Genomic DNA, 57,671 nt, shown 5'->3' on the forward strand with positions numbered 1-57,671 from the left:
CCCCGCCGCGCGCGCCGACATGCGCCAACTCTTCGCCACCCAGGCCGTGATCCGCAGCACCGTGGCCGGCGGTCAGGAAACGGCCGGTGCCAAGTTCCGCGATTACTTCGACTGGACCGAACCGGCCGCCAAAGCCCCCTCCCACCGCATTTTGGCCATACGCCGCGGGGAGCGCGAAGACATCCTGAACGTGAGCATCGCGCCACCCGAGGAGGCGGCCCTTGCGCTGCTGGAAAGCCGCTTCATCCACGGCAGCGGCGAGGATGCCGAACAGGTGCGCCTGGCGCTGCGCGACGGCTACCGGCGCCTGCTGTCGCGGGCCATGGAAACCGAGGCCCGCCTGGCCCTCAAGGAACGGGCCGACCGCGAGGCCATCCGGGTGTTCGCCGGGAACCTGCGCCAGCTGCTGCTCGCCCCGCCCCTGGGGCCCAAGCGGGTAATGGGCATCGACCCCGGGTTTCGCACCGGCTGCAAGGTGGTCTGCCTGGACCCCCAGGGGAAGCTGCTGCACCACGACACCCTTTTTTTTCACACTTCGGAAAAGCGCCGCGAGGAGGCCGTCCAGAAAATGGCCACCCTCTGCGAGGCCTTTCAGATCGAGGCCATCGCGGTGGGCAACGGCACGGCCGGCCGGGAAACGGAAACGATCGTCAAGGGCCTGCCCTGCGCCCAAAACCTGCCGATCCTGCTGATCAACGAAAGCGGGGCCTCGATCTATTCGGCATCCGAGACCGCGCGCGCGGAGTTTCCCGATCTGGACCTGACCGTCCGCGGTGCGGTTTCCATCGGCCGGCGCCTGATGGATCCCCTGGCGGAGCTGGTTAAAATCGACCCCAAGTCCATCGGTGTCGGCCAGTACCAGCACGACGTGGACCCCAGCGCCCTGAAGGATGCGCTGGATGACGTGGTCGTCAGCTGCGTCAACGCCGTCGGCGTGGATCTCAACACGGCCAGCGCCGAACTGCTGGCCTATGTTTCCGGCCTCGGCCCCCGGCTGGCACGCAATATCCTCCTTTTTCGAAACGAGCACGGGCCGTTTGGCTCCCGCGAGGCGCTCAAGCAGGTGCCGCGTCTTGGCCCCAAGGCCTTTGAGCAGGCCGCGGGATTTCTGCGGGTCAAAAACGGCGCCAACCCCCTGGATGCCAGCGCGGTGCACCCGGAGAGCTACCCCATCGTGGACCGCATGGCCCGGGACCTGGGCTGTTCCCTGGCCGATCTGCTGGCCGCGCCGCAGATGCAGCGGAAGATCGACCTCAAACGCTATGTAACGGCAACCGTCGGCCTGCCGACCCTGACCGATATTCTCGAGGAGCTGGCCAAACCGGGACGGGACCCGCGGGAAACCTTCGAGGCCTTTGAGTTTGCCGAGGGCGTCGCGACCCTGGAGGATTTGCAGCCGGGAATGAAGCTTCCCGGCATTGTCACCAATGTCACGGCTTTCGGGGCGTTTGTGGATATCGGGGTCCATCAGGACGGCCTGGTGCACGTGAGCGAACTGGCCGACCGCTTCGTCAAGGACCCCGCCCAGGTGGTGCGGCTGCAGCAGCGGGTAAAGGTTACCGTGCTGGCGGTCGATCTGGCGCGCAAACGGATCTCGCTTTCGATGAAATCGGCCCCCGCTGAAGCCCCGCACCATGAGCCGGCTACCGCGCCGCGCGGGGGCGCTTCGGAGCGCTCCAAGGAGCACCGCCGGCCTAGCGGCAAGGAAACCCTCAAGCGGCCGTTCAACAACCCCTTCGGCGCCCTGCTGGACCGGTCCCCAAAACGGTGACATCTGGTCTGGCAGGCCCGAACCATGACCGGAGGACTGAATGCGGGCCGTAATTCAGAGAGTCGCACAGAGCCGGGTGAGCGTCGCGGGGGAGGTGGTCGGCGAGATCGGCCGCGGCCTCCTGGTGCTGCTGGGGGTCGCCAGCGGCGACACCCCCGCGGATGCCACCCAGCTGGCCGAAAAGATCGTCCACCTGCGAATCTTCGAAGACGCCGCCGGCAAGATGAACCGCAGCCTGATAGACACCGGCGGACAGATGCTGGTGGTATCCCAGTTCACCCTGCTGGGCGACTGCCGCAAGGGGCGGCGGCCCTCGTTTGCCCGGGCGGCCGCCCCCGAACTGGCGCAGAGCCTCTACGAGGACTTTGTGGAAAAGGCCCGGGCCGCGGGGGTGACCGTGGCAACCGGCCGTTTTCGGGCGATGATGGCCGTTTCGCTGATCAACGACGGCCCCGTCACCCTGATCGTGGAAAGCCCTTCCGCTGACTGCCGCGCAACCTGAGGGGGGCGGCCTGAAAACCGCTTTGCCCTCCGCCGCCGGAGGGGGAGCGGTGGCTTGGGGAGTGACCAACATGCCTGGATTTCGTCTGTTCGTCTCAGGCCCTTGGCAGTGCAGCCGGAAGTGGCTGCTGGCCGCATGCCTGGCCGGCTTGCTACTGCCGACCGGCCTGCCGGCGGCCTCCCTGGAGGGGCTGAAACCCCTGCTCGGCCCCGCTGACGCCGCCCTGGTAACCGCACCCGACGGCCGGGTGCTGCTGGCCGCAAACGCCGATCGGCAGCTGGTTCCTGCCTCGATCCTGAAGGTTCTCACGGCCTTAAGCGCCCTGCATTACCTGGGGCCGGATTTCCGCTTCGAGACTGATTTTTACCTCGACTCCGACCACAACCTCATCGTCCGCGGATCCGGCGACCCGCTCCTGGTATCCGAAACCCTGGCCGAGATCGCAGCCGCCTTGACCCCGCGGCTCCAGCGTTTCAACGATCTGGTGCTGGACGCGAGTTTCTTTGAGCAGCCGATCCGGATCCCGGGGGTTTCGACCTCGCCCCAACCCTACGATGCCCCCAACGGCGCCCTGTGCGTCAATTTCAACACGGTCGCATTCGAGACCGTCAACGGGCGCCTGGTCAGCGCGGAGCCCCAAACCCCGCTGATCCCCTTCGCCGCGGCACGCATCCGCGCCTCCGACCTAAAAAGCGGCCGGATCGTGCTCTCAGGCCAAAACCAGGACCACCTCCGCTACGCCGGCCACCTCATCCGCCACTTTTTGTTGGCCGGCGGCATCCGGAGTCACGGATCGGTGCGGATCGGCCGCGGCGACCCGGCCACCCGGCGCCTGGTGTACCGCCACAGGGCACCCCACCCGTTGACCGCGGTCATCGCCGAGCTCTTGGAGCACTCCAACAACTTCATCGCCAACCAGCTGACCGTGGTCATCGGGGCCGCCACCGCAGAGCCGCCGGGAACGCTGGCCAAAGGGGTTGCCGCCACCCGCGCCTATGCCGCCGACGTGTTGGGGTTGGATGACCTCAGACTGGTGGAGGGCTCGGGGATTTCGCGCCAGAACCGCATTTCGGCCCGCGAGATGGACCGGGTCCTCACCGCCTTCGAACCGTTCCGCAGCCTGCTGCGCCGGGAGGGTCGGGAATATTACAAGACCGGCACGCTCAACGGCATCCGCACCCGCGCCGGCTACATCGCCAGCGCCGCGGGCGGCTGCTACCGGTTTGCGCTGCTGGTCAACACCCCCGGCCGTTCCACCGACAGGATCATGCGGGGCCTTCACGAGCGCCTGAACTGAGCGGTGGTTCAGCGCCTCAAAGGGATGCAGGGAAAACCGCAATCGGGATGGTTGCCGACGGGCAAGGGCAAAAGCAGCGGAAGGTGGCCCGAGACGGCAGCAGCGGGGCGGGAGACAACAGGGGAGCGGGGCGGGCCGCCGTTCAGGAATTCCTGCGGGCAGGGTCCTTTTCTTTGGTGATCGATGCGTAGGCGCTGTGGTTGTGGATGGACTCGAAGTTCTCGGCGCTCACGGCAAACCAGGTGATGTTGGGGTCTTCGTTTAGGGCCACGGCGATGTCCCGCACCACGTCCTCGACAAATTTGGGGTTGTTGTAGCCCCTTTCGGTGACGCACTTCTCGTCCACGCGCTTCAGCACCGAGAACACCTCGCAGGAGGCGCAGCGCTCCACCAGTTCGATCATGTCCTCCAGCCAGATGAACTTCTTGAACCGCACCCGCAGCCGGACCTTGCCGCGCTGGTTGTGGGCGCCGCCGTCGCTGATCTCCTTGGAGCAGGGGCAGACCGATGTGATCGGCACGATCACCTCGGAGACCAGGTCGATTTGACTCTGGGGATTGCTGGAGCCGGTTATGCGGCAGGTATAGTCCATCAAGCCGGGGGAATGGCTGACCGGGGAATGCTTCTCGATGAAGTACGGGAAGGTCACCTCGACATGCGCCGATTTGGCGTTCAGATGCTGCTTCATCTCCTCGAGAATGACCAGGAAGCGCTTGAGCGAAATCTCTGGGTGAAAGATGTGCAGCATCTCCACGAAGCGGCTCATGTGGGTGCCGCGGTACTTGTGGGGCAGGTCCACGTACATGTTGATGTTCGCGACGGTGTGCTGGATCCCCTCCCGGCGGTCCTTGACGATAATGGGGTAGCGCAGGTTCTTGATACCGACCTTGTCGATGGGAATGTTGCGGTAGTCGCGCTGGTTTTGGGTGTCTTTCATGATGGACGGACCCGAAAAGTCCCCGATCAGAAGGTTTTGAACAAAAGCGCCGGGCCATGGCGGGTGACGCCCGGAAACCCGGTGATCCTCACCGCGCCGTGGGGTTTTTAGGGTGATGCGACGGGCAAAAACAGTGCGTTGGCGGCAGCGATTTTTCCAGCCGACCGCAAGCCGCCGGCCTCAATGACGCGACGGCGCTTTCAAGAGGTATTCCGGCCTCACATGGTGCATGGCACGAAAGATATTCCCCTTGATTTTGCGGTTCGAACGGTAGAGGCGCTCCAAGAGCCCCTTGATTTCCCCCCGCCTGGAGGTCCGGGCCGATGGGCAGGTATTTTCAAAGACCGGAAATTCCCGGCTGCGGGCGAAGCGCCGAATCAAATCCCCCTCGGCGAACGCCAGCGGCCGGATGACCTCGAAGCGCCCACCGAAAAAGGGCTGCAGCGGCTTCATCGTACTGATTTCACCCGCGTAGCAGATGTTGAGGAAAAATGTCTCGATGATATCATCCTTGTTGTGGCCCAACGCCAGTTTGTTGCAGCCCATTTCATCGGCAATCTCAAAGAGACGTCTGCGCCGCAGCCGCGAGCAGAGAAAACAGGGGTTTTCGCGATTTTCCGGGCTGTGCCCGCGCAGACCAAAATCGGTCAGTTCAACCCGCAGCGCAAGCCCCTGGGAAGCACAAAAACCCGCCAGCGGGTCGTTGAAGCCGCCGGCGAAGCCCGGATCGATGTAGACGGGAAAGATCTCGTAGGCGATGGGCACCCGCCGCTGGCGCTCCTGCAGGATCCACATCAGCGTCAGGCTGTCCATCCCGCCGGAGACCCCGATCAAGACCCGGTCACCGTCGGCAAGCATCCCGTAGCGGTGAAGGGCTTTGCCGACGGCCCGGTTGAGCGCCTTGAAGTTCCCCGCGGCCATCGGCTCCTCCGCCAAACAGGCTATTTTTCAGCTGTCTCGGGTTCCTTCTGGATAAAAACCTTGCCAGCCGCGATTTCCCGCAGGGAAACGACGATATCCTCGTTCTTGGGGGAGCTCACCAGGTATTCGGAGCCTTCCCGGATCTGTCGCACGCGCTTGGCTGCCATGTGCACCAGAAGGAAACGGTTGGGCACCCGCTTCATGCAGTCTTCAATGGTAATTCTCGCCAATTTTTTCACCTATTATCGGGCTGTTGTTTAAAGCTATTGAAATCGAAACTTTCACTTTTTTAACCCAATGGTCCGGCATTACAGAATATCCACCAGTTCGTAGGAACGCTTGCCCCCCGGGGCCAGGAGTAAAATCTCGTCACCGGGCTTTTTGCCCAAAATGGCCTTGCCCAGCGGCGAGGAAATCGAAATTTTGCCCCGGTCCACGTCCGATTCTTCCGGCCCGACCAGTTGGTACTCCACCGCTTCGGCGGTGTCAACGTTTTCAAGCAGAACCCGGGTGCCGAAGACCACCCGATCCTTGGGCAGTTTGGTCGGATCGATGATGTCGGCGCTGTTCAACTTGAAATCCAGCTCGCTGATCCGGCCCTCGATGAAGGCCTGGCGGTCCTTGGCAGCTTCAAACTCGGCGTTTTCGGAAAGGTCGCCGTGGGCGCGGGCCTCTTCGATGGCCTTGATGTTCTGGGGCCTGTCAACCGACTTGAGGCGTGCCAGTTCCTTTTTCAGGGCTTCATAACCTTCACGTGTGATGGGAATTCTTTGCAAAGCACTACTCCTGGAAATAAATGATTCGACTGTCTCGTTCAAGCTGCCTCTCTCACCCGGCGCAGCGCCCCAGCCTGCTGCATCCTCCGGCAAGCTGAACCGCGGCTGCGGCCCGCCTTCCGGTTCAGAGGTATTTTTCGGCCAGCACCTCGGCGATCTGAACGGCGTTGGTGGCCGCTCCCTTGCGGATATTGTCCGCCACGACCCACAGGTTGATGCCGTTTGGAACCGATTCATCCTGGCGAATGCGGCCCACCAGGGTCAGGTCCTGGCCGGCGGCCTCGATGGCCAGGGGGTAAAGATTTCGTTTGGGATCGTCGACTACCTTGACCCCGGGAGCCGATTCCAGCAGGGCGCGCACACCCGCGGCGGTGACCGGCTTAAGGGTTTCAACGTTGATGGCCTCGGAATGAGAGTAGAACACCGGCACCCGGACCGTCGTGGCGGTGATGGCGATGGTGTCGTCCTCCAAGATCTTGCGGGTTTCGTTGACCATCTTCATCTCCTCTTTGGTGTAGCCGTTGTCGTAGAAGACGTCGATGTGGGGGAGGCAGTTGAAGGCGATCTGATGCGGATAGACCTTTTTTTCGACTTCCATGGAATTGAACAGCGCCCGGGTCTGATCGGAGAGTTCGTCGATGGCCTTTTTGCCCGTACCCGAAACGGCCTGATAGGTGGCGATCACCAGCCGTTTGATGCCGTATTGTCGATGCACGGGGTTGAGGGCGACGACCATCTGAATGGTGGAGCAGTTCGGATTGGCGATGATGCCCTTGCGGGTGTAGCTGGCCACGGCATGGGCGTTGACCTCCGGCACCACCAGGGGGACCTCGGGGTCCATCCGCCAGGCACTGGAATTGTCCACCACGACGCAGCCGGCGGCGGCCGCAAGCGGTGCGAATTTTTCGCTGGTGCCGCCGCCGGCGGAGAAAATCGCGATATCGATCCCCTTGAAAGATCCCTCGGTCAGTTCCGCGACAGCGATATCTTCTCCGCGGAATTCGAGCTTGCGGCCCACCGATTTGCGGGTGGCCAGCAAGGTGAGGGACTTGATCGGAAAATTGCGTTCTTCCAGGCAGGCAATCATCTGATTGCCAACGGCGCCGGTGGCGCCGACCACAGCGACACGGAACTCTTTACCCGACATGGCCTGACTCCTGTTGCAGGTCGAAAAGGTTTTCAAACGGCCCGGTCCGCCAAAAGTTAAGGGTCGCGACAATAAATAATTCCACAATCTGGCGCCGGATTTTGGTTCGTCACCCAGGCACATTCGCCGGTGCATATCGGGATATGTGCCGGCGGATGTAACGCCGGTGACGTGCCAAAAGACAAGCCAGATGTGGAATTATTTCTTGCCGGGGCCCTGATATGGGGTATCGGTGCAACGGCTGAAGCCGGCGCCGAAGGCCCCATTTCTCTGGTCCGGGCGATTGCGGCGGCCCGCTGGCCTTCAATCACGCGCCCCGGAACGATTTCAGCGGTTTTCCAGAAACCCCAGCACGGCGGTGCCTGCCCGCACCTTGTCGCCCACCGCCACGGCAAGATCGGTCTCAAGCGGCAGGTAAACGTCCAGCCGCGAGCCGAAGCAGATCACGCCGAAGCGCTGGCCGCGCAGCATCCGCTGATCTTCGTGAACATAGCAAATGATTCGGCGCGCGATGAGCCCCGCCACCTGCACCACGCACAAATCCCACCCCCGGGGGCTTTCCATGAAAACCGCGTTGTGCTCGTTATCCCGGGACGCCTTGTCCAGGTGGGCGGAGAAAAACTTGCCGGGAAAATAGGTGATTTTTTTGACGGTGCCCTCTATCGGGGAGCGGTTCACATGCACGTTGAAGACCGACATGAAAATGCTGATCTTCCTGCACCGCCCGTCATAAAACGGCGTCTCCTGCAAGACCTCGGCGGCGATCACCTTGCCATCGGCCGGCGACACGATGGCCCCCGCCTTGGAGGGAATCACCCGGTCGGGGTCCCGGAAAAAAAAACAGACGCACAGGGTCGCCCCGAGACCCAACAGGGCCGGCAGGGCAAACCCCAGCAGGGCAAAGACCGCCGTTATAAAGGCGCCGGCCAGAATCATGGGCACGCCCGCCTTGGCGATCGGAAAGGCCGCCTGCGCGGGGGAATCGGACCAGCTGTAATCATTCATGGGAAAGCATCACGTCAAGGGAAGTTGCGTCCACCGACCACCCAGCGAAAAAACACAGGCAACCGCAAACCAGTCGGGGGAAGATACCCGAAGTATTCCAAAACGTCAACGAAAAGACCGGCCGGTGCTGGAGATTCATTGGTCTCAAGGCAAGCGCCCGGCCGCCGTCCCACGGTGTATCTCGGCATCCGATTTCCGGACATAGATCGGCCGTAGATCTCCCAGGGGCGCAGGCGTTCCCTCCACCAGCCGCCGCCACCCCAGCCAGGCCACCGACGAGGGCCGCAGCTGGTTCTGAAAATCCGGCACAAAGCAGGCCTTTTCACCCAACGCAGCCGCAATGAGATCCCGGTAGAGCAGTGCGCCGCTGCCCACGAAAAGGCATGTCTGCGTCACGTCCCGGACCGCCGCCAGCGGGTCCTGCACCTGGTCTGGGGTTTCGCGCAACAGGCTACCCGCAGCGAAACGAAAGCGTGCGCCATACACCTCTCCCCGGCGGGCATCCATCATCACCACCACGGGCGATCCCGGGCGGGGGTGCTGCCAGGCCAGGGCCTCCAGGGTTGCAACCCCCACCAGTGGTTTTCCCAGGGCCGCCGCCAGCCCCTGGAGGGTGCTGATGCCGATCCGAAGCCCGGTGAAGGAGCCGGGTCCCAGGCTCACGGCAAAACCGTCGACGGACGCCAGCGGAACCTTTGGGCGCGCCAGAACCTCCCGGATCATGGCCATCAGATGAAGCGAGTGGGTTTCCCGGCTGACCAGCAGAATTTCGGCCAGCAGCCGCTCGTTTTCCATCAGGGCGACCCCGCAGCCTTGGGCTGCCGTATCCACCGCCAGCAGTTTCATGCCCCCTCCCGGGCCGCTGCGATGGGTTCGGTGGATTTGCCCCGGGTTTGCAGGCCTCCCCTGGTGGGCGCCCCCGGCTGACGGTGGCCGGCGCCCATGTCAGCGCGCGGCATTTGCGGCCGGTCGACGGTTTCTGACGCGGGCTTTGCGGACGGGGGCCGGAACCGAGGCCTCCTCCAGCGCCACGGCCAGAACCTGGTCCATGTGGGCCACCGGCACGAACTTGATTTTGCGCTTGACGTTGGTCGGCAGTTCGCTGAGGTCCTTGCGGTTTTTCTCCGGCATCACGATGGTGCGGATACCCGCCCGCAGGCCGCCCAGGGCTTTCTCCTTTAGGCCGCCGATGGGCAAGACGCGACCGCGCAAGGTGATCTCCCCGGTCATGGCCACATCCTTGGCCACCGGCCGCCGGGTGAGGGCCGAAATCAGGGCGGTGGCCATGGCGATCCCGGCCGACGGCCCGTCCTTGGGGATCGCCCCGGCCGGCACGTGGATGTGCACGTCCAGATTGTCCAGAACGGTTTCCCTGACCTTGAAGACTTTCAGGTTGGCACGCGCATAGGTCATCGCCGCCCGCGCCGATTCCTGCATCACCTCCCCCAACTGACCGGTGACGATCAGTTCCCCCTTGCCGCCGAAAAGGGACACCTCCACGTAGAGGACCTCGCCCCCCACCTGGGTCCAGGCCAGACCGGTGGCCAGCCCCACCTGGCTCTCCTCCTGGTCCATTTCGGGGTAAAACTTGGGAATCCCCAGCAGCTTGGAGAGGTTGGCGCGGGTCACCAAAAACTTCTTCTTGTCGCCCTCGGCGACTTTGCGGGCGACCTTGCGGCAGATGGTGCCCAGTTCGCGTTCGAGGTTGCGCAATCCCGCCTCGGAGGTGTACTCGGTGATGATCTGACGCAGGGCCCCGCCGCTGATGGTCAGCTGACCGAGTTTGAGCCCGTTTTCCTTCAACTGCCGGGGCAGCAGATAGGCCTCTGCGATCTCCTGCTTCTCATCCTCGGTGTACCCCGAGAGGGTGATCACCTCCATCCGGTCCAGGAGCGCCGAGGGAATGGTGTCGGTGAGGTTGGCCGTCAGGATGAACATCACGTTGGAAAGGTCGAAGGGCAGGTTCAGGTAGTGGTCGCTGAATTCGGAGTTCTGCTCGGGGTCCAGGGCCTCCAGCAGGGCCGAGGAGGGATCGCCGCGGAAGTCGTAGCCCAGCTTGTCGATCTCGTCCATCATGAAAACCGGGTTGTTGGTGCCGCATTGCTTCAAGCCCTGCAGGATGCGCCCCGGCATGGCGCCGATATAGGTGCGGCGATGGCCGCGGATTTCGGCTTCATCGCGGATGCCGCCCAGGGAGATCCGGACGAACTTGCGTTTCAGGGCCCGGGCGATGGCCTGTCCCAGGGAAGTTTTACCGACCCCCGGGGGTCCGACAAAACACAGGATGGGTCCCTTCATCTTGGGGTTGAGCTTGCGCACGCTGAGATACTCGAGAATCCGGTCCTTCACCGGCGCCAGGCCGTAGTGATCCCGGTCGAGAATCTCCTTGGCCTTGGCGATGTCGATCACATCCTTGGTGGCTTTCTGCCAGGGCATCTCCACCAGCCAGTCCAGATAGGTCCGGATCATGGTGGATTCGGCCGCTTCGGGGTGCATCTGCTCCAGGCGTTTGAGCTGACGCTGGGCCTCCTCGGCGGCGGGCTTGGGCATCCGGGCTTTTTTGAACTTCTTGCGGTACTCGTCGACTTCCTGGGTTTTATCGTCCAGATCGCCCAGCTCGCGATGAATGGCCCGCACCTGCTCCCGCAGAAAATAATCCCGCTGGCTTTTGGAGATCTCGTCGCGCACATCCGACTGGATCTTGGCCTGCATGGAGGATAGATCCACTTCCCGGGATAGGAGTTCGTTGACCTTCTTGAGCCGCTCCTGGGAATCGACCATCTCCAGCAGCGCCTGGGACTCCTCGATCTTGAGTTTCAGGTTGGAGGCCACCAGATCGGCCAGGCGCCCCGGGTCTTCGATGCTCTCCAGGATCGTACCCACATCGTTGGTCAACTCCCCGCGCAGGGCCAGGATCTTTTCGCTGCTCTCGCGAACGTTGCGCATCAGGGCTTCGATTTCGAGATCCGCCGGCTTGGAGGGCTCTTCTTCCAGCAGCTCTATTTTGACCCGGTAATAGGAGGTCTTGCGGACATAGCGCACGATCCGGGCGCGCCCCAGACCCTGCACAAGCGCTTTCATCCGGCCATCGGGCAACTTGAGCATCCTCAGGATCCGGCCGACGGTGCCCACCCGGTAGATCTCGTCGGCCTTGGGGTTTTCCAGTGCGGGTTGTTTCTGGGTGGCCAGAAAGAGGAAGCGGTCCTGAGCCATGGCCTCCTCCACCGCCCGCACCGACTTCTCGCGGCCGATGAAAAGCGGCAGCAGCATGTCGGTAAAAATCACCACGTCCCTGACCGGAAGCATCGGCAAAACATCGGGGAGGTCCTTGAAATCTTCGCTTTCCTCGATGATGCTGATTAAATCGTCCCTGTCACTTTCAGCCATGCTCGCTCCTATGGGGGATTTTGACCCTTTTCGGTGAAAACTTCGGAGACCTCCCCGCGGTTGTCCGCCAAAAGGGTTTGATTCAACAAATTTTTATAATAAGACTTTTATGCCTTCTGACAATGATTCAGATAGGATTTTTTGCCCGGACCTTACAATATTGCCAACCGATATGCAATTGGCACCGCCAATCAAGGCGCAGCCGGCGCCTGTCGATAGAAACCCTTGAGACGCGGGCCGCCTGCGGACCGAGCCCCATGGAGGCGCTGACGGACTTTCCGCCCTCCATCCACACCGCCATTCAAAAAGGACAGACCCCGCAACGATGCCATTACCCATCGCCCCCGAACTTCCGGCCTTTATTCTGGGTGCCTGTATCGGCAGCTTTCTCAATGTCTGCATCTACCGCATACCGCTCGCCCGATCGATCGTCTCCCCGGGCTCCATGTGCCCGCGCTGCGGAAGCCCGATTCGCTTCTACGACAACATCCCGATTTTGAGCTACCTCTGGCTGAAAGGCCGCTGCCGCCAATGCCAGGCCCGGGTGTCGCCCCGCTACCCCCTGGTGGAGCTCCTGACCGCCCTGCTTTTCACGGCCGTTGCCCATCGCTTCGGCGTCTCCATCGAGGCCGCGATTTACATGGCATTCAGCGCGGCGCTGGTGACCATCACCTTTATCGACATCGACCACCGCATCATCCCGGACCGGATTTCCCTGCCCGGCATTGGGCTGTGCTTCCTGGCGGCCCTGACCCTGCCCCACATGGGCTGGCAGGCGTCCCTGCTGGGCATTGTGGTTGGCGGCGGCAGCCTTTTTGTGGTAGCCTGGACTTACAGCATGCTGACCGGAAAGGAAGGCATGGGCGGCGGCGACGTCAAACTGCTGGCCATGATCGGCGCGCTCTTGGGATGGCAGGGGGTGATTTTCACCATATTTTCGGCCTCATTGCTGGGCACCGTGGTCGGGCTGGGGGTTATGGTGCATGCCCGCAGCAACCTCAAACTGGCGGTTCCCTTCGGCCCCTTCCTGGCCACCGGCGCCTTGGCCTATATTTTCATGGGCCGCGAACTGGTGGCCTGGTATTTTGGATTGATGCGCTAGACGCTCTGGGGAGAATCGCCCCACTTCCGGCGGGCTGCCATCCCGGACGACAGGAACCTTAAACCCATGCGCCTTGCGGTCTTATCCGACATCCACGCCAACCTCGAAGCGTTCCAGCAGGTTCTAAAGGACATCGACCGGGCCGACATCGACGCCGTCGTCAGCCTGGGGGACAACATCGGCTACGGGCCGGATCCCAACGCGGTGATCGACCTGCTCCAGCAGCGCCGGATCCCCTCGGTAATGGGAAACCACGAACTGGCGGTGGTCAGCCCCCGGCATCTGGGCTGGTTCAACCCCCTGGCGCGCCGGTCCCTGCGCTGGACCATCGAGAGGCTTTCAGAGCCATCCCGGGACTTCATCAGCCGCCTGCCGGGGGTTTTGACGCTTTACGGCTTGCGGTTTGTCCACGGCTTCCCGCCGCGGGCGATCACCACCTACCTTTTCCAGGTTTCGCCGCAGCGGATCTTGAACACCTTCCAACGCCTCTCGGAGCCCCTCTGCTTCATCGGTCACACCCACGACCTGGAACACCTGGAATACGACGGTCACGACGTCTCACGCCACCCCCTGCGGGAAGGCGGCGTCGCGCTTCGCCCGGAAAACCGCCACATCCTGAACATCGGCGCCGTCGGCCAGCCGCGCGATGGCGACAACCGGGCCAAATACGTGATCTGGGACTCCCTTGAAAAGGTCCTCACGGTGCGTTTCTTGGCCTACGACATCGCCAAGGTGGTACGAAAAATCAAGGCCGCCGGGCTCCCCGAAGCCCATGCCGATCGGCTTTGGTGAGCGCCACCCCAAAAAGCGCGGGATTGGCCCCAGGACCCGCCCCGCAAAAGAAAAACCGCCATGCAGACCATTGGAAAATACCGCATCCGCGGCCTTCTCGGACGCGGCGCCATGAGCCGGGTCTACCGGGTTGAAATCCCCACGATTCGAAAGACAGTGGCCCTCAAGCGCCTGGAACCGGACCCTATGCTGGTGGCGTTGATGGGCGCTGAAAAAATCCGCCGCTTGTTCGTTTCCGAGGCGGTCACGATGGCGGGCCTGCGGCACCCCAATGTGGTCGCCGTCTGGGACTTTGGCGAAACCCAAGGGATCCCCCACTACCTCATGGAGCATTACAGCCACAACCTCGGCGAGATGATCGGGGAATCCTACCGTGTGGAACGCCCGTCGCGTGCGATACCGGTGGACAAGGCGCTTCACTACCTCCGCGGGGTGCTAAGCGGGCTCGCCTGCCTGCATTACGCCGGCATCGTCCATCGCGACATCAAGCCCTTCAACATCCTGATCACGGAGCAGGACACGGCCAAGATATGTGATTTCGGTCTTTCCAAGCTGAGGGGGGAAACGTTTGCGGGACCGCAGCAGCTAAAGGTCGGCTCGCCCTGGTATGCGGCTCCGGAGCAGGAGGCCGACCCGAACGCCGCGGGATTCAGCGCCGATGTCTTTTCGGCGGGGGTGATGTTCTACCGGATGCTGACCGGGGTCCTGCCCATGGCGGAGCCCATGCCTCCCAGCCGGCAGCACCCCGACCTTGACGCCATCTGGGACGCGTTCATCCTCAAGGCCATTGCCCCGAACCCGGATGCGCGCCATGGCGACGGCCGCCAAATGTTGGCGGCTTTGGCCGATCTTGAAACCCACTGGGAAAAGCGCAAAGAAGCGGTCTGTCGCCTGCCACCCGACCCCCCGGGTCAATCCCCGACCGCGAAGCACGCGCCGCGGATACTGCGAAAAACGCCGCGCAAGGTGGCCCCAAAAGAGGCGCTGGCGTTTTTCCGGCTCGATCCCCTCTGGCGGCCCCTCAGCATCAGGCCGCGAGCTTTCAGGCAGAAAAGCGCGGGCATCATCCTGGACGCCGAAAGCGGCCTGGTGTGGCAAACTGCCGGCACACCCTACCCCCTGACCTGGCATCAGGCCGCAGCCTACGTGGAGCATCTGAGAGCCGAAGGCTTCGGCGACAGGCAGAACTGGCGCCTGCCGACGGTGGACGAACTGCTTACGCTGGTGACCGATCTCCCCCGCAACCGCGATTTCTGCCTGGACCCGGTGTTCGACCCCGAACAGCGCTGGGCGTGGAGCGCGGACCGGCGGTCTTTCGTGGCAGCCTGGTGCGTCAGCTTCGATCTGGGGTACGTATCCCCCCAGGACTTCACCGACCTGAACTTTGTGCGCGCGGTGGCCGACGCTTGACACCCTCGGCGGGCAGGACCAAAATCAGGCCAGGGCCGCCAGGGCCGCCGTGTAATCCGGCTCCTCGGCGATCTCCGGCACCTGCTGGGTATAGCCCACCGTTCCTTTTTCATCCACAATCACCACGGCGCGGGACAGCAGGCCCTTCAACGGGCCTTCTGCAATGGTCACCCCGTAGCGCTCACCGAAGCTCCCGGTGCGAAAATCAGAGACCGATACGACTTCGTTGAGGCCTTCGGCGCCGCAAAAGCGGGCATGCGCGAAGGGCAGGTCCCTGGAGACGCACAGTACCACGCAGTTCTCCAGTTTGCTGGCCTCCTGGTTGAAGCGTCGCACCGAGGTGGCGCACACCGGGGTGTCAACGCTGGGAAAGATGTTCAGCACCACCCGCTTGCCCTTGAAATCGGAAAGGTTGACATCGGAAAGGTCCGTTTTGGTCAGGGTGAAGTCCGGCGCCGGAGCGCCAACCTTCGGCAGATCGCCCTGGGTGATGATTGGTGTGCCTTTGAAGGTGATTTGGGCCATGGTTTATCCTTTCTCTGATGTTAGGGCCGGTAACTGCCGGTCAGGGTCTCAATGGTCTTGGCGCTGGAGGCTTCTTGCAGCAGACTGAGCGCGGCGCCGAGAACCTCCAAATGCCGTTTACGGTCCCCCGGCGGTCCCAGGGGACGTCCCATCACGTGCGGGGTCAGCAGCACCCGGGGCAGATGCATCTTTTCAAGCTGGGCGCGGAACACTTGGCTGGCAACGATCACCGTCGCGATCCCGCTGGCTTCCATCAGTCTGGCGACATGTCCGACCGACATGTGACAGACCGGTCAGACGGGTACCAGCAAGAGGGCCTCGACCTCTTTTTCCTGGAGCAGGGCCACCCATTGGGGCCCGCTTTGCTTCAACAGCCGGATCTGGGAGCAGACTCCCATGAAGGCGTAGGCCGCGTCGGTCAGGGCCCCGATTTTACCCTCGGCCCGCAGCTGACGCAGGCCGTCAATGGGCAGGACAACATTGTGGTCGGCCTGGGCGCCGCGAATATCGTAGCCTCCGTGGCGCACCCGCAGGCGCTGGGGCGGGGTGTCGAAAGGGATGGCTGAAAGGGTCGGCGGCGCCTTGATTATCTCCATGATCTTGGCAACCGCCATCTCCTGGGTCATGTCGGCGATTCCCAGCGGCCGGGGGTCGTCCCCGGCCACGAAGTGCCCGCTGGAGGAGATCAGCGCCATGCGGGCCGCGGTGAGCGGTTTGGCCAGCACCGTGAAGGGGCCGTCGTCGTAGGCGAACTGTTTGGCCTCGGCATAGCCCCTGGCCTGCCATTCCAGGACGTGGTCGATCACGCGGCCAAAGTCGCCGTCGTCCAGGGCCGCGCCCAGTTTCAAGAGAAGCAGCCGGAAAAACTCGGCCGCCTCCTGATCCGGCAGGCTCTTCAAAAACTTGAAGTTCAGGTCAGTGCGCGACCCATAAGCGAAGGAATCTTTGAACTCCGTCAGGCTTTCGCTTTGGGAGGAGGATGTCGTCATGGCGCCTCCATTGGGGTGTGAACTGTCGGTCTAGGCACGTGTAGGTCTCAAATCTTAAGATCGGCATGGCGGAGGTACGGTCAAGCGCACCAGGGGCCACCGGTCGCTGCCGGCGGCCCGTCAATCAGGCCAACGGGCGGGAGGTGCTGCTTGAAGGCGACCCAGCGCCTGCACGAACGCCGGGGGGCGTTTCAGGGTTTGTAGTTGGCGATATCCTGGACGAAGCTTTCAAAATCGTGCCAGCGCAGAAAGCGGGATATCATCTCCCCCACCTTGTCGGCCGTGTCCACCCGATAACGACCGCTGGCATCGCGGCCAGCAAGGGCCTTGGCGTTTCTCACAATCGCCTGCAAGCTCTCGGCGGTCATCTCGACAACCGCATTTACCGCTATCGTCTCCCTCGTTTCCTCTGGCATGGAGCAGCCCCTTTCAAAACGCAGCGGACATTAATCCCGATCGACTGACGGACCTCAGCGCCAAGCCCGCCGCTGGCCGACGTAGCCTTCAGCGCAGGCCGGCGCGACCGTCGTCACAGGGTTCGCCGCCGTCCTCCAGGCGGGAGTGTTCGGCGGTCTGGGAAACCCCGCAGACCGGCAGCGGGTCGATCGGCTTCATCGGCTGGCCGCAGCAGACGGGCGCCTGCTCGGCATCTCCTTCATTTTGCCGTTGACATTTCGGACACTCGTAAGTAATCCCAGCACTCATGGCATTCTCCTCAAAAACCCGGTTTAATGGGGTCCCGCGGCCGGGACGGTGAAAATGCCTTAGGACCTCCAAAGATCTTTACACCAAAAAATAGGCAAACCCCGTTGCCTTGTCAATCCCGCGGGTTTTCCCCCAAACCCGCTGGGACCTAAATTCCCTATCAATCTCGCGTCCCCTTGTTTTTGACATTTCGCTGACAATTGTGTCATTAGAAGTCTTAAACGCTTGCCCTACCCCACGCCCCCGACAGGGGGCCGGCACCCCGCAGAGCCGGTCGGGGCGCCAGTGCCTCGCCCGCCGCCCCGGTGCCGGGCGTGGTGAACCGGCGGCCGCGCATCGCAATCCCCCAACCCGAAAGGAGAGAACCCTATGGCCAAAAAAATTCTGATCGCGATCGACGATTCTGAAAACGCCCGACGGGCGGCCGCATTTGTCGCCCAAACGTTCACGCCCGACAGCCGCATCACGCTTTTCAGCGTCCTGCCCGACACGGCTTCCATTTGCGAAATGGACAGCCCCGAACTCACCCCCTATTTTGTAACCCAGCAGACCTCTTTTTGCACCATCGAAGCCAAAAAGCGCGAACTGATCGAAAACGCCCTGGCCGGTGCCAAAAAAGACCTTCTGGCCGCGGGCTTCGACGCTGACGCCATCAAGATCAAAATGGAAGCCAAGAAAAAGGGGATCGCGCAGGACATCGCCGCCGAGGCGCAGACCGGTTACGATGTCGTGGTTCTCGGCCGGCGGGGCATCTCGGGCATCAAGGAGTTTTTTTTGGGCAGCATATCGCAGAAGGTCATCAATGCCGTAAAGGACGTATCGGTGGTATTCGTCAATTGATGGCACCATCGACGGGAGCCTGGAAAGCCTGGCGGTAGCCAGCAATCGGGCGCAACGTCTCCCGGGTCAGCGGCAGCCGCTCGTGGCCGCCGATGATCAGGATTCCACCGGGAGCCAGAACGCCCAGCACCTTCGCAAAAGCCTCGGACCTGCCCGGTTCCGCCAAGTAGGTAAGGATCGAGTTGCGCAGAAAAATGAGATCGTACGGGCCGCCCGGCGGCCCGGCGCGCAGGTCATGCATCCGCCAGAGGATGCCTTGTCTGATGGCGGGGCGCACCACCCAATGCCGCCCGCCGCGCAGCATCGTCAGCCCCGCGGCGCGCTCGGCAGGCCTCATTTCCCGGAGGCTGGCGGCAGCGTAAACACCCCGGCGGGCGGCCGCCAGATGATCGGGGTTCAGATCGGAACCCAAAAGCTCCAGAACGGCGTTCATCCCGGACGCTTGCGATGCCAATAGGGTCCAAAGAATCTTGAATGAGTAAGTTTCCTCGCCACGGGCGCAGCCGGCCGACCAGACCCGATACGAGGCCCCAGGCGGCCGGGCGCCCACCCACTGCGGCAGCTGCGCCTGGAGGGTATCCCACAAGCGCCGGTCCCTGAAAAACCGGCTGATGGGAACCGTTAGGCATTTTTCGCACGCGCTCCTGACGGCCGCATCCGCCGCCAGGCAGGCCAGGTAGGTGCTCATCTCCCGGCAGCCCAGGACCTGCATGTGCCGGACGATGCGTTTTTTTGCCCCCTTGCGCACCTTGCGGTAGCCGGACCAACTGAAACGGAGTAATTCCAGAAGGCTTTGGAAGTGACCATCATCCATCAGGGCCGTCCTCGGAAAACCCAAGTGCCCGGGGAAAAAAAGCCGGGAAACGGCCTGCCGGCCGCTGCCTGTGGGCCGACCCGAAGCCTGCGCGTTCGAGGACGGCCCTGCGGGAGCGCCCCGCCAGCACACCCGCCTTCCCCGCTCCATCCAGCGGCTCGAACCACACGGCGGGGCAGCCGCTGCGTCCCCCGGTACCATTTTCGTGCTTAGCGGGTGAGGGCGCAGAAGGCAAGCGCTGTCTTAAAGGCGGATCTCTGCCGCAACACCCCCGCGGGGTGAGGCGCCGCCGGCCAGCCGCGCCCAGGCGTGCTCCAAAGCCATTTCGCAACCATCGAAAGGGGACAGCATGAAGGCAATCCTGGATGAATTCCAGCTGACCGGCGAACACTCCGGCGTCGGCAGCGGGGCGTGGTTGGCCGCCGAAGGGCGGACCCTGGAGGTTCGCTCCCCCATTGATAACGGGGTGATCGGGCGCGTTCGCACCGCCGCCCGTAGCGATTATGAAACCGTGATCAGCCGCGCACAGAAGGCCTTTGAAAGCTGGCGCACGGTTCCGGCCCCCAAACGCGGCGAAATCGTGCGCCAGATCGGGGAAGCCCTCAGAGCCCACAAGCAGGAACTGGGCGCACTGGTGAGCCTCGAAGTCGGCAAGATCCGGGCGGAAGGCGCGGGTGAAGTCCAGGAAATGATCGATATCGCCGATTTCGCGCTGGGGCAGTCCCGTATGCTATACGGGCTGAGCATGCACAGCGAGCGCCCGGACCACCGCATTTACGAGCAGTGGCATCCGCTGGGCCCGATCGGGGTGATCACGGCCTTCAATTTCCCGGTGGCGGTCTGGGCGTGGAACGCCATGATCGCCCTGGTGGCCGGAAACACCGTGGTCTGGAAGCCCTCCTCAAAAGCCGCCTTAAGCGCGATCGCCGCCACCAAGATCGTCTGGGAGGTGCTGGAGCGCCAGGATCTGCCCCAGGGGATCGTGAACCTCGTGGTGGGCGACCGCGAGGCCGTCGGAGAGCCCCTGGCCCACGACCGCCGCCTTCCGCTGATCTCCGCCACGGGCAGCGTCGCCATGGGCCGTGAGGTGGCACGCGCGGTGGCGGGCCGGCTGGGCCGCAGCCTGCTGGAGCTGGGCGGCAACAACGGCATCATCGTCACCCCCAGCGCCGATTTCAAGCTGGCCGTGCCGGCCATTGTTTTCGGCGCCGTCGGCACCGCGGGCCAGCGCTGTACCAGCACGCGGCGCCTGATCATCCATGAGTCGATCTACGAGGCCCTCTCGGCCGCCCTGGTCCAGGCCTACCGCCAGGTGACGGTGGGCAACCCCCTTGCGGCCGGCACCCTGATGGGGCCCCTGATCGACCGGGCCGCCGTCCGCAGCATGCAGGACGCCCTGGAACGCCTGGAGTCCGAGGGCGGCAAAATCCTTTACGGCGGGCGCCCGCTGACCGAGCCGCCCTTGGATACCGGCACCTACGTCGCGCCCTGCATCTGCGAGGCCCGGGCGGACACCCCGGTGGTGGCCGAGGAGACCTTTGCGCCGATTCTCTTCCTCATGCGCTACCGCAGCCTGGAAGAGGCCGTGGCGATTCACAACCAGGTGCCCCAGGGGCTTTCCTCGGCCATCATGACCACCGACCTGCGCGAGGCCGAATTTTTTTTGAGTCAGCGGGGAAGCGATTGCGGTATTGCCAACGTCAACATCGGGACATCGGGTGCGGAAATCGGCGGGGCCTTCGGTGGCGAAAAAGACACCGGCGGCGGCCGGGAGGCCGGCTCGGATGCCTGGAAGACCTACATGCGGCGCCAGACCAATACGATCAACTGGTCCAGCCGACTGCCCCTGGCCCAGGGCATCAGGTTCGACATCGGCATCGAGGACTCCGGGCAATGACTGGTGCTAATTGAGGATGTACCGGGCGGGGTTGACCGGGACCCCGCTCAGCAGCACCTCGTAGTGCAGGTGCGGCCCCGTGCTGCGGCCGGTGTTGCCCACCTGGGCGATGACCTCGCCGCGTTTGACCTTATCCCCCGCCTTCTTCAAGATCTTGCTCAGATGCCCGTAGCGGGTGACGAAACCGTGGCCGTGCTGGATGGTGAGCATCTTGCCCATCAGCCCCTTGGGGCCTGCAAAGGTGACCCTGCCATCGGCCGGCGCGATCACCGGGGTGCCCTGACGGGTGGCGATATCCAGTCCGGCGTGAAACTGGCGGGTGCCGGTGAAGGGGGATTTGCGGTATCCAAAGCGGGAGGTTACCCACCCGCTGGTGGGCCGGATGGCCGGTGTGGCGGCCAGCAGGTTGGCCTGAGCCTCGATTTTGGTTTTCAGGCTTTCAAAGCCTTCCCTCTGCTTGACTATCGCTGACTGGAGCACTTTGACCTGATCGTGCATCTCGCGCAGGATGCTGCTGTCGATTTCCCCCGGGGAAAGATTGGTGTCCAGATCATCCGGAACGGCCCCGCCGACACCGAACGGGCTGCCGGTCTCCTCGGCCAGTTCACAGTTGGCGATGACGCGTATCTTGCTTTCGAACTGGGCCAGCTTCAAAAGCTCGGCCTTGAGGGCATTGATCTCTTCGGCGAAGGTGAGAATTCGGCGTCGCTGGCGCGTAACCTCCTCCCGCTGGGCGGAGAGATGGGTTTTCAGCTGCCGGTTGTCGCTTTCCGTCCGTCTGAGATCGAAATAGCTGCAGGAGAGCGCCGTCAAAGCCACCACGAAAACCGCTGCCAGCAGGCCTGCCAACCAAAGCATGGCCCTGGGCACACTGGCCTGCCGAATCGGAGCGCCGCAATCACTCACCACATAGACGGTCAATCGTTTTTTCATACTTTACTTTACTTCAAGGATTGCGCTGAATTAGGCGACTTATCGACCGCTTTTCGGCATGGCTGAAAAAGCAATCTGGGTGCCACCCGTGCTTTTGCCCATAGCGCGCCGCGATGCCGGCCCGAAGCCCGCCTGGCCGCCAGCCATCGCTTGAATTTCCGCAAGATCCCAAGCCGCTCAGCCCCCGCCGTCACCTTTTGCAGACTGCCGGAAGCACTTTTACTCACGGACCGGCCCGGAGGGGGCTGGAGGTTTCCAGAACGCCCAAATTATGGTAATTTCCAGACCATCCAACCCAGGAGGACAGACACCATGGCCACCCGCCGCGATCACCCCCTGAAAGGGGCGCTTCAAGCTGTCAGCGACGATTTGAAGAAAACCGGCGAACTGCTGGGGCTGCCGCCCGAGGGTCTGCTGAAGGATTGGCTGGAGACCCTCAGGGCGCGTTTGCTGCCGCGCCTGTCGGGAGAATTGCCGCTGGTGGCCGCGATTTGCGGCGGCGGCTCATCCGGCAAGTCGACGCTCTTCAACGCCTTGGTGGGCAAAGCGGTTTCCACGGTGGGCGGGCGGGCCGGCCTTAATCGGCGGGTGCTGCTGTGTTCGCACCCCAGCCTTTTCCAGCGCGAGGGCCTTCTAACGCTGCTCTTTCAACCCTTCGGCTGCCTGCCCGGCCCCCTGGGCGACCCGGCCGACCTGGCCGTCCCCGGCTGCCCGCTGTATGTCGCTAGCGAGCGGGTTTCCGCCGACCTGCTGCTGATGGACACGCCGGACTTCGACACCGGCGCCCGCGGGGTTTACGTCAACCGCGAAACCTCCCGCCAGGCCCTGGAGACGGCCGACGTTTTGATCTACATCTTCACCAACGCCAACTACAACAACCGCGACAACACCGATTTCCTGGCCGATGAGCTGACCCAGGTCGGCACCAAGAAATGTTTCCTGGTCTACCGTGTCTACCCCACCTTCAAGGCCGAGGAGGTCCGTGAACATGCGACCACGGTGGCCCGCAACCTCTACGGGCAGGATGCCCCAAACCAGGTCATCGGCGTCTACCGGGCCGATGAGAGCAACGCCGTGGCCAGCGGTGAAGCGCCCATGATCTTGAGCCCCCTGGATCCGGGGGCCCCGCCCCTGGCCGATGCCCTTCGGGCCCTGGACCCGCGCAAGCTGCAGCCCGAGCTGATGGCCTCGATGCTGGCCGACACCCTGGCCCAGGCCGCCGCCTTCTCCGAGCGCCTGGCGCTCTCGCGCCAGGCGCTGGCGCTTTACCGCGACGCCCTGCGCACCGCCCAGAGCCACAGCGTCCAGCAGGCCCTGCGCCATTTCCCCACCGATCGCCTGCTCAAGCGCTTTGCCAAGATATGGCTGCAAACCGACCCGCCCCACATCAAGCTGCTGCGCAAGACCGGAACGGCCATTGAATGGCCCTACCGCGGGGTGCTCAAGATCGTCAAGCGCCTGCGCAAAGGCCGGGCTGGCGCTTCACCATCGGCCAAAGACGGCCTCCGCCGGCAGTTGGAGGAGGATCTGCTGAGCGCCGTGCATGACCTCTACCGCCAGGCTGTGGGCCCCTGGCTCGAGGTCACGGCCACAGTTCAGGATGCGGCCGGGAAACAGATGGCGGCCATCGCCAAGACCCTGGCGGCGGCCCCCGAAAACGCGCATGCCCTGATGGGCGGCCGGGTTCGAATGACGCCCGCCGATCAGCCGGGGCTGGCGGCCTTCAAGGTCCCGACCCATCCGGCGCTTTCAGCCGAACAGGAGCGCCTCAGATCCCTGGAGTGGTCCACCACTCTGCAAACCCTGCTGACCCGCAAGGAACTGACCCAATTTATTTCCCCCGAGGTGGAAAACAGTCTAAGACAACTGGCCGATCAGTTTCGCCGCCAGATGGGCCTGCGCGACAAGCTCTGGCAGACGGTGGCGGCCTTTCTCAACGTTCTGCCGGCGACCGCGGCCGTCACCTACATCCTCTCGACCGGGGACCCGATCGGAGCGGCAGGCATCAAGGTCAAGCTGACGGGCTTTTTCGGGTTGCATGACCTTTACGCGCTGATTGCCATACCGGCCACTTCCGGCATGAAAAGCGCCGACCGCCGGCTGCTGGAGACCATGCTGGCCCCCATTGCGCGCGCCTGGTTGAGCGACAAGGCCGAGACCGTGCAGAAAATCCTGGAAGAGAACCTGACCGGCGCGCTCATTGCGCGCGCCACCCAAATACTGGACGACAGCCGAGACACCCTGGCCGCCGTCGACGATCACCTGCGGCAGTGCAGAAAGGCAGCGCCCCCCGAATGGCAAACAACCGGATAGCGGCAACCCTCAAAGCCAGCGGCATCATCGAAACCCATCGCCACGCCCTGCAACGGCTGCAAGGCGCCCTGACGGCCTGCCCCTTGTGGTCGCCGGGGGTGGCGCTGCAAAGACAGTGCGCCGAGGCCGGCCAGATGATCGACAAGCTGGTGGCGCGCCTGGAGCGCAAGCTCGTGGTGACCCTCATCGGGCCCACCGGGTCGGGAAAATCCACCCTGCTAAACGCCCTGGCCGGCGTCGACGATTTGTCAGTCACCGGTCACCGGCGGCCCACCACGCGCCAGGCGGTGGTCTTTTGCGGCGCCCGGGACGACGCCGACCAGCTGGTGGCGCAACTGGGGGCCGAGGCCGTCAGCGTGGTCACCAGCCAGGCGGCCCAGGCACTGACGCAGTCCATCCTGATCGACACCCCGGACATGGACAGCACCGAGCAGGAAGCGCACATTCCCATCATCCGCAAGGCCCTGGGGCTATCGGACATCCTGATCTGCGTTTTCAACGCCGAAAACCCCAAGCGCCGCGACCACGTGGATTTTCTGGCGCCCTATGTCCGCATGTTCCAGGGGGAGGCCGTGATCTGCGTCATCAACCGCTGCGACCGGCTGGCGGAGGCGGAACTGCGGGAGGTGATCGTGCCGGAGTTCAGCGACTTTATCCGCAGCGCCTGGCAGCGGCCGGTGGAAAAGATCTTCTGCATATCCGCCCGCCGCCACCTCCAGGACCCGGACTGGGACCCCGGGGCGCCCCCGCGGCATGATTTCGACCAGTACCCCAAGCTGCACGCCATGATTTTCGGCGCCTTCAACCGCCCGGGCTTCGTCGTGGATCAGCGCCTGCAAAACGCCGCGGCTCTGCGTGATTACATCGAAACCGAAATTCGGGGGGAAATTCAAAAAGACCGCCCGGCCCTGGAGGAGGCCCTCAAAAAAATGGCGGCGGCCGAAAAGGACGGCGTCGGCGCCGCCCTGACCAGTCTGTACCGCGAAACGCCCGGACAACTGCTGGGGGTCAATGTGCGCCTCTACCAGCTGCTCGCCCACCGCTGGACCGGGCCGGTGGGCTGGTTGGTCGCGCTCTGGGCGCGGGTCCTGGTTTTCGGCACAGGGGTAGCCGCCATGCTGCGCTTGGGCAACCCGCTGCGCCAGCTGTGGGGGGCGGTGGCAACCGTCAGCCACTACCGCAAGGCCCGATCGGCCGTGGCCGACAGCGAGGCGGGCAAGGGCCTGGACCAGGCCCTACTGGGCTACCGCCTGAGCCTCCTGAAGCGCTGGCCGGAGATTGCCGAACTCCTGGTGCGCGGCCGCTTCGCACCTGAAGCGCGCGATGTCGCAGGCGTCCTGCCCGAGCCCGAGGAGCTGGCCTCAGAGCTGGGCGCCCTCTGGAACGGCGCCCTGGAGCGCGCCCTGGAAAAGGCGGCCAAAAAGCTCAGCGGCGTTTTCATCCAGGTTCTCTTCAACCTCCCCATCCTAGCCCTACTCTGCCATGTGGGCTGGATCACGGCCAGCAACTATTTTTCCGGCCACTACCTCTCCGGGGATTTTTTCCTGCACGCCTTCGTAACGCTCCTGATCGCGCTGTTGCTGGCGTTTTTCGTTTTCCAGGTCATCACCCGCGCCACGGCCAGCCCCGAGCGCCTGGCGCAAGGCGCCTTCGAGGGGCTCCAGCAGCAGGCGACAGACTTCATGCCCCTGGGCGACACCGCTCTGGCCCGCCAGGTCCGGGCGGTCCTGGTCCTCGACAGCGCGCCCGCCGCAGCAGCTGAAGACGGCCCCGCCGAGGTTGGCTCCGCCCACCGTTGAAGAGGGCGGATGGGGCAACAGGGTCCCCGGCCGCGGACCTTTTCCAAGGTCTCCGCGGCGGTCGCCGTGAGGTGGGGATCGGTGGCGCGCTCCGCAACCATCCCCAGGGCCGGCAGCCGGCGATCATCGCCCGCCTCGCCGATGAGGCCTGGAATGTCCCCGCAACCAGGGGGTCGAAGGATAGAATCAACCGTGATCCAATCAGATTGATTCTCACGAGGAATGAAGGTGACCTTCCGGACTTTGCTGGCAACACGTGACCCAGAATTTTAATGCGAGAGAGAAACAGCAATGCAAGTGATCAGGCCAAAGCTTTTCTTGTTTTTCTTTTTCCTTCTGCTTCTTGCTGTGACCCATCGCGCAGCAGCCAGCACCTTCCACGCAAACCAACGCACAACAACCGCTTTATCCAAATTACTACCACAACTACAGGTTGTGGACAGCCGGATATTCTGCCTCTGGCAAGAACTGGATGCTGGATCGAAATGGCAAATCTGGACGGCCGTAATGAACACGGATGGCAGTGGCTGGACCGCAACAAAGAGAACGACCACCCCCTTCAGCAAGAGCTATCCTCAGTTCCAGGTGAATAACGGCAAGATTTACTTGATCTGGTCGGAGGCCGACGGTACCCATAACCAAATTTGGACCGCTGTGATGAACATAGACGGCACAGGCTGGTCCGCCGTGAAGCGGACTTCGACAGCCGCCGACAAAGAAACACCTCAGCTTCAGGTTGTAAACAACAGCATCCATTTTGTCTGGGGGGAGTCAGATGGTTTTAACTCTCAGATCTGGACAGCCGTTATGAACACGGATGGCACCGGATGGTCTGCAAACCAAAGGACTTCCGCGGTGACTCCAAAACTTACCCCTCAATTTCATGTCGTTGAGAACAAGATCCATTACGTCTGGTCCGAATATCTTGGCGGGCATTTCCAGGTCATCACAGCCACCATGAATACTGATGGCACCAAGTGGTCTGGAACCCAGCGGACGTTCACCAGTCGCGACAAGATGTTTCCCCAGTTGCAGGCATCAGAAGAAAAGATTTACTATGTGTGGCGAGAAAACGACGGAAGTCATCTGCAAGTGCGGGTAAGTTGGATGAATGTCGACGGCAGCGGTTGGTATAGTCCCGGACTGTCGGAAAGCCCATACGATAAAACCCCCCCTCAGTTTCAAGTCGTGAACAACCGCGTCTATTGCGTCTTGAGCCAAGACGACGGCAGTTACGACCAAATCTGGACGGTCACGCTGGATTTGAGTCAAACAGATCTCAGGGCTGATGCAATCAAAAGGACGTCCAGCGAATTTTCTAAAGGCTATCCCCAGATGCAGGTTTTTAACCGCAGAATTTATTACATCTGGTGTGAGAATGACGGTTCCAACATCCAGATCTGGACGGCCGTAAGTTCAAATTTCGCTCCAGGCGCTGTTGACCTCTTGTTGCTGGATGATTGATGTCATGTTCCAAAATATCGACTTTGGGAGTCTGCGGCTTCCCATTTAATTCTGGTTTCCCCTTTTTTCGATCAATGTCTTTTCCATGGCCTCCAGGTCCTGGCTGATCTCGGAGCAGCCCAACCGATATTTCCCGGCAAGGAGCCGACACCTTTTGGAGCAACCAATCCTGAACCCGTAATCACCGCCACGACCGCTTGGCGAACTATAGGAGGAGTGCATGGCCGCCAAATCCCACCTCACCGTTTTGTGGACCAACGACAACCCCGTCACCGCCGAAAAGATGGTCTTGATGTACACGGTCAACGCCCTTGCCCACGGGTGGTGGGAAAAGGTGACCCTCGTTGTCTGGGGTGCCACCGCCACCCTGGTGTGCGACAACCCCGCTGTCCGGCAGAAGGTTCAGGAGGCGATCGCCGCCGGGGTGCACGTCACGGCCTGTAAGGCCTGCGCAGACCAGCTGGGCGTGTCCGAGACGTTGAAAGAGCTGGGGATCGAGGTGACCTACTGGGGCAAACCCCTGACCGAGATCCTGAAAAACGGTGAAGCGCTGCTGACGGTCTGACCGCCGCAAGATGCACCCAGCACCTTTGGGATGCGGGCCCCCGGGTAACGGCGGCCCGGCATCTGGCTGCCGATCTACGCTTAGCTCTGCCCGCCACCGGGGCCAGGCCGGCGAGCGTTCCGACGATTGTATTGGACCGGCGGTTGTGGTAGGGTCGCGGAATTGTTGAACTTCAAGGTAAAGGGCGGCGAGAGGGGGGCCGGGTTTCTGATCGAAGTCTTCCGGCGCCGCGAAAAGATGGCGGAAGTGCATGGGAATCGAACCCACCCGGGACGGTTTTAACGCCCCACACCGGATTTGAAGTCCGGGAGCCCCACCAGTGAGCTGCGCACTTCCGTGTCGAAGCCTGCGAGGAATCTTCAGCCTAATATTATGGCTGATCGGTTTTTGTCAACGATATTAAAGGAGCCCAGTGCCCATGATCAACCCCCAACGGATGGCCGAGAACTTCATCAACCTGGTCCAAATCGACAGTCTTTCGCGCCACGAGGGCCGGCTGGCCGCCGACCTCCAAAAGCGTCTGGAAGCCCTGGGAGCCGAGATCGTCTTCGACCGCGCCCATGAACCAATCGGGGGGGATTGCGGCAACCTGATCGCCCGCTTTCACGGCAACCGCCCCCGCCCGCCGCTGCTCTTCAACGCCCACATGGACACCGTCGGGCCGGGCGAGGGCATCCGGCCGATCCTGGCCAACGGCCTTTTCACCAGCGACGGCACCACGATTCTGGGTGCCGACGACAAAAGCGCCATCGCCATCCTGCTGGAGGCCCTGACGGTCATTATCGAAGACGGACTTCCCCACGGCCCGCTGGAGGTGGTCCTGACGGTCTGCGAGGAGGTCGGGCTGCTGGGGGCCAAGCATCTCGATTTCAGCCTGATCAGCGCCCGCATGGGCTATGCCCTGGACGCCACCGACACGGCCGGAATCGTCACCCGCGCGCCGGCGGCCAACCGCCTGGAGTTCAAAATCCACGGCAAAGACGCCCATGCCGGCGCCGCCCCCGAAAAAGGGATCAACGCCATCTGGCTGGCAAGCCGGGCCATCGCCGCCCAGACCCTCGGCCGCATCGACCACGAAACCACCTGCAATATCGGCCTGATCGAAGGCGGGCTGGCCATCAACATCGTCCCCAGCCTGGTGACCGTCAAGGGCGAGGCCCGCAGCCACAGCGAAGAGAAGCTGGAGCGGGTCACAGCTGCCCTGGTTAAGGGGTTCGAGGCTGCGGTGGCGGCCTATCCCAAACCCGAGCCCCAAAGCCCGCTGCCGCGCCTGGAGGTCAGCTGCGAGCGGGACTTTTCCGCCACCCACATCCCCGACGACCACCCGGTGGTGACCCTGGCCCAGCAGGCCGCGGCCAACCTCGGGCGCGAACTTCGGCCCAAGCCCACCGGCGGCGGGGCCGACGCCAACGTCTTTTTCCAGAAGGGGATCATGACCGGGGTCCTGGGAACCGGCATGCGCGATATGCACACCGTGCGGGAAAACATCCGCCTGGACGACCTGCTGCGGACCGCAGAGCTGGTCCTGGAGATCATCCGGCTGCACGCCCATGGCTGAGGAACGCGCAACCCGCCCAGATGCCGGGGACCGCGCGAGCCCCCCGGCAAACCCTCCCGAGGGGATCCGGATCGCCTATTTGGACTGTTTCGCCGGCATCAGCGGGGCCAGCGTGCTGGGGGCCCTGGTGGATCTCGGGGTACCCCCCGACTGGCTGCAAGGTGAGCTCGGCCGAATGCCCCTGGCGGGGCTTGAAATCGGGGCCCGCGAGATCTCCGCCCAGGGGCTGCGCGCCGCGCGCGTCAGCTTGGCGGTCAGCGCGGCCAACGGGGCGTGGCGGCCGGCCGACCTCCGGGCGCTGATCGCGGCAAGCCCTTTTGGCCCGAGGGTCATAGCCCGCAGCTTGGCGATCTTCGACCGCCTGGCGGCGGGTCGGGCCCGCGCCCGACGCGGCCTGCGGGAAGATCGAGACCTCCTCTGGGAGGAGGCCGTCCATCTGCTGGTGGAGATCGTGGGCGCAGCCCTCGGGTTGGAGTATCTGAAGATCGGCGAGGTGGCGGCCTCCCGGATACCCCTGGGCGGCGGGCTGATCCAACGGGGGGACGAATGGCTGCCGACCCCCGCCCCGGAAACGGTCGAAATATTGCATGGGGTCCCGGTTTACGGCAGCGGTTTCAACGGCGAACTGGTGACACCCACCGGAGCGGCCATCGTTTCGGCCCTGGCGGACGGCTTCGGTGCCGTGCCGGAGATGGACCTCACCGGCGCGGGCTACGGCGCCGGGGAAAACCGCCGCGCCGGGCTGCCCAACCTCCTGCGGATTCTGGTGGGCACCCGCCCGGGCGATCGGATAGAGCAGCTTGTGATGGTGGCCACCGGGATCGACGACATGAACCCCGAGCTTTTCGGCTACCTCATGGAACAGCTCTTCGCCGACGGCGCCCTGGACGTTTTCTGGACCCCGATCTACATGAAGAAAAACCGACCGGCGACCCAGGTCCAGGTCCTCTGCCACCCGTGGCAGCGGGAGGCCGTGATTCGGCGCCTCTTAAGCGAAACCACCTCCACCGGCGTGCGCTGCCACCTGGTGGAGCGCCACAGCCTGTTTCGCGAGACGGTCCGCGTCGAGACCCCTTTCGGCCCCCTGGCGGTCAAGCGCATCCTGAACCCCGACGGCCGGGAACGCTTCACCCCGGAGTATGAGGTCTGCCGCAAGGTTGCCAAACGGACGGCCACCCCCCTGTGGCGGGTTTACGAGCTGGTCGAGCGGGCCGCGGCCGAGGGCCAGGCCGAGCCGCAGCGGATGGTTGACAAAAAGCCGGGCGACCGGTAGGACAGCCCCATGTCCCGGGCCGCGCGCATCGTCATTTTTTTGGCCACCGGCTGCTATGCGGGCAAGCTGCCCTTTGCCCCCGGCACCTTCGGCTCGCTTGCGGCCCTTCCGCTCTGCTGGCTGCTGGCCCAGCTGGGGCGCCCGACGGCCATTTTGGCCACGGTCCTGATTATCGCGGGGGCCGTCTGGGTGGCCGGCGCGGCCGAGCGCCTTCTCCAGCAGCGGGACCCGGGCAGCATCGTGATCGACGAGATCGCCGGGATGCTGGTGACCTTCAGCGGGCTTTCCTTCACGCCGTTTTCGGCCGCCGCCGGGTTTGTCTTGTTCCGGGTGTTGGATATCGCCAAACCGTTTCCCATCGGCTGGGCGGAAAAGCGGTTGAAGGGTGGGGTGGGCATCGTCGCGGACGACCTGATCGCAGGCGTGATGGCCAACCTGGGCTGCCGCCTGCTGCTGACCCTCTGGGGGGGGTGAGGCCTCCCGGCAGGCGATTGATGAAATGCCAAAAAAGGGTGATGATTCAACGGGTTCTGGCGCCCCAAGGCCCATCCGGGTCTTTGTGGCCGTCGCTCTGCCGCCAGACGTCCGAGCAGCCCTGGAAGCGGCCCAGGAGGAGCTGCGCGCGCACCGTTTCGAGATCCGTTGGGTGAAGCCGGAGCATATCCACCTGACGCTGAAATTTATCGGCGAGACGCTGCCGGCGGACCTGGCCCGCATCGGGCCGGCCCTGCGCGCGGCGGCCGCGGCAACCGGCCCCTTTGTCATCTCCGCCAGGGGGGCCGGCGTCTTTCCGGGCATCAAGGCGCCGCGGGTGGTCTGGGCCGGCCTCGGCGGAGAGTTGCCGGCGCTTTTCGCGCTCCAGCAGTCTGTGGCCCAGGCCCTGGTGGAGGCCGGCTTTCCACCCGAGACGCGGCCCTTTAAGGCCCACCTGACTTTAGGCCGGGTAAAGGGTCGAATCAGGCCGGCCGAGCTGCTGGCCGCCCTGCAGACGCTGGGGCAGTGGGCGTCGCCGGCTTTCCGGGTGGCGCGCGTGACCCTTTTTCAAAGCGACCTGCGCCCCGGCGGGGCGATCTACACCCCACGCGACGTGGTGCCCTTAAACGAGCAATTAACCGATCAGGAGGCAATATGAGAGACACCCAGGACAAGGAGAAAGCGGTGGAGTCGGCTATCAGCCAGATCGAGCGTCAGTTCGGCAAGGGGTCGATCATGAAGCTCGGCAGTCGCCCGATCGTCGAGGTCCCCACCATCTCCACCGGCTCCCTGGCCCTTGACCGGGCGCTGGGGATCGGCGGCATCCCCCGCGGGCGGGTGACCGAGATCTTCGGCCCGGAATCCTCGGGCAAAACCAGTCTGGCCCTGCACGCCGTGGCCGAGGCCCAGAAACGCGGCGGGATCGCCGCCTTCATCGACGCCGAGCACGCCCTGGACACCGTCTACGCCCGCAAGCTGGGGGTCAACTGCGACGAACTTCTGGTCTCCCAGCCGGATACCGGCGAGCAGGCCCTTGAAATCGCCGACATGCTGGTGCGCAGCGGCGCCATCGACATCCTGGTGATCGACTCCGTGGCCGCCCTGGTGCCGCGGGCCGAAATCGAAGGCGAAATGGGCGATGCCCACATGGGCCTTCAGGCCCGCCTGATGAGCCAGGCGCTTCGCAAGCTGACCGGCACCATCGGCAAAACCAACACCGCCGTGGTCTTCATCAATCAGATCCGAATGAAAATCGGGGTGATGTTCGGCAACCCGGAAACCACCACCGGCGGCAACGCGCTCAAATTCTACGCCTCGGTGCGCATGGACATCCGGCGCACCGGCGCCATCAAGGACGGCCAGGAGGTGATCGGCAACCGCACCAAGGTGCGGGTGGTCAAAAACAAGATGGCGCCGCCCTTCAAGGAGGCCGAGTTCGACATCATGTACGGCGAGGGCATCTCCCAGACCGGGGACCTCCTGGACATGGGGGTGGCCACCGAGATCATCGAAAAAAGCGGCGCCTGGTACTCCTTCGAGGGGGAGCGCATCGGCCAGGGCCGGGAGAACGTCAAGCGCTTCCTGCAGGACAACTCCGACATCTTCGAGAACATCCAGAATCGGGTCAAAGCCGCCTTGGGGCTGCAGGCGCCAGCACCACAGCCGGCCGAGCCCGCGCCGGCCGCCGACTGATCCGGCCCGCCGGCCGCATTCGGGGCACCCGACCCGGGGGACAGGCGCCCCGGGCCCCTGACATCAAACGACACCAGCAACGGAGCGACCCATGACAGGCAACGAGGCACGCCAACTTTTTCTGGATTATTTCGCCAAACACCAGCACCGGGTGGTGCGCAGCTCCTCCCTGGTGCCCCAGGACGACCCCACCCTGCTCTTCACCAACGCCGGCATGGTCCAGTTCAAGCGCACCTTCCTCGGCGAGGAGAAGCGGGACTACGAGCGCGCCGTCACCTCGCAGAAATGCGTGCGGGCCGGCGGCAAGCACAACGATCTGGAAAACGTGGGCTACACCGCCCGGCACCACACCTTCTTCGAGATGCTGGGCAATTTCTCCTTCATGGACTACTTCAAGGAGAAGGCCATCGCCTTTGCCTGGGATCTCCTCACCAACGGCTACCATCTACCCGTTGACAAGCTCTGGGTCTCCATCTACCTCGACGACGACGAGGCCCATGACATCTGGCAGCGCCAGATCGGGGTGCCGGCAGAAAGGATCCTGCGCTTCGGCGAAAAAGACAATTTCTGGGCCATGGGCGACACCGGGCCCTGCGGCCCCTGCTCCGAGATCCACATCGACCGGGGCGCGGCCCACGGCTGCGGCAAGCCGGACTGCCAGCTGGGGTGCGAGTGCGACCGCTTCTTGGAGATCTGGAACCTGGTCTTCATGCAGTTCAACCGCGACGCCGACGGTCGGATGACCCCCCTGCCCAAGCCCAGCATCGACACCGGGATGGGCCTGGAACGGGTCGTCTCCATCCTGCAAAACACCCCCACCAACTATGAGACCGACCTGCTGCTGCCCATCATCGGCAAGGTCGAGGAGATGACCGCCAAGCGCCTGGGCGCCTCGGCCGAAGCCGATGTGGCGATGAAGGTGATCGCCGACCACAGCCGGGCCACGGCCTTTTTGATCGGCGACGGGGTGCTGCCCTCCAACGAGGGCCGCGGCTACGTCCTGCGGCGCATCATGCGCCGGGCGATCCGCTACGGCCGCAACATCGGGCTGCTCAAACCGTTCCTGCACGAAACCGCCGGGGTGGTCTTCGACATCATGAAGACCGCCTACCCGGAGCTGGGGGAGGCCCGGGCGTTCATCACCAACGTCATCCAAAACGAGGAGCTGCGCTTCTCCGAAACCCTGGACCATGGGCTCAAACTCCTCAACGACACCCTCTCCGAGCTGCGCGCCAAGGGGGTCGACACCGTCCCCGGCGAGGTCATCTTCAAATTGTACGACACCTTCGGCTTCCCGGTGGACATCGTGCGCGACGTGGTCCGCGACCGGGGCATGACCCTGGACATGCCGGCCTTCGATGGCGAAATGGCCAAGCAGCGCGAAAAGTCGCGCTCGGTGGCCGCCTTCACTCAGATCAGCGAAGCCTACCGCGGCCTCTCGGCCCAGGGCGTGAGCCCCCGCTTCGTGGGCTACGAGAATCTCTCGGGTAAGGCGCAGGTGCTGCTGATCGTGCGCGACGGCGCGGAGGTCGAAAGCGCCCGGGCCGGCGAGACCGTCGAGGTGGTCACCAGCGAAACCCCGTTTTACGGCGAATCCGGCGGCCAGGTGGGCGACCAGGGCGAAATCACGGCGCCGCAGCTTAAGATGACTGTCAGCACCACCGTCAAGGACCCCACCGGGATGATCATCCACAAGGGCGAAATCACCGCCGGCACCCTCCGCAAGGGGGACGCGGTGACCCTCACGGTGGACGGCGAAAAACGCCGCGCCACCGCCTGCAACCACACCGCGACCCACATTCTGCACGCCGTTTTGCGCAGGGTCCTGGGCGACCACGTGCGCCAGGCCGGCTCGCTGGTGGCGCCAGAGCGCCTGCGCTTCGACTTCACCCACTTCTCCCAGGTGACGCCCGCAGACCTGGACCGCATCGAAACCCTGGTCAACGACCGCATCCGGGAGAACCTGCCGGCCGAGACGGCCGAGATGGCCGCCGATGAGGCCCTCAAGTCAGGGGCCACGGCCCTCTTCGAGGAAAAATACGGCGACCGCGTGCGGGTGGTCTCCCTGGCCGACTTCAGCCAGGAGCTCTGCGGCGGCACCCACACCGAACGCACCGGGAACATCGGTGTTTTCAAGATCGTGATGGAGGCCAGCGTGGCCGCCGGGGTGCGCCGTATCGAGGCCATGACCGGCGCCGCGGCCCTGGCATACCTGCAGCAGCAGGCGCACATCGTCCAGAACGCCGCGCGCCTTTTGAAAGACAAGCCCGAAGGCCTGATCCAGCGGATCGAAGGCCTGCTCAGCAACCAGAAGGCCCTGGAAAGGGAGGTCGAGCGCTTGAGCGGCCAGCTGGCCAGCGCCTCGGCCTCGGACGCCGAGAAAGCGGTGCGCACCATCAACGGCGTCAAGGTCCTGGCCAGCCGGGTGAACGCCGACAGCCCGGGGGCCCTGCGCGAGCTGGCCGACCGCTTCAAGGAGAAGCTGCAGTCCGGCGTGGTGGTGCTGGGTGCCGCCAGCGGCCCCAAGGCGCTCCTGATCGCGGCCGTCACCAAGGACCTGACCGGGCGCTTTCACGCCGGCAATATCGTCAAGGCCGTGGCCGCGCTCGTGGGCGGCGGCGGCGGCGGCCGTCCCGACATGGCCCAGGCCGGCGGCACCCAGCCGGAAAACCTGGACGCTGCCCTGGAGAAGGTCTACGAGCTGGTTCAGGGCTGAGCGGCGCCGGGGGTTGATTCAGGGGTCCGCGGCACCGCCGGCAGTGAACGCTGAACGGCCGCAACGGTCCCGGCAATGGGGTTCACCCGACGGCCGGCCGGGGCCTTACTTGGGAAAGGGGCGGGCCCCGCTTTTGACCTGCATGACGAGATTCAGATCGTGCTCGGCGTTCGGATAGGAGCCGCCGGCGAGCTCGATGGCGCGTTCGTGGTGCATGATGGCCTGGTCGAACTTGCCTTCGTAGAACAGCACGTTTCCCATCCCGTTGACGGCGCCCGGGTCGTCTGGGTTGATTCCCAGCGCCGTCTCGAAATGCATCCGGGCCCGGCCCAGGTACCTCTTCCGCTGCTCCGGTGTCAGGAGATCGGTCCCGCCCGAACTGGCATACACGTTCTTCGCCGCATAGCCCGCCAGCGTGTGCAGGTAGACGTCGTCGGGAAAGGACGCCAGCGCCTTGTCGATGTGGGTCAGATTGGCGTCGATAAGCGCGATCGCCCGGGCGCGGTCGGCGTGGGTCCTCCCGAAAAGCAGCTCAAGCCCCTCCTGCTGTTCGACGCGCAGCCGCTCACGGATATCCGCCAGGTACGCCCCCCCAGCCTCCGGCGCCGGTCCCGGCGCCACCTTCTCCACGACTTCAGGCAAGACCCGTTGCCCGTGAAAGGGACCCAACCACCACCAGCCCGCCGCGACGATGGCGATCACGACGGCGGCCGCCACCGCCAGCGCCATCGGGCGGCGCGCCCAGCGCCGCTTGCCGTGCGACCCGACAACCTGGATCAGCCGCGCCACATCCGATTCCCAATCGTCGTCGCGCAGCTTCAGTGCGTTGATGCGCGCAAGCTGCGCGAGGCTGCCGGGCAGGTCTGCACCCCGCGGCATGCGGGCTTCGTCGATCAGAATCGGGATCACGCGGGCGGATCCTTTGAGTGCCAATTCCAGTTCCACGCGGTTCCAGTCCGCCGGGTCATCCAGACGGCGAGCGCCCGCTGCGTCACGGGCCGTGGCCCAGTTGGGGCCGATCAAGGCGAGGACGATGACATTTCCGGTCAGGCTTTCCTCGATGGCCCGGACCCAGTCCTCCCCGGCGCCGATGCTGTTCTTGTCCCGGAAGATCGCACTTTCGCCCATGCGCCTGGCCAGCGATTCCCGCAGCCTACCGGCGACCATTTGGGAATCGCTCCGGCGGTAACTGATGAAAATCTTCGGCATCTTCGCCTCCGTGACATGGGCCTGCCCCGCGTCGGTATAGCCGATAAAATCAGTCAAGGGCGAGCGCCACTGCGGGATCTGTCCAATTGCCGCCCTTCCGGCACCCAGGCATGAGGCTGCGCAGGACGGCAGCAGAGAAAAAAAGTGGGGGTTTTTTCGGGCGTGCGGCTGTAAGGCGAAGGTGAGGCGATCGACGAAAGTGAGCCGCTGCTATTTTTCGATAGCAGATTCGATGGGGGATTGCAAAAGTTCCGCCGGAGCCATCACCCGCGGCGGAATTAACAAGCGGCACCAAGAGTTCAGCAGCAGCCAACAACACACTTCAATTGAGTGAGAAAAAGCAAGCGATGGATTAGGCAGTCCTCTGGAACGAATGTTGTTCCTCTCAGAAAACCCCCAGCGGGGCGCCTACCCCAAGGAATTGCTTGCCATTGGCCTGGCAGATGATGATTTTCGACTTTGCAAGGGCGACTTTTCCGGGCTCTGAAAAATTCCAGCGAAAGAAAGAAGGACCGGCTCAGCGGCCGCCCCCCAAGCGAAAGGGAGGGCGAGTGGCGACAGTCAACCCGCAGATCGGTTTGCCCGTGAACACCCGCACGTCTGGCAAGAATTGCTTCCGGTGCGTTGCGCTTGACTTGTCGCGGGTGCTTGAATAAAAAAGGGATTATCTGGCCGTGAACTGGAATTTCCTTTTCGAGTTACCTGTAGGTGAGGACCATTTCATTGAGGGCATCTCGTAACATTTCACGGCACGCCTCAAGATCCTTTCTTAAAAAAAATCCGGAACCCCGACCCGAGCCGCTGTCTCCAGGAAAACGGCCAAATGGTCCTGGTATTCGAGCTCCAGGGCCGGATCTTTCTGCAAAGCGCCCACAAACTGCTCGCCTACATCGCTCTCGTCATCAGCCAGCGGCTGCGGGTGCGGTCCCAGGAAGTCCGGATGCTCACTGACGATTAGGGGCCCGGCCGGCGGACCCCCCAAAAAAAACTCATCCCCATCGGCCCTAGCGCGCGTCACCGGCCCGCCCCGTGCGGCAGGAGGTTCCCATGAAATGTCCCGGCTGCGCCCACGTCAATGCCCCCGATGCCCGGTTTTGCATCCAGTGCGGACAGATGCTGGGCGGCGTCTGCCCCGGCTGCGGGGCCGTCAATCCGGCCCAGGGCAGATTCTGCAGCCAGTGCGGCGCGGCGTTAACGGCCGGCCCCTTCGCCGATGCCGCGCCGCACCCGCGCGTTTGCCAGCCCGAGGAGAGACGCGCTTTACCCCGGCCCGCCGCCGGGGAGCGCAAGCACGTCACCGTGCTCTTCTCCGACATGTCCGGGTACACGGCGCTTACCCAGCGCCTGGACCCCGAGGAGGTCCGCGACCTCATGGCGCGCCTGACGCATGAGATCACCCGGGTGGTGGCCCGCTACGAGGGCTTTATCGAGAAGTTCGCAGGCGATGCCGTCATGGCGGTCTTCGGCGCCATCCAGGCCCATGAGGACGACGCGATCCGGGCCATCATCGCCGCCCGGGAGATCCACGAGCGCGTGGCGGCCTACAGCCGCAGGTACGAGGAAGAGATCGGGCAGCGGCTGGCGATGCACTCCGGGATCAACACCGGGCTCGTGGTCACCGGCAGCGTGGACTTCGAGGCGGGCACCCACGGCATCGCCGGTGCGCCGCTCAACATCGCCTCCCGGCTGTGCGCCCTCGCCGGGCCGGGGGAGATCCTGGTGGGGGATGACACCTACCGCCACGCCCTGGGCTATTTCAATTTTCTGGCCCTGGACCCGGTGGCGGTCAAGGGCGTGAGCGTCCCGGTTCGGATCTACCGGGTCGTATCCTTGATCGGCCGGCCCCAGAAGATCCACCGCTTCCACGGCCTGCGGGCCGATCTGATCGGCCGCAGCCCCGAGCTCACCACCTTGGCCGAGGCTTTGGACCGGGTGCGGGCCGGACACGGCCGCCTGGTGACAATCTGCGGCACCGCCGGCACCGGCAAAAGCCGCCTGGTGGAGGAATTCAGGGCCGTCGCCGGCCGCGCCAAGGTCAACTGGCGCGAGGGCCAGTGCTACCCCTATTCCCGCAACTTCACCTACTTTCCCTTCATCGATCTCTTGAACCGCACCCTGGGCATCGAGGAGGGCGACCCGGCGGAGCGTGTGCGGGCGAAGATCGAATCCGGCCTGGATTTCGTCGACCACCGGGAGGAGGTGGTGCCCTACGTCGGCCGCCTCTACAACTTCGACTACCCGCAGCTGACCAGAATCGGCCCGGAGACCTGGCGCCAGCGGCTGCAGAAGGCGATCCTGGACATCCTGACGGCCATGAGCCGGCGCGCGCCGACGATCATCTGCCTGGAGGATCTGCACTGGGCGGACCCGTCTTCGCTCGAGCTGATCCGCTTTCTCCTTTCGGACTTCCGCTACCCGGCCCTGGTGATCCTGGTCTACCGGCCCACTTTAAGCCTCTTGTCCCACCAGCAGACCGAAAACCTCGGCGAGGCTTACGTGGAGATCCGCCTGGAGGACCTATCGCCGGCGGAAACCGAGACGATGGTCGGCTCGCTTCTGAAGAGCCAGGCACTGCCCCCGGAGTTGAAGCGCTTCGTGCGCGACAAGGCCGGCGGCAACCCCTTTTATCTTGAGGAAATCATCAACTCCCTGGTGGAATCCGGGACACTTTCGCCTGAAAAAGACGGCTGGGTGCTGCGCAAAACCATCGGCGAGGCCCGGATATCGGCCACCGTGCACGGGGTCATCGCCGCCCGGGTGGACCGCCTGGAGCCCGCGGTCAAATGCATCCTGCAGGAGGCGGCGGTGATCGGCCGCTCCTTTTCACACGACATCTTATGCCGCATCACCGATTGCGAGACCGACCTCTGGCACCACCTGGGCAGTCTGGAGACCCTTGACATCATCAAGGCCCGCAGCTTCAGGCCCTCGGTGGAATACATCTTCAAGCACGCCCTGACCCAGGAGGTGGTCTACGGGGGGCTTGTCACCGCCCGGCGCAAGGCGATCCACGAGCGGGTCGCCCGGGTCCTGGAGAAGCTCTACGCGGATCGGTTGCCCGAATCCTACGAGGCCCTGGCCTACCATTTTCAGCGCGGCACCTCCCCCGACAAGGCAGTGACCTACCTGGCAGCCTCCGGCGCCAAGAGCCTGGGGCGCTATGCCCTGGAGGAAGCCCACCGCTACTACCAGAGCGCCTACGACCGGATCGGGCAACACTTCACTCCGCCGGAAAGCGACCGCCAAAAGATCGCGCTGATCAACCAGTGGGCGTTCGTCCACTACTACCGCGGGCGCTACGAGGAACTGCTGCAGCTTCTGAGCGACCACAGGCAGAGCGCCGATCGGCTCACCGACGACAAAAACCGCGGCATGTTTCACGCCTGGCTGGGCTGCGCCCTGTGGCACCGCGAACGGTTCCGGGAGGCCCACCAAACGCTTCTGACGGCCCTTTCCCTGGCCAAGGAAAAAGAGGACATGGCCTTCGTCGGCTATGCCAGCTGCTGGCTGGCCTGGGTCTGCAGCGAGCTGGGGCTGCTCGACGAAGCGCTGGCCCACGCCGCAAAGGCCCAGGAGATCCACCGCGCGGGGGAAAGCGACAACTTCATCTACTTCAGCTCCGTCGCTGCCACAGGCTACGCCCTCTGGCACAAGGGCGAGAAGGCGGAGACCGCGGCGACCGGCCATTCTTTGCTGCAATTTGGCCGCGAGCACGGGGATTACCGCGCCAAGGGCATGGGCTACTGCTGTCTTGGCTGGAGCGCCCTGATGGGGGGCGACATCCCTGATGCCTGCGGGTTTTTCGAAAAAGCCGTCCTGGTCTCGGTCGACCCCTGGTATGCGATCTTCCCGAAGTTGGCCCTGGCCTACGGCCTGATGGTAAACGGGCGGGTCCACGAGGCCAAGCGCCAGATCGCCGAAGGCGAGGCCTTCTGCAAGGAGTTCGGGGCGGAGTTCGGGGGCCAGCCGGCGCGCTTTTTCAAGGGGGTGATCCTGGTGGGGGAAGGCAAAGTCGACGAGGGTCTCTCCCTGTTGGAGGAGTGCTGCCGCAACTGGCGCCAAAACGGCAGCAAGCTGCGCTTCGCCGCCTTCGGGGCGATGCTGGCGGGTATCTATTCAGAGCTCTACCGCAAGGCCCGCGCCGGGGGTCAGGCTGAGTTGGCGCTTTCCGCCCAAAAGCAGGCGGCGGCCTATTTTCAGGACGCCGTTGAATCGGCCGCGGAGATCGGCGCCAAGGGGACTCTTGCCCGGGCCTACCGCGCCTGGGGCCGCTTCTACCAGGAGCAGGGCGACAGCGACCAGGCCCGGGGGTGCTTTACCGCGGCCGCGGCTTACTTCCGTTCCTGCGGGGTGGAAAACCTGGCGCAACAGGCCGAAGAAGATCAGCGGGCCCTTGAGGGAGAGCCGGGGGCGGGGCCCACGGGATAGTGTCGGTGGGTTGTAGGGTTATTCCCTGAAGCTGCCGTTCACCGTCGCAGCACCCGTTGGGATCGGCGCCGTTTGCCTTTCCGTCCCATGCCCCCGGAGAGCATCAGCACGACGGACATCTTCGTCGCCTGCCGACCGGCAGGGGACGGCTGACGGGGTGTGGTGGGAGAGCTGCTACGGTGGGTCCACCAGCTTCCCCGCTGCCTTGCCCGCACGTTTGAACCGGTTTTATCGATTACCGGGTAGCTTCAATCTTGGGGGCGATGGGGATGATGCGGGTTTGTTGGCCTGCAGGTCCCATCCCGCCTGGACGTTTCCGCCGCCAGTGCCGTCTGCATGTTTCTGTTTGACGTAGGTCTGCTCAATCTTGCCGTAGGTAAAAGAGACCGTCTCGGTGGGGTCCCTGCCGCCGTCCCCGCTGACGGTAACACCGCTGACGGTAACTTCGCTCATCTTGTATTCCATGAATTTCAGCCTGTCTCCGCCGGCCCGGCAGAGTTCCAGAACGACCTCCTTGATGTGCTCCCCCTTGGCGCATGCCACGAAAAGCAGGGGCGTTGCGGCATCCAGGGGCTTCACGATGGTAAGATCCGCAAAATCCGCCCGCCGGCTCGACCCACCTCCGGAGCCAGCCTGGAATGCCCTGGCCTGCTGGTTGCACCCCCAAGAAAAAGAGAGGACCGCGATCCACTCCCGATGCCTGTCATCGGTGCTTTCACCTTCGATCCCATCGATTCTCAAAAACACATTCGCCGGCATGGAGGCCTCCTCTGTTTTTTGGGGATTGGGCTCGAGATTCGGGTCCGCGCGGCGCCTGAAACGCGCTTCGTTTCCTGCCGGGGGCGGCAACGACGAAAACGGTGTGCGTGAATCACGGCGCATTTTCAGCCAGGATGCCGTCACCTTCGCCGATGGGCTCCTCGCCCGTCATGAGGTGAAACATATTGGGGTTCTGCTCATACCAGCCAAACTTTATCGGTTTTTCGTTGCGCAAGAGATCCACCATCGTTGCCAGTTGCTGATAGTCCATGTGCCCGTAGAAGCGCTGACCGAAGGTCGTAGGCGCCGACGCATTGGGAATTGGACCGTCTTTGTGGAATTTTAGCAAGGCATAAAACCCATCGCCCATCAGTTGAACACCGCCGTAGTAGTCTCCCTGACCGCCCACCGACACCTTGTAGCTGGTGATTTCATACCATTTCCACGCCATGGGACACCTCCTTTATGATGGGATGTTGGTTGCCGTTCCAGCCCCGCCCTTTGCGGCGCATTCACGCCCCTTCCCCTGGTCCAGACCGGGTTCGGTTCCGGCAATATCGGTGAAGGGAAAACAAGCGCTTTCCGGTTCACATGCACCGTCCGCGTGCAGCGCGACAGGACAGGTTGGGCCGGCTTTCAGATCGCGTTTCGAATCATCGTCAAGGCCTCCTCGATCCTGGCATTGGGTGCCTCGTAGACTTCCAGGATGAAATCCAGGTGCTCCCCGATGGAGGCCATCTGCCGGGGGCTGGTGCCCCGCAGGCCGGCATCCCGGTACTTTTCCACGATGGCCTTGGCGTCCTCTTCCATCTTTTGGGCTGCCGCATTCGGGTTGGCCAGGAGCAGGACCAGCAGGCAATCCGCTTCGGCCACGGCACCCCAGAAATCGGGTTTTTCTTCATAGCGCTTGCGGGCGATGTCGATGGTTTGGCGGCATTCGGCTACCAATTCCGTCCTCCAGGTCGCCGCACGGGATTTGCGGATCCGCTCCAGAAGTACCCTGGCCAGGGCATAATTGGTGAAGGCGTAAGGGTCCTCGCGGTCCAGGTCATAGGCGCCGCGGTAAGTGTTCATCATGCTTTCAAGGGCCTTTTGCCTGTCTTCACGGGTTTCGAGAATATAGACCTGGCGTTTGAAGGCCCCGCCCAGGAGGTTCAGCCGCTCGATGCTCTTGCCGGTTTGCACCAGACGCTCCAGGGTGTCCAGCGCCTGGCCGACCTCTTCCAAAAGTTTCCGGTGCCTTTTTTCACGTTCCTCGCCGGCCTTCAGCCGTCGCAGATCCTGCCACGCCGCAGCGGCTGCACGCACCTTGAAATTGGCGGCCTGCTCCACGGCCCGCATGGGGCAGTCGCCCCGGTCGGCCTTGATGGCCTTCTCCAGCCAATCCGCCGCCTTGCGGTAGGCACCGGTTTCGCCCCAGGCAAAACCCAGGGCGGCGGCCACATCGGCGCGCTTTGGCCATTTCTCGCGGTGGGATTCCGGGATCCGTTTGATGTATTTTCCGATCTGATCCCCCATGGCGGCGAGCGACGATCCAACGGGGTCTTCGGCGCGCATTTGCATCCGGATCCACTGGGTGTGGTTGTCCAGGTCGGCAATCAGTTCGCGGGGGGTGAAATAGGCCCTTTTCTCCTTTTTCGTCTCCGGGGAGCCGTCTCCGTGCAGCCGGAACGCGGGGTCGCCGTAGCACTGATATGCGCCCCAGGTGTTGACGTTGGGAAAGCGCAGATGGATTTCCTGGCGCGCCGCCCTGACGGCCTCGCCGAAGGCCTCCCCGGAGAGCAGGCGGTGATAAAAGGTTTCCGCAAAGGCCTCGGCAGCGCCGTCATCCACGGCCCAGCCGGCTGCCACCACCGCCTTGACCCCCATGTCGATGAACTGCATGGCCAAGTTGGCCGCCAGCAGGCCGTAGGCGACCTGGGACGGTGGGCCGGTCTTGCCCAGGTGGCAGCAATTGACGAAGACCAGTTCCGGCACCCAGCGCATCTGTTCCACATCCCCCGGCGTCAGGATGGTGTTCTTGCCGATGACCATGCCGGAAATGCGCTTCGGGGCCTTTCCGACGTCCCTGCCTGACAGGCCCTTTGGGGCTTTCTCGACCTCTTCAAAATTCCCTTCGCTCACGGGGTCGTCGATCTCGAATGCGTGCACCCCGTGGCCGGCCAGATGCAGGATCCGCCAGGCGTCCTTGTGGAGCCCGGAGAGGATGGCGTCGGTTCGCTCGTCGATGCAGCCGACGGCTCGGAACCCGTTGGCGTTCAGCATGGCCAGCACTTTCTGGGCCTCGCTGCGCGCACCGGGCAGGTCGCCGAAGGCGTTCCAGCCCTCCAGGTCGGGGTTGCCGATCACCAGTGCGGTGGGGTCCACGGCGTGTGCCGGGTGGGGCCGGAATTTGGGGGTCTTGCGCTGACGGATCAGCCCCGAGGTCACCGCCGGCGGGCGTCCCGAATGGCTCCAGCGATCCTCCAGCAGTTCCCACGGGAAACGGGCGGACTCGTCATCCAGCAGCAATACCAGATCGTCCTGTTTGGGGGCCTGTTCCTTGAGTCGATTGGGCAGAAGCATCTCGAAGAGGGTCTTGGCCACCTCGGGATTGGCGCTGGCGGATCGCGAGGCCTGCAGGATGAAGCGATCGGCCAGGCGCAACTGGCCGGTGGCAAGGGTTTCCTCGGCCCTGGCGCGGTTTGTGGTGGCAACGAAGCGCAGCAGATCGCTTTCTTTTTCACGGACGATTTCCAGCCGCTGCCACCACCCCTCGGCCTCGCCGTATCGGATTCGGCGCCGCCCGCCCTGCCCCGCTTCGACCACCCGCGCGGGCCAGTCCAGCGCCAGGTTCAATTCGCCATCAGCAAGAGCCACTTCCAAGGCTTCGGCGGCGGTGATGGCGACATCTTCGAACAAGTCCAGAAATTCGATCCGATCGATCACCACGCGGTCCTCCATGCGGGCATCGACCAGTTTGCGGTTGACCGCTACGGCCCCGCGCAGAATGGCGCAAACGGAATCCCGGATGCTCATGCCGCCGGCGCCCGTGGCCACCAGGAGGGAGGTGATCCTGACCGAGCGGGACCCCCCCATGGGCCCGAAGCGTTCATCCGGCCACTGCGAAACCTTCAGGGCATAGTCCAGCAGGGCGTCGTGCACGCAGGACGTGAGAAGGTTTGGTGAGATCTCGCCCACCTGCCCCAGCCCGACGACGATGGCGCCCCCCGGCTTGGCATCTTTTTTCCGGTTGAAGAACAGGGCGTGGGTGCCCAGCCGCCCGGGATAGATGCCCAGATCGCGCCGCTGGGTAAGCATCTTGTCCAGCCGGCAGTTCAAGGCCTCCTCCGCGCTGACGATGGTGTCCCCCCAGTAATGGCCCACCAGGACCGGGTGGGAGGCGTAGGCCAAATCACCATGCCGGACGCTGACCGTGATGGCGGGCACCCCCCTGCCTGCCGCGGCCGGGTCGAAAGGCCGGCTGGGGCCGAAGCCGAAGCTCCGCAGGCCCTCCTCGTCGGGAATGCCGTCGCTGGGGGGCACGCTGGGCATGCTAAAAAGGCCTTCCGGCCGCCGCCCCGCGCGAACCGCCAGCGGCGGCACCTGTGACAGGCGGCTGGTGGCCCCCGTCATCAGCAGCTCGAGATACCCGGGAAATGCCCGTTTTTTGGCACACAGCTCGTCGTGGGCCGTGTCCTCCAGATACCAGACCGGCACATTGCCGATGGCGCCGGAGGCCCAGGTCACGGTGCCGTCGCCTTCCGAGGTGCCCTTGAAGTCCAGCCGTTTTCGTCCGGCCAGGCGGGGCTCCTCGTAGGGGACCAGCTCATAATCGGCCACCGTGGCCCTCTGGGAGCCCGCCACGTAAACGCTGAGCTTGGGGTCGGGAACGGTTTTGCCCAGGGCATCCCAGGTGGTTCTGGCCTTTGCCAGAACCGTTTCCCTGGCTGGTTTCCAGTGCGCATTCAATTCATCTTTCAATCCCCGCCACAGGCCCGGTTGGCTGAAATCCGGATCCCCCGCAGCGAAGGGCAGCAGTTCCAGGAGACCGGGGAACTCCCGGACGATATTGATGATCGCGTCCATGTTGTTTTTCAGGTCCAGCAGGGCGAGCTTGGCCTGGGTGGGGTTGAAACCGGTCAACCAGCGCATGGCCTCGTAGGAGCCGTGGTTGGGGGTGCCCAGCATCATGAAGCGGCTGTTGGGCAGCGCCGCAATCCGCTGCCAGAGTTCGGCGCCGCGGCCGCCGTCGCCCATCATGGCGCGCACCACGAGCCCCCCCATGGAGTGGGCGATGATGTGCACCGGCTGCTTCATGCGCTCGGCCTGGGGCAGCCAGTCTGCCAATCGGTCGGCCAGTTTTTGGGCCGCATCGCGAACCGAGTCGCGCCAGTTGTAGGGGAATATCTCCACGCGGTGGCTGCGCGCCAAAAACTCCAGCAGGGGACCGTAGAACTGGTCCAGCAGATCGGTGGGATCGATCTGGGTTTGGGGTGCCTTGAGCCGTGCCAGCCCCCCCCACATCAACGCCCAGTAGTTCAGCCAGACCGGTTCGCCGTCCACGCTCAAGGCGCTGCCCATGGTCCCCGGCAGCACCACCGCCAGGGGCCTCGGCGTGCCGCTCGCCCGGCTGCGGCGCACGGCCTCGCGCCAGCGCGGCTCCTCGTGCTTGGCTTTCTCGATCGGTTGGAAACCGCCGTCGCCGGCATCGACACGGGTGAGGCCCGAGACCAGCCAGTTGATGCTTTTTTTGTTTTCGAAGTAGTTGAAATGGCACACCGCGGCGCCCTGGTCGAACTGAAAGCGGGCACCTTTTTCCGGGCGCCGGATACCGCCGAACATGGAACCGGTGTTGACCACCAGGTCATGCTCGGCGCCGTAGAACCAGTCGGTGGCCAACAACTTGATCTGCCCCCAGAGGGTTTCGCCCTCGATATCCCCGGAGATCACCGAGAGATCGGCCCCCGTTTTCAGGTGCGGGTGGTGCAGCAACCGGGTGAGGGCCGAGCCCGGCATCATCGCCTCCAGACCCGGCAGAGTCCGGGGGTCGGTGCGTTCTTTCACCACCGCCAGCAGAAAATCCACCGCGTCCCCGAAAAACCCCTTGCCGCTGATGAAGTCCAGCACCGACAACCACCGGTCCAGCCGCCCCGAAGCCAGGGTCGTGCCGCGCGCCGGACAGGCCACCCGGACGAAGCGGGTCACCTGGAACTTTTTGAGATCCAGAAGGTCCCGCAACGCTTCCAGCAGGCTGCGGTCCTTCACATAGGCCTCGTCTCTGGCCTCCTTGGATTTGGAATCCAGGGGCTTCAAGCCAAGCTGCCGGGCCATGGTGCGGTCGGATTGGAAGAGTTCCGCATAGTCGCTTTTGAGGGGATCGTTTTGCGTGTCGCGCTGGCCAAGGCAGAGCAGCTCTCCCACCAGCCCGCCCCGGGAGTGGCTGACCAGGTGAAGCTGCGCACCCTCCGGCAGGAGCTTCGCCAGGATCTTCGCCAGTTCCAGTGCGTTTTCGATGGGGCTTTGGGTCAGCGAGCGGTGTTCGAAGGCAAAAACGCGCTCACCGTATGTCTCCCCCAGGACCTTGCGGGCCTGCTCCCCCTGGGCGTTTTGAGCTTCCCACAGCTTGCCGAAACTCCCCCGGGTGCTGGAGGCGGTGCCGTGGAGAAACACCAGGATCGGCCTCTGGCCGTCGCCAATGGGGTTTTCGGTACTTACCGGCAGAAGGGAAAAGTCCCCCGTCATCTGGCAGCGGTAGAGCCCGGGGGTGTTGCCGCCAAGCTGCTTGGCCTCGAACTTGTGGCTCAGGCCGTGGGCGGTTTTGCCGGCCAGATCGATGCCGAAAAAATCCAACACCCGGATGCCCAGCTTCAACCAACCGCGTTCGCCCCGCTGCCGGATGCGGCTGGGCGCCCGTAGGGCGATCTCCCAGGCAGGCTCGCCGCCGCGGCCAAGAACCCGGGTGCCGTGCTCGGCGACGAGGTCGTCCGCCCGTGTCCACAGGACGAAGCCGTTGTCGAGCTCCACCCGGACCACTTCATCCGCCTGAACCACCATTTCGGCGGCCCCGGCTTCCCGCAAGCCCCGGGGCAGCAGCCGCCGATTGGAGGAAATGGAGACCTCCCGGGTGACGGGACTTTCAGTGGCGCCTTCCAGGCCGGCAACATGAAATGATTTGGCTGTGGTCATGGCGCACGCTCCTGTTTTTTCATGGGTTTTCAAGAGGGATACCCGACCCGTGCCGGCCGGGAGGCCTTCCGCCCCGCCGGCGGCATAAAGACATTGGGGGCGGGATCATCGATGGCTAAATCACCTTTTGAGCCGTCCATCCGAACGGATGGTTGGACCACCAGGTGATCCCCGAGATGCGCGACAGTGTCCAGGTATGCACATAGCCCACGAATCTCTGATTATTGGAGGCGGAGAAAGCAATTCTTATCTCGACCTTGTAATCGGTGCGCTTGGATCCGGCTCCCAACTGGTTGGGATCGAAACCACCCAACGTCCCCGAAAAGGGGTAGCTCTTGTTATCACTGCCGACGTAAGTCCCCGAAATGCTCCAAAGCGGCGCTGCATAGGGCGCGTTTGTCACCACGCGATAGTTCCAGATCCGGGTGACTTTCAGGGTTCCCCGCCAGCCGTCGTGGTCCATGGACCAGTCCCCTCTCAGCCACTCGGCATTGCTCGCGACATCAGCGGTCGGATCCCCGAACAGGTTGTACATCACGGTGTTGTCCAAGTGGGCGCTGGAGGTCCCGTGGTTGAGCACCATCTTGGTCTTGGCATAGCGGATAATGGCGGCCGGTGTCTGACATTTGCCGGTCATCACGGCATCGAACATGTACTTGGCGAAATCGTTGTTGGGGTACGTCCAGGAGTTGCGCGATGAAGCGAAAACCGAAACCGCCTTGCGATTGCGGATGAATGATTCCGTGATCGTCTCCAGGCTGTTGTCATCCACCCAGCCGTTTTGGCAGCAGACACTCAAGACAAACGGAGGGTGCGCGCCATTGGTGAGGGCGGCAACATCGGTGCCGTTGAGACCGTTGCTGGAAGACCACGCGGTCTTCGATCCGTGACCACGGTAGAGGGCGATCACAACGCCGCTGTTCATGGTCGCCACGACATCGCTCTTGGAGGTGTTCTTGGCGTAACGTTTGATGGCGGCGTAACGTTTGTTAATGTTGTTGTAAATTTGGTCACAGGTGTTTTCGTATGTGGCGGATTGGTATGCGCAGAGCATGACCCTGTTTTGCCAGTCGCCCCAGTCGCCCTTTCTATATCCCCCGTAGCGGACGAGGTGCTCGCAGACGCTTTTCAGTTGGGCGGCGTTGGATGTCGGAATGCGGGAAACCGTCAGTTCAGGGGCCAGATCTCCGGAGAGGTCGGCGTAAAAATGATCCGAGGCGTAGGTATTCCCGCCCCGGTTGTAGATGTGGATGGGGATGACGTCGGTGTCCCCCGCCAACACCACAAAACGCGGGGGCACCCGCCAGTTGGCCGTTGCCCAGGCAATGAACGCCTTGATGGACCCCTTCAAACTGGTGCTCGGAAACTCCCGCTGAATGTCATCGGTCAGCGCCACCTTGGCGTAGTATGGCCACCCCGTCTTTGCCGTCAGCAGCGGTTCGACCGCGGTTTCGAGTGCCCGGGTCGTTACGATCACGTACTCTGCTATGAGGCCGGCCACCTTCAGCTTGGGAAGCGGAAGTATCGGCACGCCCACAGGCAGCGCGACTGTGGCGAGTGGCGCGGCAGCTATGGCCGTTAGGGTTCCGGTCGGGTCGGAAACCTCGTCTTCGGTCTCCTCGAGAAGAGAGATCCCCCGGCGTCTGGCGGATGCGGGATCCGCTTCAGCCTCCAGCTCTTCGATGAACTCCCGGTCCAGCCCCTGGAAATCCTCCACCCGCGAAGAATAGTCCGTCTGTTCGTCCAGCAGGTCCAACCCCAGGATCAGGTCCGCTTCCGGCATTTCACGGGGCTTTCGCCCCGGCTCCCGGTCGGCCCCGGGCGGGGTTTGATACGTTACTTCAAGAACCAGCGACTGGACAATCTCCATTTTCCGTGACACCGGCCGGTACTGGCCCAAATAGATCAGGATGTGGGCTACTTTCACCCCCGCTATGGTCTTGAGGCCCAGAAAGTCGAAGTCGCGACCCGGATAAGGGTCGTCCGACTCGTAGATCGCCGGGTCGGGTTCATAGACCTCGCGAAACTCCTCCTCCGTGAATTGCTTGGGTGCCGGTGCTACCCGCAATTCATGGTCGATGGTGATGGATGATTTCTCGGCCACACGCACCGCGACATCCTCCACGTCCATGGGGACCGCCACGAAGATACCGGCCTTGGGTACGGCGGGCGCACCCTCGGTTTCGACCTGGGTAGTATCGGGGATTTCAATTTGCTGAAATTCCGCCACAGCCCCTTCCCAGGCGCCTGATACGGAATATCGAACGGTTACGGTTGTTTTCTCGCCCGCATCGCGCATGTCCCGGGTGACCATCTGTTTGGCGGACTTGCTGACCTCAACTTTGGGGGGCGCATCGCTTTCGGCTGCGTCCTGAAAGCCGATCCATTTCTTTTCGCTCATGGTGTTACCCTCCTTTCCAATTGGACTTTTGGGGAACCGTCAAACGCGACTTGCTTGGATATGGGCCACCACCTCCTTTCTCTCGTTTGGCCCACCCGCCTGACGTCATCGCTTGGAATTGCGAGCAGATAACGTGCGGGGGCCGCTTGCGCTGTTAAGCACAAGTATTCAGAGCAGAGTTTTTTTGTTTGAGCCGAATTGAAAGGCTGACGCTGTCGGAATTCTATTTATACGGCCGGTTTTTGTCCGGCCCGATTTTCGGATAGATTCACACCCATCGCCGTTGGCGACGGATCAGCGATAGGTCCTTGAAAATGATCGTTCGAAACGACCGGGAAAGGTCGTGGTCGGAAGGGAAAATACCGGGAGACTGGGAAAATAGAAACCGATTGAAAAGTTTAAAAAATTCGGTGGTGGCCGCCTGCCCCGACGGGCGGCCGCTCAAAGAGAAGAAGTAGGTGCGCTTGGGCGATAGCATGGGAAATTCGGCTGCCTTTCCGGTGATCGTGGCCAAAGGGTATGCACCGATTGGGTTCAGATGGTAGAAAGCGCTGTTACCGAACTTCAGAAAAATCCCGGCGATGGCGAGATTCAGCCGATGGGAAAATCGACGATTGAAAGTGAATAAAAATTGAAACATTTTTCCGAATTTTGCAAGCCTTTTTTGGGAGAGGCACCTTCAAACGGGCCGGTTGGCCGGCTCCCGCCCCAAAAAATCCGGACATGACGGATATCCGCTCAACCCCCTTTCGCCCACTTCAGACGTCTTTGAAGTCGGCCCCCTTTATGATGACGCCGATTTGCTCGGCCTTCTGGCTGAAGTCCTCCAGCAGCCGGTTCAATGGGATCTGCTGGTCTTCGCGGTACATCAGAACCAGGGTCGACAGCTTGCATTTCTGGAGTTCGGCGTGCTCCAGGCGCAAGCCCATCTGGCGCGCGAGGGGCGCGATCTCCTCCAGCGCCTGCCCGACGCTGGGGTATCTGTTCCCGGGGTCGCGGGCACAGGCCCTCATGATGAAGTTTCGCAAAGGGGCCGGCAGGTCCGGCACGAAGTCGGCCGGGTCGGGGATGTCGCGCTCGACGATGTGGTCCATGACCGCCAGCGGGTCCTCGTCGTCGAAGGGCCGGCGGCCGCTCACCATTTCGAAGGCGGTCAGGCCCAGGGAGAAGATGTCGCTGCGCTGGTCCACCGGCAGGCACTCCACCTGCTCGGGGGACATGTAGAAGGGGGTGCCGGTGAGCGGGTTTTCGGACCCGCACGAACAGGCCAGGCCGAAATCGAGAATCTTGACCTGGCCGTCCGGGAGGATGAAGATGTTGCCCGGCTTGATGTCCTGGTGGACGATGGCCTTTTCGTGGGCGAAACCGATTCCGCGGCAGATCTGGACCAGGACTTCCAGCGCGTCGCGCACGGGCAGCCGGCCGACCGCATCCAGCAGCTCCCGCAGGGTCCTTCCCTCCAGGTGCTCCATGATGATGAAGACGGTGCGAAAGCGCTCCTCGATGTCGAAGACCTTGACGATGTTCTCATGGTTGAGGTTGGCGATGGTCTGGGCTTCCCGGCGAAAGTTGGTCAGAAACTCCGGGTTAAGGGCCAGGTCGTGACGCAGCATCTTGATGGCCACCGGGCGGTTGAGGTCCCCGTGATAGCCGGTGTAGACCACCGCGAAGGCGCCCCGGCCCAGGATGGCGGTGATGAGGTATTTACCGATCCGCCGGTCGGCGGTCAGCTTGCGGGAGGCGAAGCGCTCGGCAACGATCTCGGTCAGAAAGGTGGCCACCTCCGGGTCGGCCTGGAGCATCTCTTCGAAAACATCCCTGGGAACTCGCCACAGCTCAAGATCGGTCACCGCCTCCACGTGCGCGCTGCGGGGCTCGCCGGTCAGAAGGGCCATCTCGCCGACAAACTCCCGCTCCTTGACCAGGCCCACGACGTGGCGCTCACCCTGCTTTTCCAGAACCACCCGGCAGGTCCCGGTGTGAACGAAGAAACACGCATCGCCCTCCTCCCCCTGGGTGATGAAGGTCTCCTCGGCCTTTACCGGTTGGTGGCGGATAATGTTCAGCAGCGGGCAGACCGCGTCGCGATGAATGGCCCTTAAAAAAGGCACCGTCCGGAAGAACTCGTAGTCCGAGGGGAAAGGGCCGGGTTTGGGGGCGTCGGCGGGGGCTGCGGGCAGTTTGAAATCGGCTGCGGCGGCCGTGCAGCCCACCAGGTGGTAGGCCGCCTTTTTCGGGTCCGGCCTGACCCAGCGCACCTGGCAATCGAAGCACCCCCAGCGCTTGCCGGGGAAGCCGAAGACGAAGAGGTGAAAGTGCTGCCCCGGCGGGATTTCCCGATTGGTCCAGAGGAGAAGGCCGTCCGGGCTGCCGTCATGGACATCGACATAGAAAGGCCGCTCCCCGCGGCGCCACGGCGGCGGAGAAGCACCCGTCCCGTCCACAGGCCTGAACAGGGCGACGCGCGGCGGGTTCAACGCCTGGCGCGGCGAGTTTCGCCGATTGGGGGCAGCCGGCGGCGCGGGTTTTCCGTCGGCGCCGGTTTTCGCATGGGGCTGATGCATGGGCTGGAAGGCATGGGAGGTGAATGATATTCATTCTTTACAGGGCACCCCATTATATGTCAAGGGGCTTTGGGGCTGACCTCCTGCGGGGTCGTGGCTTGCCGGGGTATTGAACGGCTATCCGGCAGCGGCGCCGGAGGGGTGTTGGTTGCCGCCGAGTTTACGGGGTGAAGACGTCGTCGAAGACCACCACCGCGGGCTGCGGCGGGACCGCCAGGTTGTGGGCCATGGCGTCTTTGAGGACCGCCACCGCGTCCGGGTCCAGCCACCAGTACCAGTAGGCGCCCTCTTCGCCGCCGAACTTGGAGAGCACCGTGGCCGGCATGCCGAACTTGTTCCAGTAGAGCAGGCGGGTGTAATTGATGTTCCAGAGCAGCACGAAGGGGTAGTCGTTGAAAACGATCTGGTCGATCTTGCGGATGATCTCGTTGCGTTTTTGGACGTCGAAGATCTCCTTCTGCAGGGCGATCAGGTCGTCCACCGCCGGGTTGCGAAAGCCCGTGATGTTGCTGCCGCCCAAGCGATCGGCCTCCCTTGAGGACCACATCCCCTCGGGGTCCTTGAAGATCCCCGCCCCCCAGGCCGCCCAGGTCATGTCGAAGTTGAAGCCGTCCATGTCCTTCATCCAGGCCGCCCAGTCCTTCTGGTCGATGATCAGCTCGATGCCCGCGTCCTTGAGGTCCTCGGCGTAGACCGCCAGGAACTTGTCGGTGCCCGCGCTGCGGGTGAGAAACTTGAAGACGAAGCGCCGGCCGTCCTTAACACGCCAGCCGGTGGCGGGGTCCACCGTCCAGCCCGCCTGATCGAGCAGCTCGCGGGCCTTTTGCTTGTCGAAGGGGGTCAGCGGGTTGGGACAGGGGGCTTTCAGCGAGTAGAGGTCCTCGTAGTAGGAGCGGTGCAGAAAGTACTGGCTGTACATCATCGTCTGGTTGAGCTTTTCGCGGTCCAGCAAAAGCGACATGGCCCGGCGCACCCGTAAATCGTCGAAGGGTGGCCGGCGCATGTTCATGGCAAAGCCCTGGAAGCCCACCGGCTTGTGGTTGAAGACCTGCTGCCGCACGATCCAGTTGTTGAAGAAGCGCGGTCCGCTGGTCTCGTTGACCCACTGGCGGGCGGTATAAACCGGGTAGAGGTCGATCAGGCCCTTTTTGAAGGCCTCGAAGGCGTTTTCGTTCTCGGCATAGAAGCGGAAGCGGATGGTCTGAAAGTTGCCGACCCCCCGGGTGCGCTGGGCCCCCCGCAGCCACCAGTCCGGGCGGCGCTCCAGCGTGAGGGCGATCCCCTCGGTGAGCGTGCCCAGGCGGTAGGGGCCCGAGACCACCGGAAACTCGAAGTTGACCTTGTTGAAGTCGCGCCCCTGGAGGGCGTGGCGCGGCAGGATCGACAGGCCGCCGGCCGCACCGAGGTTCTGCCAGTGGACGCTGCGGGCCCGGAAGCGGATGGTGCGCGCGTCCACCACCACCGGCTGCTCGAAGCGCTCCATGGCCACCTTCTGGGCGCCGGTGAGGTGCTTGGGGTCCATGATCGTGTCGAAGGTGAAGCGCACGTCCTGGGCCGTCACCGGCTGGCCGTCGCTCCAGCGGGCGGCCGGGTCGATCCGGAAGGTGAAGGTCCGCTTGTCCGCGGAGATCGTCCAACCCTCGGCCAGCCCCGGCCGGTACTCGGCGCTGACCGGGTCCATGTCCAGGAGCGACTCGTAGAGGGCGCCGAAAACCTGGGCCGACTGGGTGCTGCCGTCCAGGTAGTAGTTCAGACTACTGGGGTACTGGCCCAGGTAGACCGAGATCTCACCGCCGACCCGGGCGTCGGGGTCGGCCAGGGGGTTGGGGCGGTCCTGCCAGCCCTGATCGGGGAAGCGCTCCTCGGCGGCGGCCCCCGCTACGGCCAGCAGCAGGGCAAAAATCCAAAGCCAGGCTTTCATCGCAAGTCTCCACTGGGGCGACCGGGGGTCAGCTTCCCTTGAGCACATCGATCATGGAGTAGACCCGCGCCGGCCGCCCCTGCCGGATTTTCGCCGCCAGGTAGGCGACGGCATCCAGGGTGCCCAGGGCGTAGATGTCGCGGCCGTTGACGTTGTGGGTGAACTCGAAGCGCACGCTGCCGTCGGCGGAATCCAGAGTGTAGGTGTGCCAGCCGTGGCCTCGCAGGTGGGCCTCGGGAACGCCCCACTGCTCCCGCTGAACCACCGGGTCGCGCTCCATCTGGATCTCTTCGTCGGCAAGCGGCGCCCCCAGCTCCCGGAAGTAGCCCAGCATCGCGCGGGCCGTACCGCTGGTATCGGCCTTGCCCTGCTGGTGGCTTTCGCGCACGCTGAGGCGGTAGCCGCTGAAGAGTCCCGGAAAGGTCTCGGCGGCCCAGGCCATCATGGCCTGAAAGCCCACAATCTGCTTGCCCATGTTGGGGGCGATGACCGCCGCCGGGCCGGCCGCGGAGACGGTGGCCTGCAGACGTTCGCGGTCGCCGCCGGTGGTCCCCATGACGAAGGGCAGCCGGAAGCGGCAGTAGAATTCGGCGTTGGCGGTGATGGCCGAGGGGTGGGTGAAATCCACGCTGATAAAGGGACCGAAGGCCTCGATAACCGGTTGGATCTCGATCTCGCGGCGATCCGGGTGAATCAGGGCGACCTTGAATTCATCGGCGATGGTTTCGGTGGCGCTGATTTCGGGGCCGGTCAGGGAAAAGGGGACCACGCTGAAGCGTGCATCGGCCAGGGCGTGGCGAACGACGCAGGCCGCCATGTTGCCCGGCAGGCCGTTGATCATCACCGCTGTGGGTGCCATCGTCTACCTCCTTGCTGTGTCGACCTGCCGCGCCAGGCGGCGGGCCAAGTCTTTGAGACGGTTGAAGTCGCCCGCTTGCGGGGCGTCGAAATGGTGCTGCAGGGCCCGCACGGCGGCCGGGATGTAGGCCTCGAAAAAGGGTTTACCCTTCACCCGGCTGAGGTGGCCGAAGGCCCCCAGCATCTGCAGGTTGCGGCTGAGGGCGCAGTAGGCGTAGCCGGCCTGAAAGCGCTCGGGATCGCATCCCAGCCGCCGGCGGGCATAGGCCAGAAGACCCTCCTGGACCGGCGGGGGCAGTTCGACGTAGGGGTCGATCAGAAGCGCCGCCAGGTCGTATTGCACCGGCCCCGGGCGGGCCCCCTGAAAATCGATGAACCAGGGGCTTTCGCGGTGCCACATGATGTTGCGCGACTGAAGATCGCGGTGAATCAGGCCGTCCAAGCCATGGGCCAGCAGGCCGTCGGCCAGGGCGCCGAACTCCACCTGGAACTCGGCCGGCGAGACCTCAAGGCCCAGATAGCCCTGCACAAAGGCCGTCAGGAAATAGCGGCACTCGCGCTCCAGGATCAGCTGGCGGTCGAAACGCGGGCCCTGGTAGGCCCAGGCCGGGTCGAAGCCCGCCGCCCCCCGGGTCCAGAGCGGCAGGACCGCGTCGATCACCCGCCGGTAGATCGCAGTCAGCTCATCGGCCGAGGTGCAGCGCCGGGCGTGCTGCTGGAGGTTTTCATCCCCCAGGTCCTCCATAAAAACCAAGCCGCTAAAGGCATCGTGAACCCCGATGGCCGGCACCGGCACCCCTTTCCGCTGGAGATGGCGGCCGATGGCGATAAAGGCATCGGCCTCGCAGGTCTCCAGGCCGGGGCGGATGCCGTGATCGGCTAGAACGAGCGTGCGCTGCTCACAGCCCAGGCGGTACCAGGCGCGGTCCGAACCGTCGCCGGCCAGCTGCCGGCAGGCGATGGTGTCCGCCGGCGGCGGCGGGTCTTCGGGCCAGCGGCTGCGAAAGGCCCGCACGGCCAGATGGTCGCGGGCCGCGCGGCGATAGCGCTCGGGGGTGCCCAGGTCATCCCACCGGCAGGGGTCGGCCACGAAGGCCCGGATTTCCCCGCCGCCGGCCATCAGCCGGCGGAAGGCATCGATGCTGCTGTAAAAAACGCCCCGCGGGATCAGGTCCAGGATAGCGAGGTCCAGCACCTGGATGCCGGTGAAGGTCAGCCGGCGTTCCGCGGGCGCCTCCCGATGAAAGCCCGTAACGGTCCCCCGGGAGCTGACGGCGACGGTGTTGAAGCGCGGGCAGTCGGTCAAGGCCAGGGTGACGGGGTCCGGGTGGCCGCAGTGAAAGCGGTAGACCGCGGCAAGGTCGATATCGGTCAGGATATCGCTGTTGACCACCAGAAAAGGGCGCGCGTCCCAAAAATCGGCGAGATTTTGAATGGCCCCGCCGGTGCCCAGGATTTGGGGTTCAAAGCGCGTCCGGACCGGGACCGGGTAGCGCTGGGATTCTATGAAAGCCTCGATCCGGGCATGCAGGTGGTGGGTGTTGACCATCACGGCCTCACACCCGCCATTGATCAGCTGCCGGATCAGGTGCTCCAGCAGGGGGCGCCCGTCGATGGGGAAAAGCGGCTTGGGGGTGTGGTCGCTGTAAGGCCTGAGGCGCGTTCCAAATCCCGCTGCAAGAACAAGGGCTTTCATCGTTTCTTTAAAGTGTCGCTTAAGACCGAGACCAGGGCCTCAGGGCGGTAGGTGGCCGAGGTA

General features: G+C 63.7%; 43 protein-coding genes, 1 tRNA gene and 1 pseudogene (1 of these 45 running past the window's edge). 19 read left to right on the plus strand and 26 right to left on the minus strand.

Going from position 1 to position 57,671, the window contains the following annotated elements:
• From LJE63_14220 to LJE63_14230, 3 genes are all read left to right on the plus strand, one after another.
• A partial coding sequence (locus tag LJE63_14220) for a helix-hairpin-helix domain-containing protein (GenBank protein MCG6907762.1) occupies window positions 1-1,771 on the plus strand: 1,771 nt, incomplete at its 5' end.
• A gap of 40 nt (window positions 1,772-1,811) precedes the next feature.
• The gene (gene dtd, locus LJE63_14225) at window positions 1,812-2,273 is read left to right on the plus strand and encodes a D-tyrosyl-tRNA(Tyr) deacylase (GenBank protein MCG6907763.1); all 462 of its coding nucleotides are present in this window, start codon (window positions 1,812-1,814) and stop codon (window positions 2,271-2,273) included.
• A gap of 70 nt (window positions 2,274-2,343) precedes the next feature.
• On the plus strand, window positions 2,344-3,570 hold the full coding sequence (locus LJE63_14230; GenBank protein ID MCG6907764.1) for a D-alanyl-D-alanine carboxypeptidase: 1,227 nt from the start codon (window positions 2,344-2,346) through the stop codon (window positions 3,568-3,570).
• A 142-nt stretch (window positions 3,571-3,712) separates the two neighbouring features.
• On the opposite strand, the gene folE2 is transcribed toward LJE63_14230, so the two are convergent.
• The 8 genes from folE2 to lon all read right to left on the minus strand — a co-directional run bounded on the left by folE2 (window position 3,713) and on the right by lon (window position 11,743).
• Window positions 3,713-4,507, minus strand: coding sequence for a GTP cyclohydrolase FolE2 (gene folE2 / locus LJE63_14235; GenBank protein MCG6907765.1), 795 nt, complete (start codon window positions 4,505-4,507; stop codon window positions 3,713-3,715).
• A 180-nt stretch (window positions 4,508-4,687) separates the two neighbouring features.
• Window positions 4,688-5,428, minus strand: coding sequence for a tRNA 2-thiocytidine(32) synthetase TtcA (locus LJE63_14240; protein ID MCG6907766.1), 741 nt, complete (start codon window positions 5,426-5,428; stop codon window positions 4,688-4,690).
• A 20-nt stretch (window positions 5,429-5,448) separates the two neighbouring features.
• Entirely contained in the window at window positions 5,449-5,658 is a 210-nt protein-coding gene (gene rpoZ, locus LJE63_14245) for a DNA-directed RNA polymerase subunit omega (GenBank protein MCG6907767.1), read from the minus strand.
• Between the two features lie 78 nt (window positions 5,659-5,736).
• Window positions 5,737-6,204, minus strand: coding sequence for a transcription elongation factor GreA (gene greA, locus LJE63_14250; protein MCG6907768.1), 468 nt, complete (start codon window positions 6,202-6,204; stop codon window positions 5,737-5,739).
• Between the two features lie 124 nt (window positions 6,205-6,328).
• Window positions 6,329-7,351, minus strand: coding sequence for an aspartate-semialdehyde dehydrogenase (locus LJE63_14255; protein ID MCG6907769.1), 1,023 nt, complete (start codon window positions 7,349-7,351; stop codon window positions 6,329-6,331).
• 327 nt (window positions 7,352-7,678) lie between these two features.
• Window positions 7,679-8,356 (minus strand): phosphatidylserine decarboxylase family protein, encoded by a 678-nt coding sequence (locus tag LJE63_14260; GenBank protein ID MCG6907770.1) that lies wholly within the window; start codon window positions 8,354-8,356, stop codon window positions 7,679-7,681.
• 144 nt (window positions 8,357-8,500) lie between these two features.
• Window positions 8,501-9,202 (minus strand): tRNA (adenosine(37)-N6)-threonylcarbamoyltransferase complex dimerization subunit type 1 TsaB, encoded by a 702-nt coding sequence (tsaB, locus tag LJE63_14265; protein ID MCG6907771.1) that lies wholly within the window; start codon window positions 9,200-9,202, stop codon window positions 8,501-8,503.
• Window positions 9,203-9,301: 99 nt separating this feature from the next.
• Window positions 9,302-11,743, minus strand: coding sequence for an endopeptidase La (lon, locus tag LJE63_14270; protein ID MCG6907772.1), 2,442 nt, complete (start codon window positions 11,741-11,743; stop codon window positions 9,302-9,304).
• Window positions 11,744-12,068: 325 nt separating this feature from the next.
• Between lon and LJE63_14275 the strand changes: the two genes are divergently transcribed.
• From LJE63_14275 to LJE63_14285, 3 genes are all read left to right on the plus strand, one after another.
• Window positions 12,069-12,845: a prepilin peptidase gene (locus LJE63_14275; protein MCG6907773.1), complete on the plus strand. Its 777-nt coding sequence runs from the start codon at window positions 12,069-12,071 to the stop codon at window positions 12,843-12,845.
• Between the two features lie 66 nt (window positions 12,846-12,911).
• Window positions 12,912-13,637 (plus strand): metallophosphoesterase family protein, encoded by a 726-nt coding sequence (locus tag LJE63_14280; GenBank protein MCG6907774.1) that lies wholly within the window; start codon window positions 12,912-12,914, stop codon window positions 13,635-13,637.
• A 60-nt stretch (window positions 13,638-13,697) separates the two neighbouring features.
• The gene (locus tag LJE63_14285) at window positions 13,698-15,047 is read left to right on the plus strand and encodes a protein kinase (protein ID MCG6907775.1); all 1,350 of its coding nucleotides are present in this window, start codon (window positions 13,698-13,700) and stop codon (window positions 15,045-15,047) included.
• A 24-nt stretch (window positions 15,048-15,071) separates the two neighbouring features.
• On the opposite strand, the gene tpx is transcribed toward LJE63_14285, so the two are convergent.
• The 5 genes from tpx to LJE63_14310 form a co-directional block, all read right to left on the minus strand.
• Window positions 15,072-15,572 (minus strand): thiol peroxidase, encoded by a 501-nt coding sequence (tpx, locus tag LJE63_14290; protein ID MCG6907776.1) that lies wholly within the window; start codon window positions 15,570-15,572, stop codon window positions 15,072-15,074.
• A gap of 20 nt (window positions 15,573-15,592) precedes the next feature.
• Complete coding sequence (locus tag LJE63_14295; GenBank protein MCG6907777.1) at window positions 15,593-15,853, minus strand: hypothetical protein; 261 nt, start codon at window positions 15,851-15,853, stop codon at window positions 15,593-15,595.
• A 12-nt stretch (window positions 15,854-15,865) separates the two neighbouring features.
• Window positions 15,866-16,561 carry a glycine/betaine/sarcosine/D-proline family reductase selenoprotein B gene (locus LJE63_14300; protein MCG6907778.1) on the minus strand — a complete coding sequence of 232 codons (696 nt, stop codon included), beginning with the start codon at window positions 16,559-16,561 and terminating at the stop codon, window positions 15,866-15,868.
• 191 nt (window positions 16,562-16,752) lie between these two features.
• Window positions 16,753-16,977 (minus strand): hypothetical protein, encoded by a 225-nt coding sequence (locus LJE63_14305; protein MCG6907779.1) that lies wholly within the window; start codon window positions 16,975-16,977, stop codon window positions 16,753-16,755.
• Window positions 16,978-17,065: 88 nt separating this feature from the next.
• Window positions 17,066-17,266, minus strand: a complete 201-nt coding sequence (locus LJE63_14310; protein ID MCG6907780.1) for a hypothetical protein — start codon at window positions 17,264-17,266, stop codon at window positions 17,066-17,068.
• Window positions 17,267-17,635: 369 nt separating this feature from the next.
• Here LJE63_14310 and LJE63_14315 point away from each other — a divergent pair, with 369 nt between their 5' ends.
• Window positions 17,636-18,106 (plus strand): universal stress protein, encoded by a 471-nt coding sequence (locus tag LJE63_14315; GenBank protein ID MCG6907781.1) that lies wholly within the window; start codon window positions 17,636-17,638, stop codon window positions 18,104-18,106.
• Here LJE63_14315 and LJE63_14320 read toward each other — a convergent pair.
• Complete coding sequence (locus LJE63_14320; GenBank protein ID MCG6907782.1) at window positions 18,099-18,920, minus strand: hypothetical protein; 822 nt, start codon at window positions 18,918-18,920, stop codon at window positions 18,099-18,101. The two genes, LJE63_14315 and LJE63_14320, sit on opposite strands and share 8 nt — an antisense overlap.
• 349 nt (window positions 18,921-19,269) lie before the next feature.
• Here LJE63_14320 and LJE63_14325 point away from each other — a divergent pair, with 349 nt between their 5' ends.
• Window positions 19,270-20,817: an aldehyde dehydrogenase family protein gene (locus LJE63_14325; protein MCG6907783.1), complete on the plus strand. Its 1,548-nt coding sequence runs from the start codon at window positions 19,270-19,272 to the stop codon at window positions 20,815-20,817.
• 30 nt (window positions 20,818-20,847) lie between these two features.
• Here the strand turns inward: LJE63_14325 and LJE63_14330 are convergent.
• A pseudogene (locus LJE63_14330) lies at window positions 20,848-21,315 on the minus strand (M23 family metallopeptidase).
• A gap of 747 nt (window positions 21,316-22,062) precedes the next feature.
• Here LJE63_14330 and LJE63_14335 point away from each other — a divergent pair.
• The 4 genes from LJE63_14335 to LJE63_14350 all read left to right on the plus strand — a co-directional run bounded on the left by LJE63_14335 (window position 22,063) and on the right by LJE63_14350 (window position 27,891).
• Window positions 22,063-24,063 (plus strand): GTPase domain-containing protein, encoded by a 2,001-nt coding sequence (locus tag LJE63_14335; protein MCG6907784.1) that lies wholly within the window; start codon window positions 22,063-22,065, stop codon window positions 24,061-24,063.
• Complete coding sequence (locus tag LJE63_14340) at window positions 24,045-25,862, plus strand: 50S ribosome-binding GTPase (GenBank protein MCG6907785.1); 1,818 nt, start codon at window positions 24,045-24,047, stop codon at window positions 25,860-25,862. Before LJE63_14335 ends, LJE63_14340 begins: the two co-directional genes overlap by 19 nt.
• A 291-nt stretch (window positions 25,863-26,153) precedes the next feature.
• The gene (locus tag LJE63_14345) at window positions 26,154-27,326 is read left to right on the plus strand and encodes a hypothetical protein (protein ID MCG6907786.1); all 1,173 of its coding nucleotides are present in this window, start codon (window positions 26,154-26,156) and stop codon (window positions 27,324-27,326) included.
• A gap of 220 nt (window positions 27,327-27,546) precedes the next feature.
• The gene (locus LJE63_14350; protein MCG6907787.1) at window positions 27,547-27,891 is read left to right on the plus strand and encodes a DsrE family protein; all 345 of its coding nucleotides are present in this window, start codon (window positions 27,547-27,549) and stop codon (window positions 27,889-27,891) included.
• A gap of 238 nt (window positions 27,892-28,129) precedes the next feature.
• Here the strand turns inward: LJE63_14350 and LJE63_14355 are convergent.
• A tRNA-Sec gene (locus tag LJE63_14355) sits at window positions 28,130-28,227 on the minus strand.
• 82 nt (window positions 28,228-28,309) lie between these two features.
• On the opposite strand from LJE63_14355, the gene LJE63_14360 reads away from it, so the two are divergent.
• The 6 genes from LJE63_14360 (at window position 28,310) to alaS (ending at window position 35,604) form a co-directional block, all read left to right on the plus strand.
• Entirely contained in the window at window positions 28,310-29,449 is a 1,140-nt protein-coding gene (locus LJE63_14360) for a M20/M25/M40 family metallo-hydrolase (protein ID MCG6907788.1), read from the plus strand.
• Entirely contained in the window at window positions 29,442-30,722 is a 1,281-nt protein-coding gene (locus LJE63_14365) for a LarC family nickel insertion protein (GenBank protein ID MCG6907789.1), read from the plus strand. The genes LJE63_14360 and LJE63_14365 overlap by 8 nt, the downstream gene beginning before the upstream one ends.
• Window positions 30,723-30,731: 9 nt before the next feature.
• Entirely contained in the window at window positions 30,732-31,196 is a 465-nt protein-coding gene (locus tag LJE63_14370) for a phosphatidylglycerophosphatase A (GenBank protein ID MCG6907790.1), read from the plus strand.
• A 25-nt stretch (window positions 31,197-31,221) separates the two neighbouring features.
• Window positions 31,222-31,854, plus strand: a complete 633-nt coding sequence (thpR, locus tag LJE63_14375; GenBank protein MCG6907791.1) for an RNA 2',3'-cyclic phosphodiesterase — start codon at window positions 31,222-31,224, stop codon at window positions 31,852-31,854.
• Window positions 31,851-32,888, plus strand: coding sequence for a recombinase RecA (recA, locus tag LJE63_14380; GenBank protein ID MCG6907792.1), 1,038 nt, complete (start codon window positions 31,851-31,853; stop codon window positions 32,886-32,888). Before thpR ends, recA begins: the two co-directional genes overlap by 4 nt.
• A 91-nt stretch (window positions 32,889-32,979) precedes the next feature.
• Window positions 32,980-35,604 carry an alanine--tRNA ligase gene (gene alaS, locus LJE63_14385; GenBank protein MCG6907793.1) on the plus strand — a complete coding sequence of 875 codons (2,625 nt, stop codon included), beginning with the start codon at window positions 32,980-32,982 and terminating at the stop codon, window positions 35,602-35,604.
• Window positions 35,605-35,709: 105 nt separating this feature from the next.
• On the opposite strand, the gene LJE63_14390 is transcribed toward alaS, so the two are convergent.
• Window positions 35,710-36,813: a TIR domain-containing protein gene (locus tag LJE63_14390; GenBank protein ID MCG6907794.1), complete on the minus strand. Its 1,104-nt coding sequence runs from the start codon at window positions 36,811-36,813 to the stop codon at window positions 35,710-35,712.
• 1,047 nt (window positions 36,814-37,860) lie between these two features.
• Between LJE63_14390 and LJE63_14395 the strand changes: the two genes are divergently transcribed.
• Window positions 37,861-41,241, plus strand: coding sequence for an AAA family ATPase (locus LJE63_14395; GenBank protein ID MCG6907795.1), 3,381 nt, complete (start codon window positions 37,861-37,863; stop codon window positions 41,239-41,241).
• A 228-nt stretch (window positions 41,242-41,469) separates the two neighbouring features.
• On the opposite strand, the gene LJE63_14400 is transcribed toward LJE63_14395, so the two are convergent.
• The 9 genes from LJE63_14400 to LJE63_14440 all read right to left on the minus strand — a co-directional run.
• Window positions 41,470-42,000, minus strand: a complete 531-nt coding sequence (locus LJE63_14400; protein MCG6907796.1) for a type VI secretion system tube protein Hcp — start codon at window positions 41,998-42,000, stop codon at window positions 41,470-41,472.
• A 112-nt stretch (window positions 42,001-42,112) separates the two neighbouring features.
• Complete coding sequence (locus LJE63_14405) at window positions 42,113-42,451, minus strand: hypothetical protein (GenBank protein MCG6907797.1); 339 nt, start codon at window positions 42,449-42,451, stop codon at window positions 42,113-42,115.
• 185 nt (window positions 42,452-42,636) lie between these two features.
• Window positions 42,637-48,168 (minus strand): CHAT domain-containing protein, encoded by a 5,532-nt coding sequence (locus tag LJE63_14410; protein MCG6907798.1) that lies wholly within the window; start codon window positions 48,166-48,168, stop codon window positions 42,637-42,639.
• Window positions 48,169-48,283: 115 nt separating this feature from the next.
• Window positions 48,284-50,569, minus strand: a complete 2,286-nt coding sequence (locus tag LJE63_14415) for a C25 family cysteine peptidase (protein MCG6907799.1) — start codon at window positions 50,567-50,569, stop codon at window positions 48,284-48,286.
• A gap of 758 nt (window positions 50,570-51,327) precedes the next feature.
• Window positions 51,328-53,046 carry a protein kinase gene (locus LJE63_14420; GenBank protein MCG6907800.1) on the minus strand — a complete coding sequence of 573 codons (1,719 nt, stop codon included), beginning with the start codon at window positions 53,044-53,046 and terminating at the stop codon, window positions 51,328-51,330.
• A gap of 247 nt (window positions 53,047-53,293) precedes the next feature.
• Complete coding sequence (locus tag LJE63_14425; protein ID MCG6907801.1) at window positions 53,294-55,054, minus strand: extracellular solute-binding protein; 1,761 nt, start codon at window positions 55,052-55,054, stop codon at window positions 53,294-53,296.
• Window positions 55,055-55,082: 28 nt separating this feature from the next.
• A complete protein-coding gene (dapB, locus tag LJE63_14430) occupies window positions 55,083-55,913 on the minus strand; it encodes a dihydrodipicolinate reductase (protein MCG6907802.1) in 831 nt (276 codons plus the stop codon).
• A gap of 3 nt (window positions 55,914-55,916) precedes the next feature.
• Window positions 55,917-57,608 (minus strand): phosphotransferase, encoded by a 1,692-nt coding sequence (locus LJE63_14435; GenBank protein MCG6907803.1) that lies wholly within the window; start codon window positions 57,606-57,608, stop codon window positions 55,917-55,919.
• Between the two features lie 39 nt (window positions 57,609-57,647).
• Window positions 57,648-57,671: the 3' end of a 1-acyl-sn-glycerol-3-phosphate acyltransferase gene (locus tag LJE63_14440; protein MCG6907804.1), read on the minus strand. Its footprint extends 2,625 nt past the window's final position; only the last 24 of its 2,649 coding nucleotides appear in the window; its start codon lies off the right edge, out of view — the gene reads right to left on this strand; its stop codon occupies window positions 57,648-57,650.

The organism is Desulfobacteraceae bacterium (assembly GCA_022340425.1).
Classification (GTDB): domain Bacteria; phylum Desulfobacterota; class Desulfobacteria; order Desulfobacterales; family JAABRJ01; genus JAABRJ01.

Excerpts from the sequence above, each read along its gene's own strand:
- LJE63_14435 (MCG6907803.1), bottom strand. The coding sequence starts at position 57,608 with ATGAAAGCCCTTGTTCTTGCAGCGGGATTTGGAACGCGCCTCAGGCCT.
- alaS (MCG6907793.1), top strand. The coding sequence starts at position 32,980 with ATGACAGGCAACGAGGCACGCCAACTTTTTCTGGATTATTTCGCCAAA.
- LJE63_14325 (MCG6907783.1), top strand. The coding sequence starts at position 19,270 with ATGAAGGCAATCCTGGATGAATTCCAGCTGACCGGCGAACACTCCGGC.
- LJE63_14300 (MCG6907778.1), bottom strand. The coding sequence starts at position 16,561 with ATGACGACATCCTCCTCCCAAAGCGAAAGCCTGACGGAGTTCAAAGAT.
- LJE63_14320 (MCG6907782.1), bottom strand. The coding sequence starts at position 18,920 with ATGGATGATGGTCACTTCCAAAGCCTTCTGGAATTACTCCGTTTCAGT.
- recA (MCG6907792.1), top strand. The coding sequence starts at position 31,851 with ATGAGAGACACCCAGGACAAGGAGAAAGCGGTGGAGTCGGCTATCAGC.
- thpR (MCG6907791.1), top strand. The coding sequence starts at position 31,222 with ATGCCAAAAAAGGGTGATGATTCAACGGGTTCTGGCGCCCCAAGGCCC.
- LJE63_14410 (MCG6907798.1), bottom strand. The coding sequence starts at position 48,168 with ATGACCACAGCCAAATCATTTCATGTTGCCGGCCTGGAAGGCGCCACT.
- LJE63_14275 (MCG6907773.1), top strand. The coding sequence starts at position 12,069 with ATGCCATTACCCATCGCCCCCGAACTTCCGGCCTTTATTCTGGGTGCC.
- LJE63_14360 (MCG6907788.1), top strand. The coding sequence starts at position 28,310 with ATGATCAACCCCCAACGGATGGCCGAGAACTTCATCAACCTGGTCCAA.
- dapB (MCG6907802.1), bottom strand. The coding sequence starts at position 55,913 with ATGGCACCCACAGCGGTGATGATCAACGGCCTGCCGGGCAACATGGCG.
- LJE63_14405 (MCG6907797.1), bottom strand. The coding sequence starts at position 42,451 with ATGGCGTGGAAATGGTATGAAATCACCAGCTACAAGGTGTCGGTGGGC.
- LJE63_14240 (MCG6907766.1), bottom strand. The coding sequence starts at position 5,428 with ATGGCCGCGGGGAACTTCAAGGCGCTCAACCGGGCCGTCGGCAAAGCC.
- LJE63_14285 (MCG6907775.1), top strand. The coding sequence starts at position 13,698 with ATGCAGACCATTGGAAAATACCGCATCCGCGGCCTTCTCGGACGCGGC.
- LJE63_14260 (MCG6907770.1), bottom strand. The coding sequence starts at position 8,356 with ATGAATGATTACAGCTGGTCCGATTCCCCCGCGCAGGCGGCCTTTCCG.
- lon (MCG6907772.1), bottom strand. The coding sequence starts at position 11,743 with ATGGCTGAAAGTGACAGGGACGATTTAATCAGCATCATCGAGGAAAGC.
- LJE63_14350 (MCG6907787.1), top strand. The coding sequence starts at position 27,547 with ATGGCCGCCAAATCCCACCTCACCGTTTTGTGGACCAACGACAACCCC.
- LJE63_14305 (MCG6907779.1), bottom strand. The coding sequence starts at position 16,977 with ATGCCAGAGGAAACGAGGGAGACGATAGCGGTAAATGCGGTTGTCGAG.
- LJE63_14370 (MCG6907790.1), top strand. The coding sequence starts at position 30,732 with ATGTCCCGGGCCGCGCGCATCGTCATTTTTTTGGCCACCGGCTGCTAT.
- LJE63_14335 (MCG6907784.1), top strand. The coding sequence starts at position 22,063 with ATGGCCACCCGCCGCGATCACCCCCTGAAAGGGGCGCTTCAAGCTGTC.
- LJE63_14415 (MCG6907799.1), bottom strand. The coding sequence starts at position 50,569 with ATGAGCGAAAAGAAATGGATCGGCTTTCAGGACGCAGCCGAAAGCGAT.
- LJE63_14295 (MCG6907777.1), bottom strand. The coding sequence starts at position 15,853 with ATGTCGGTCGGACATGTCGCCAGACTGATGGAAGCCAGCGGGATCGCG.
- LJE63_14345 (MCG6907786.1), top strand. The coding sequence starts at position 26,154 with ATGCAAGTGATCAGGCCAAAGCTTTTCTTGTTTTTCTTTTTCCTTCTG.
- LJE63_14310 (MCG6907780.1), bottom strand. The coding sequence starts at position 17,266 with ATGAGTGCTGGGATTACTTACGAGTGTCCGAAATGTCAACGGCAAAAT.
- LJE63_14365 (MCG6907789.1), top strand. The coding sequence starts at position 29,442 with ATGGCTGAGGAACGCGCAACCCGCCCAGATGCCGGGGACCGCGCGAGC.
- LJE63_14315 (MCG6907781.1), top strand. The coding sequence starts at position 17,636 with ATGGCCAAAAAAATTCTGATCGCGATCGACGATTCTGAAAACGCCCGA.
- LJE63_14425 (MCG6907801.1), bottom strand. The coding sequence starts at position 55,054 with ATGAAAGCCTGGCTTTGGATTTTTGCCCTGCTGCTGGCCGTAGCGGGG.
- LJE63_14255 (MCG6907769.1), bottom strand. The coding sequence starts at position 7,351 with ATGTCGGGTAAAGAGTTCCGTGTCGCTGTGGTCGGCGCCACCGGCGCC.
- tpx (MCG6907776.1), bottom strand. The coding sequence starts at position 15,572 with ATGGCCCAAATCACCTTCAAAGGCACACCAATCATCACCCAGGGCGAT.
- folE2 (MCG6907765.1), bottom strand. The coding sequence starts at position 4,507 with ATGAAAGACACCCAAAACCAGCGCGACTACCGCAACATTCCCATCGAC.
- LJE63_14400 (MCG6907796.1), bottom strand. The coding sequence starts at position 42,000 with ATGCCGGCGAATGTGTTTTTGAGAATCGATGGGATCGAAGGTGAAAGC.
- LJE63_14390 (MCG6907794.1), bottom strand. The coding sequence starts at position 36,813 with ATGCCGAAGATTTTCATCAGTTACCGCCGGAGCGATTCCCAAATGGTC.
- LJE63_14340 (MCG6907785.1), top strand. The coding sequence starts at position 24,045 with ATGGCAAACAACCGGATAGCGGCAACCCTCAAAGCCAGCGGCATCATC.
- dtd (MCG6907763.1), top strand. The coding sequence starts at position 1,812 with ATGCGGGCCGTAATTCAGAGAGTCGCACAGAGCCGGGTGAGCGTCGCG.
- LJE63_14395 (MCG6907795.1), top strand. The coding sequence starts at position 37,861 with ATGAAATGTCCCGGCTGCGCCCACGTCAATGCCCCCGATGCCCGGTTT.
- LJE63_14230 (MCG6907764.1), top strand. The coding sequence starts at position 2,344 with ATGCCTGGATTTCGTCTGTTCGTCTCAGGCCCTTGGCAGTGCAGCCGG.
- LJE63_14280 (MCG6907774.1), top strand. The coding sequence starts at position 12,912 with ATGCGCCTTGCGGTCTTATCCGACATCCACGCCAACCTCGAAGCGTTC.
- tsaB (MCG6907771.1), bottom strand. The coding sequence starts at position 9,202 with ATGAAACTGCTGGCGGTGGATACGGCAGCCCAAGGCTGCGGGGTCGCC.